Origin of the sequence: Nocardiopsis coralli (genome assembly GCF_014892575.1) — a bacterium.
GTDB classification, from domain to species: Bacteria; Actinomycetota; Actinomycetes; order Streptosporangiales; family Streptosporangiaceae; genus Nocardiopsis; species Nocardiopsis coralli.
The window spans coordinates 1-55798 of sequence record NZ_JADBGI010000001.1; the positions used below are offsets into that span (position 1 = coordinate 1).

The 55798-nt window shown below is 72.4% G+C and carries 51 protein-coding genes (1 of these 51 cut by a window edge); 27 read left to right on the forward strand and 24 right to left on the reverse strand.

The window, feature by feature from the left end; translation table 11 throughout:
* Positions 1–1230 precede the first annotated feature (1230 nt).
* Entirely contained in the window at positions 1231–1845 is a 615-nt protein-coding gene (locus tag IDM40_RS00005) for a TetR/AcrR family transcriptional regulator (RefSeq protein WP_193119760.1), read from the reverse strand.
* Between the two features lie 180 nt (positions 1846–2025).
* On the opposite strand from IDM40_RS00005, the gene IDM40_RS00010 reads away from it, so the two are divergent.
* The 6 genes from IDM40_RS00010 to IDM40_RS00035 all read left to right on the forward strand — a co-directional run bounded on the left by IDM40_RS00010 (position 2026) and on the right by IDM40_RS00035 (position 9038).
* Positions 2026–3564 carry an FAD-dependent oxidoreductase gene (locus IDM40_RS00010; RefSeq protein WP_193119761.1) on the forward strand — a complete coding sequence of 513 codons (1539 nt, stop codon included), beginning with the start codon at positions 2026–2028 and terminating at the stop codon, positions 3562–3564.
* 83 nt (positions 3565–3647) lie between these two features.
* A complete protein-coding gene (locus tag IDM40_RS00015; protein WP_193119762.1) occupies positions 3648–5252 on the forward strand; it encodes an ABC transporter substrate-binding protein in 1605 nt (534 codons plus the stop codon).
* The gene (locus tag IDM40_RS00020; protein ID WP_193119763.1) at positions 5252–6202 is read left to right on the forward strand and encodes an ABC transporter permease; all 951 of its coding nucleotides are present in this window, start codon (positions 5252–5254) and stop codon (positions 6200–6202) included. The genes IDM40_RS00015 and IDM40_RS00020 overlap by 1 nt, the downstream gene beginning before the upstream one ends.
* Positions 6195–7061 (forward strand): ABC transporter permease, encoded by an 867-nt coding sequence (locus IDM40_RS00025; RefSeq protein WP_193119764.1) that lies wholly within the window; start codon positions 6195–6197, stop codon positions 7059–7061. The genes IDM40_RS00020 and IDM40_RS00025 overlap by 8 nt, the downstream gene beginning before the upstream one ends.
* On the forward strand, positions 7058–8074 hold the full coding sequence (locus IDM40_RS00030; protein WP_193119765.1) for an ABC transporter ATP-binding protein: 1017 nt from the start codon (positions 7058–7060) through the stop codon (positions 8072–8074). Before IDM40_RS00025 ends, IDM40_RS00030 begins: the two co-directional genes overlap by 4 nt.
* A gap of 13 nt (positions 8075–8087) precedes the next feature.
* Complete coding sequence (locus IDM40_RS00035; protein ID WP_235997164.1) at positions 8088–9038, forward strand: oligopeptide/dipeptide ABC transporter ATP-binding protein; 951 nt, start codon at positions 8088–8090, stop codon at positions 9036–9038.
* A gap of 5 nt (positions 9039–9043) precedes the next feature.
* Here IDM40_RS00035 and hsaA read toward each other — a convergent pair whose 3' ends face one another.
* Positions 9044–10210 carry a 3-hydroxy-9,10-secoandrosta-1,3,5(10)-triene-9,17-dione monooxygenase oxygenase subunit gene (gene hsaA, locus IDM40_RS00040; RefSeq protein WP_193119767.1) on the reverse strand — a complete coding sequence of 389 codons (1167 nt, stop codon included), beginning with the start codon at positions 10208–10210 and terminating at the stop codon, positions 9044–9046.
* A 176-nt stretch (positions 10211–10386) separates the two neighbouring features.
* On the opposite strand from hsaA, the gene IDM40_RS00045 reads away from it, so the two are divergent.
* The 3 genes from IDM40_RS00045 to IDM40_RS00055 are packed head-to-tail and all read left to right on the forward strand — an operon-like array spanning position 10387 to position 12580.
* Entirely contained in the window at positions 10387–11541 is a 1155-nt protein-coding gene (locus IDM40_RS00045; RefSeq protein ID WP_193119768.1) for a Rieske 2Fe-2S domain-containing protein, read from the forward strand.
* Complete coding sequence (locus IDM40_RS00050; RefSeq protein WP_193119769.1) at positions 11541–11792, forward strand: ferredoxin; 252 nt, start codon at positions 11541–11543, stop codon at positions 11790–11792. The genes IDM40_RS00045 and IDM40_RS00050 overlap by 1 nt, the downstream gene beginning before the upstream one ends.
* Positions 11789–12580: an SDR family NAD(P)-dependent oxidoreductase gene (locus tag IDM40_RS00055; RefSeq protein WP_193119770.1), complete on the forward strand. Its 792-nt coding sequence runs from the start codon at positions 11789–11791 to the stop codon at positions 12578–12580. The genes IDM40_RS00050 and IDM40_RS00055 overlap by 4 nt, the downstream gene beginning before the upstream one ends.
* Before the next feature lie 54 nt (positions 12581–12634).
* Here IDM40_RS00055 and IDM40_RS00060 read toward each other — a convergent pair whose 3' ends face one another.
* The 9 genes from IDM40_RS00060 to IDM40_RS00100 all read right to left on the reverse strand — a co-directional run bounded on the left by IDM40_RS00060 (position 12635) and on the right by IDM40_RS00100 (position 22723).
* Entirely contained in the window at positions 12635–14122 is a 1488-nt protein-coding gene (locus IDM40_RS00060) for an FAD-dependent oxidoreductase (protein ID WP_193119771.1), read from the reverse strand.
* Positions 14119–15036 carry a VOC family protein gene (locus IDM40_RS00065; protein ID WP_193119772.1) on the reverse strand — a complete coding sequence of 306 codons (918 nt, stop codon included), beginning with the start codon at positions 15034–15036 and terminating at the stop codon, positions 14119–14121. The genes IDM40_RS00060 and IDM40_RS00065 overlap by 4 nt, the downstream gene beginning before the upstream one ends.
* Before the next feature lie 39 nt (positions 15037–15075).
* Positions 15076–16272 (reverse strand): acyl-CoA dehydrogenase family protein, encoded by a 1197-nt coding sequence (locus tag IDM40_RS00070; protein WP_193119773.1) that lies wholly within the window; start codon positions 16270–16272, stop codon positions 15076–15078.
* The gene (gene dmpG, locus IDM40_RS00075) at positions 16269–17288 is read right to left on the reverse strand and encodes a 4-hydroxy-2-oxovalerate aldolase (RefSeq protein ID WP_193119774.1); all 1020 of its coding nucleotides are present in this window, start codon (positions 17286–17288) and stop codon (positions 16269–16271) included. The genes IDM40_RS00070 and dmpG overlap by 4 nt, the downstream gene beginning before the upstream one ends.
* A gap of 11 nt (positions 17289–17299) precedes the next feature.
* A complete protein-coding gene (locus IDM40_RS00080) occupies positions 17300–18211 on the reverse strand; it encodes an acetaldehyde dehydrogenase (acetylating) (protein ID WP_193119775.1) in 912 nt (303 codons plus the stop codon).
* A 10-nt stretch (positions 18212–18221) separates the two neighbouring features.
* The gene (locus tag IDM40_RS00085) at positions 18222–19007 is read right to left on the reverse strand and encodes a 2-keto-4-pentenoate hydratase (RefSeq protein ID WP_193119776.1); all 786 of its coding nucleotides are present in this window, start codon (positions 19005–19007) and stop codon (positions 18222–18224) included.
* Positions 19008–19131: 124 nt separating this feature from the next.
* The gene (locus tag IDM40_RS00090) at positions 19132–20166 is read right to left on the reverse strand and encodes a ferredoxin--NADP reductase (protein ID WP_193119777.1); all 1035 of its coding nucleotides are present in this window, start codon (positions 20164–20166) and stop codon (positions 19132–19134) included.
* Between the two features lie 29 nt (positions 20167–20195).
* A complete protein-coding gene (locus IDM40_RS00095) occupies positions 20196–21857 on the reverse strand; it encodes an FAD-binding protein (RefSeq protein ID WP_193119778.1) in 1662 nt (553 codons plus the stop codon).
* Positions 21854–22723 carry an alpha/beta fold hydrolase gene (locus tag IDM40_RS00100; RefSeq protein WP_193119779.1) on the reverse strand — a complete coding sequence of 290 codons (870 nt, stop codon included), beginning with the start codon at positions 22721–22723 and terminating at the stop codon, positions 21854–21856. The genes IDM40_RS00095 and IDM40_RS00100 overlap by 4 nt, the downstream gene beginning before the upstream one ends.
* Positions 22724–22969: 246 nt before the next feature.
* On the opposite strand from IDM40_RS00100, the gene IDM40_RS00105 reads away from it, so the two are divergent.
* Positions 22970–23542: a flavin reductase family protein gene (locus IDM40_RS00105; protein WP_193119780.1), complete on the forward strand. Its 573-nt coding sequence runs from the start codon at positions 22970–22972 to the stop codon at positions 23540–23542.
* Between the two features lie 2 nt (positions 23543–23544).
* On the opposite strand, the gene IDM40_RS00110 is transcribed toward IDM40_RS00105, so the two are convergent.
* The gene (locus IDM40_RS00110) at positions 23545–24435 is read right to left on the reverse strand and encodes an IclR family transcriptional regulator (RefSeq protein ID WP_193119781.1); all 891 of its coding nucleotides are present in this window, start codon (positions 24433–24435) and stop codon (positions 23545–23547) included.
* A gap of 207 nt (positions 24436–24642) precedes the next feature.
* Between IDM40_RS00110 and IDM40_RS00115 the strand changes: the two genes are divergently transcribed.
* Together IDM40_RS00115 and IDM40_RS00120 are read left to right on the forward strand one after the other, a co-directional pair.
* Positions 24643–25521 carry an LLM class F420-dependent oxidoreductase gene (locus IDM40_RS00115; RefSeq protein WP_193119782.1) on the forward strand — a complete coding sequence of 293 codons (879 nt, stop codon included), beginning with the start codon at positions 24643–24645 and terminating at the stop codon, positions 25519–25521.
* Positions 25518–26003, forward strand: coding sequence for a nuclear transport factor 2 family protein (locus tag IDM40_RS00120; protein WP_193119783.1), 486 nt, complete (start codon positions 25518–25520; stop codon positions 26001–26003). The genes IDM40_RS00115 and IDM40_RS00120 overlap by 4 nt, the downstream gene beginning before the upstream one ends.
* 11 nt (positions 26004–26014) lie before the next feature.
* Here the strand turns inward: IDM40_RS00120 and IDM40_RS00125 are convergent, their stop codons facing one another.
* Positions 26015–26656, reverse strand: a complete 642-nt coding sequence (locus tag IDM40_RS00125) for a dienelactone hydrolase family protein (RefSeq protein ID WP_193119784.1) — start codon at positions 26654–26656, stop codon at positions 26015–26017.
* Positions 26657–26794: 138 nt separating this feature from the next.
* Here IDM40_RS00125 and IDM40_RS00130 point away from each other — a divergent pair, with 138 nt between their 5' ends.
* Positions 26795–27457: a DUF4397 domain-containing protein gene (locus tag IDM40_RS00130; RefSeq protein WP_235997166.1), complete on the forward strand. Its 663-nt coding sequence runs from the start codon at positions 26795–26797 to the stop codon at positions 27455–27457.
* 9 nt (positions 27458–27466) lie between these two features.
* Here IDM40_RS00130 and IDM40_RS00135 read toward each other — a convergent pair whose 3' ends face one another.
* From IDM40_RS00135 to IDM40_RS00165, 7 genes are all read right to left on the reverse strand, one after another.
* Positions 27467–27862, reverse strand: a complete 396-nt coding sequence (locus tag IDM40_RS00135) for a DUF6221 family protein (RefSeq protein WP_193119786.1) — start codon at positions 27860–27862, stop codon at positions 27467–27469.
* A 67-nt stretch (positions 27863–27929) separates the two neighbouring features.
* A complete protein-coding gene (locus IDM40_RS00140; RefSeq protein WP_193119787.1) occupies positions 27930–28577 on the reverse strand; it encodes a class II aldolase/adducin family protein in 648 nt (215 codons plus the stop codon).
* On the reverse strand, positions 28574–29821 hold the full coding sequence (otnK, locus tag IDM40_RS00145; protein ID WP_193119788.1) for a 3-oxo-tetronate kinase: 1248 nt from the start codon (positions 29819–29821) through the stop codon (positions 28574–28576). Before otnK ends, IDM40_RS00140 begins: the two co-directional genes overlap by 4 nt.
* Positions 29822–29899: 78 nt before the next feature.
* Positions 29900–30673, reverse strand: coding sequence for a triose-phosphate isomerase (locus IDM40_RS00150; RefSeq protein ID WP_328806897.1), 774 nt, complete (start codon positions 30671–30673; stop codon positions 29900–29902).
* Positions 30670–31131 (reverse strand): ribose-5-phosphate isomerase, encoded by a 462-nt coding sequence (locus IDM40_RS00155; protein ID WP_193119790.1) that lies wholly within the window; start codon positions 31129–31131, stop codon positions 30670–30672. Before IDM40_RS00155 ends, IDM40_RS00150 begins: the two co-directional genes overlap by 4 nt.
* A complete protein-coding gene (locus tag IDM40_RS00160; protein ID WP_193119791.1) occupies positions 31131–32861 on the reverse strand; it encodes a dihydroxyacetone kinase family protein in 1731 nt (576 codons plus the stop codon). Before IDM40_RS00160 ends, IDM40_RS00155 begins: the two co-directional genes overlap by 1 nt.
* Positions 32861–33826 carry a sugar phosphate isomerase/epimerase family protein gene (locus tag IDM40_RS00165; protein ID WP_193119792.1) on the reverse strand — a complete coding sequence of 322 codons (966 nt, stop codon included), beginning with the start codon at positions 33824–33826 and terminating at the stop codon, positions 32861–32863. Before IDM40_RS00165 ends, IDM40_RS00160 begins: the two co-directional genes overlap by 1 nt.
* Positions 33827–33959: 133 nt before the next feature.
* On the opposite strand from IDM40_RS00165, the gene IDM40_RS00170 reads away from it, so the two are divergent.
* The 7 genes from IDM40_RS00170 to IDM40_RS00200 all read left to right on the forward strand — a co-directional run bounded on the left by IDM40_RS00170 (position 33960) and on the right by IDM40_RS00200 (position 41274).
* Complete coding sequence (locus tag IDM40_RS00170; protein WP_193119793.1) at positions 33960–34694, forward strand: GntR family transcriptional regulator; 735 nt, start codon at positions 33960–33962, stop codon at positions 34692–34694.
* A gap of 122 nt (positions 34695–34816) precedes the next feature.
* Entirely contained in the window at positions 34817–35782 is a 966-nt protein-coding gene (locus tag IDM40_RS00175) for a Bug family tripartite tricarboxylate transporter substrate binding protein (RefSeq protein ID WP_235997168.1), read from the forward strand.
* Complete coding sequence (locus tag IDM40_RS00180; protein WP_193119794.1) at positions 35779–36357, forward strand: tripartite tricarboxylate transporter TctB family protein; 579 nt, start codon at positions 35779–35781, stop codon at positions 36355–36357. The genes IDM40_RS00175 and IDM40_RS00180 overlap by 4 nt, the downstream gene beginning before the upstream one ends.
* Positions 36354–37856, forward strand: a complete 1503-nt coding sequence (locus IDM40_RS00185; protein WP_193119795.1) for a tripartite tricarboxylate transporter permease — start codon at positions 36354–36356, stop codon at positions 37854–37856. Before IDM40_RS00180 ends, IDM40_RS00185 begins: the two co-directional genes overlap by 4 nt.
* Entirely contained in the window at positions 37853–38854 is a 1002-nt protein-coding gene (locus IDM40_RS00190) for a 4-hydroxythreonine-4-phosphate dehydrogenase PdxA (RefSeq protein ID WP_193119796.1), read from the forward strand. The genes IDM40_RS00185 and IDM40_RS00190 overlap by 4 nt, the downstream gene beginning before the upstream one ends.
* Positions 38855–38928: 74 nt before the next feature.
* Positions 38929–39708, forward strand: coding sequence for an SDR family NAD(P)-dependent oxidoreductase (locus IDM40_RS00195; RefSeq protein WP_193119797.1), 780 nt, complete (start codon positions 38929–38931; stop codon positions 39706–39708).
* A gap of 57 nt (positions 39709–39765) precedes the next feature.
* On the forward strand, positions 39766–41274 hold the full coding sequence (locus IDM40_RS00200) for a GntP family permease (protein WP_193119798.1): 1509 nt from the start codon (positions 39766–39768) through the stop codon (positions 41272–41274).
* A 66-nt stretch (positions 41275–41340) separates the two neighbouring features.
* Here the strand turns inward: IDM40_RS00200 and IDM40_RS00205 are convergent, their stop codons facing one another.
* A complete protein-coding gene (locus tag IDM40_RS00205; protein WP_193119799.1) occupies positions 41341–42675 on the reverse strand; it encodes an MFS transporter in 1335 nt (444 codons plus the stop codon).
* Entirely contained in the window at positions 42672–44372 is a 1701-nt protein-coding gene (locus IDM40_RS00210; RefSeq protein WP_193119800.1) for a class I adenylate-forming enzyme family protein, read from the reverse strand. Before IDM40_RS00210 ends, IDM40_RS00205 begins: the two co-directional genes overlap by 4 nt.
* 178 nt (positions 44373–44550) lie before the next feature.
* Between IDM40_RS00210 and IDM40_RS00215 the strand changes: the two genes are divergently transcribed.
* Together IDM40_RS00215 and IDM40_RS00220 are read left to right on the forward strand one after the other, a co-directional pair.
* The gene (locus IDM40_RS00215) at positions 44551–45153 is read left to right on the forward strand and encodes a TetR/AcrR family transcriptional regulator (RefSeq protein ID WP_193119801.1); all 603 of its coding nucleotides are present in this window, start codon (positions 44551–44553) and stop codon (positions 45151–45153) included.
* Between the two features lie 168 nt (positions 45154–45321).
* Positions 45322–46368, forward strand: coding sequence for a DUF2157 domain-containing protein (locus IDM40_RS00220; protein ID WP_193119802.1), 1047 nt, complete (start codon positions 45322–45324; stop codon positions 46366–46368).
* 88 nt (positions 46369–46456) lie between these two features.
* Here IDM40_RS00220 and IDM40_RS00225 read toward each other — a convergent pair whose 3' ends face one another.
* Positions 46457–47782 (reverse strand): MFS transporter, encoded by a 1326-nt coding sequence (locus tag IDM40_RS00225; RefSeq protein ID WP_193119803.1) that lies wholly within the window; start codon positions 47780–47782, stop codon positions 46457–46459.
* A 153-nt stretch (positions 47783–47935) separates the two neighbouring features.
* Between IDM40_RS00225 and IDM40_RS00230 the strand changes: the two genes are divergently transcribed.
* From IDM40_RS00230 to IDM40_RS00245, 4 genes are all read left to right on the forward strand, one after another.
* Positions 47936–48751, forward strand: coding sequence for a PaaX family transcriptional regulator (locus tag IDM40_RS00230; RefSeq protein ID WP_193119804.1), 816 nt, complete (start codon positions 47936–47938; stop codon positions 48749–48751).
* Between the two features lie 74 nt (positions 48752–48825).
* On the forward strand, positions 48826–50379 hold the full coding sequence (locus IDM40_RS00235) for an FAD-dependent monooxygenase (protein ID WP_193119805.1): 1554 nt from the start codon (positions 48826–48828) through the stop codon (positions 50377–50379).
* Complete coding sequence (locus IDM40_RS00240; RefSeq protein WP_193119806.1) at positions 50372–52432, forward strand: acetate--CoA ligase family protein; 2061 nt, start codon at positions 50372–50374, stop codon at positions 52430–52432. Before IDM40_RS00235 ends, IDM40_RS00240 begins: the two co-directional genes overlap by 8 nt.
* Positions 52429–54078, forward strand: coding sequence for a (2,3-dihydroxybenzoyl)adenylate synthase (locus IDM40_RS00245; RefSeq protein WP_193119807.1), 1650 nt, complete (start codon positions 52429–52431; stop codon positions 54076–54078). Before IDM40_RS00240 ends, IDM40_RS00245 begins: the two co-directional genes overlap by 4 nt.
* 146 nt (positions 54079–54224) lie before the next feature.
* Here IDM40_RS00245 and IDM40_RS00250 read toward each other — a convergent pair whose 3' ends face one another.
* Complete coding sequence (locus tag IDM40_RS00250; protein ID WP_193119808.1) at positions 54225–54842, reverse strand: TetR/AcrR family transcriptional regulator; 618 nt, start codon at positions 54840–54842, stop codon at positions 54225–54227.
* A gap of 270 nt (positions 54843–55112) precedes the next feature.
* Here IDM40_RS00250 and IDM40_RS00255 point away from each other — a divergent pair, with 270 nt between their 5' ends.
* A protein-coding gene (locus tag IDM40_RS00255) for an acyl-CoA dehydrogenase family protein (RefSeq protein ID WP_193119809.1) crosses the window boundary here: on the forward strand, positions 55113–55798 show its 5' portion. 457 nt of this gene lie beyond the right edge of the window; only the first 686 of its 1143 coding nucleotides appear in the window; the start codon lies at positions 55113–55115; its stop codon lies beyond the right edge, outside the window.

Here is a 55798-nt window from a genome sequence, read left to right on the forward strand (position 1 = left end):
AATCTCCACGGAATCCCCGCCGCGTACCCCTCGCACGCGACCCCCTCGCACGCGACCGCACCTCAGAACGCATGCCCGCGCATGCCCACCCACAGCGGCCCGCACTCCGGCCCCACCGGACCCGATCGCACGAGAGCCTGCTCCTGGCCCGAGCCACCGTTCCCAGCGGTCGATAGTGCTCTTTCGAGCACCTGAAAACGTTGTCCGTGTCCTTTTGAGCACCACCAACGACACAGATGGCGCAGAGACACAGGATCGAGCGCCCTCCCTCTCGGCCCCACCAGAAATCAGGGCACGACCGGGCGACCCAGCGACCGCGCGATTGGTGAGCAGTCAGCCCAGACCCCGGCAGGAGGCCACCCGCACACGTACCACCAGGCCTGAATCCTCGACGGGGAGTGCGCAGGGCCCGGAGGAGGCACACACGCCGACGACCCGGCAGCCGCCCCAGGGCTTGGCGAATCTCCAGGACCGCGGTCGCCACCCCCGTCTTCGACGGTCACATCGCAGCGCAACCCGAACGGAGAATCTCTCGAGCAGGACGTGTTGGCGCAAGTGCTCGCCGGTGACCCACCTGACATCACGCTCACGAGGCCTGGAGAATCTCCAAGACCGATCGGTCCCGCACACCTGCCACCCCTGAGACTCAATGCTCGGCCGGGAGTGCGCGGGGCCCGGAGGCCGCCCGCACACCCGCCACTCCCTGACACTCAATGCTCAGCCGGGAGCGCGCGGGGCGTGCTTGTGCCGTTGCCGTTGCTTGTGCCGTCGCAGGAGCGAGCCACCGCCCGCACGCCGCAAGCGTTGGTCGCAATGGGGTCACTACAGGGGGATTGTTGTGCCCACCGTTCCTTTGGGCTGGCGGGGGCCTCGGGGGTGAGGGTGGTTCGTCGATGCGGGTCGGGTCAGCCCGGCGAACAGGGCCGGAACGCACACCCCGAGGCGCCCCGAACAACCACAAGAACGCTGCCGCGTTCCACCGAGGTCAGCGACTGGGGGTGGCGCCGACGCGGGTTGCGAGAAGGCCCGGCCGGGCTATGATCCCGGCCCCGACGAACCACCACCCCCGAGGCAACACCACAGAACACACATCCCGCCCACCCGAACCACGAGCACGGCCTCAGCTCTGCGTATCTCCCTGCACCACTCAGTCCCCCGCTCCCTGCACCACTCAGCCCCCCGCAGCTCAGCCCAGCGCCGTCCGGCCCTCCTCCATCCACCCTCCGCCGCTCAGTCCTCCGCGTTCGAGCGCGACACCAGCAACAACCGGCACGCCAGCCGGATGTCGTTCTCCGCGTCCGGCATCGACACACGGCCGTTGAGCGCGGACTGCAGCACCCCGTACCAGCACTGGATCAGCAACCGCACGAGGGTGACGTCCTGCGCGGTCGGAGTCTCCAGCCCCAAGGTGCGCAGCAGCAGCGCCCGGCACCGCTCGTCGATGCGGCCGGCGTCGGTGACCATGGCTGCGTTCGCGGAATTGGCCGACTGGAGCATCGCCGAGGCCAGGGCGGGCTTGACCAGCAGCCTCCGGCTGGCGCTCACCAGCAGCTCGGCGACGGCCTCGACGGGGTCGCCGTCCGCGGGGGCCTGTGGGGAGGTCTCGTCGAGGCGGTCCATCTGCTCGGCCATGACGGCGGTGAACAGGTGTGTCTTGGACGGGAAGTAGCGGTACAGCGTCCCGATGGCCACGCCCGCGGCCTTGGCGACCTCGTGCATCTGCACCCGCTCGAGGCCCTTCTCGGCGCCGAAGTGGGCCGCCGCGCGCAGGATGCGCAGATGCCGGGCGCGCTGCTCGGGTGAGCTGGGTTCGGCGGGCGGCCTGGACTCGGCGATGCGCGGCACCGTGCCTCCCTGGGTCCTCGTCCGTGTGCCGAAGGGTGTGCGTCCGATCCCTTCGACCTTACCCGTACGCGCATCGGGCCTCGGAACGGGAAGCCCTACCGGTGAGCGGGATCCGGCGCTCCGGGCCCCTCCGGCCGTGCTGCTGTCGGTGCACACCGATCGGCCGGGAGGGAACACGACATGCACGGAACGCACACGCGGGAGACGACCTGCGACGTGGTGGTGGCGGGGTCGGGCGCCGGGGCTCTGGCGGGGGCGCTGTCAACCGCCGCGGCCGGGCTCGACACCCTGGTCCTGGAACGCACCGAGGTGGTCGGCGGCACGTCGGCGTACTCGGGTGCGTCGGTCTGGCTGCCGGGGAGCCGGGTGCAGCAGCGCGCGGGCATCGACGACTCCACGGCTTCGGCGCGCACCTACCTCGAGGCGCTCCTGGGCGACCGCGAGCGGGCGCGCCGCGAGGCGTTCCTGGGGTCGGCCCCGGAGGTGGTCGAGGCTCTGGAGAGCCACCCCGCGCTCGCCTTCGAGTGGCAGGCGTTCCCGGAGTACTTCGACCTGCCCGGGCGCCTGGGGTCGGGGCGTTCCCTGATGCCGCTGGACCTGCCGCCCGGGGACCTCGGCGACCTGCTCCCGCTGGTGCGCCCGGAGGTGGGCCGCGACCGCGGCGGCCTGGGCCACGCCGAGGGCCCGCTCACCGGTGGCCGGGCTCTGATCGGACGCCTGCTCAAGGCCTTCACCGAGACCGGTTCGGGCACGGTGCGCACCGGGACCCGGGTGACCGGGCTCGTGGTGGAGGACGGCCGGGTCACGGGCGTGCGGGCGAGCACGTCCGAGGGCGCGGTCCGCGTCCACGCGCGGCGCGGGGTCCTGTTGGCCGGGGGCGGGTTCGAGGGTGACGCGGATCTGCGCGCGGAGCACGGGGTCGCGGGGTCGGCGGCGTGGACGATGGCCCCGGCGGGCGCGAACACCGGGGACCTGATCCGGGCGGCCACGGAGGTGGGGGCCGGCACCGAGATCATGGACCAGGCGTGGTGGTGCCCGGGGCTACGGATGGCGGACGGGTCGGCCGCCTTCACGCTGGGGTTCCGGGGCGGGTTGGCGGTGGACGCGGACGGGCTCCGGTTCGCCAACGAGTCCCAGCCCTACGACCGGATGGGGCGGGCGATGGCCGAGCAGCCCGGGCGGATCCCGGCGTTCTGGGTGTTCGACGGTCGTTTCGCCGGCGGTCCCCCCGCGATCTCCCTGCCCGGGGCCACCGCGGAGGAGCACCTGGAACGCGGCTCGTTGGTGCGGGCGGGTTCCCTGGCCGGGCTCGCGGAGGAACTGGGCCTTGCGCCCCACGCCCTCGAGCGCACGGTCGAGCGGTTCAACGCCTTCGCCGCCCGCGGCCGCGACGACGACTTCGGCCGGGGCGAGGACGTCTACGACCGGTTCTTCGCCGACCCCTCGCACGGCACCCCGAACCCGTGCCTGGTCCCGGTGGACCGGCCGCCCTACTTCGCGGCCCGTCTGGTCCTGAGCGACCTGGGGACCAAGGGGGGTCTGCGCACCGACACCGAGGGGCGCGTGCTGGACCGCGGTGGCGCTCCCCTGCCGGGCCTGTACGCGGCGGGCAACACGAGCGCCTCGTTCACCGGCGGCCACTACCCGGCGCCGGGGGTGCCGATCGGGTCGGCGATGGTCTTCGCGCACCGGGCCGCGCTGGACATGGCCCGCCACTGAACCCTCTCGGTCAGTGGGACGCCGGGCCCACACCGACGAGGTGCTCTCTACGTTGCTGCCAGATCCGCAGGCCGGAGGTCACCATGGCACGAACCGCAACCGCCCGCCGCACGTCCGCAGCCGCACTCGCAGTGGTGCTGACCGCCGGCGCGTGCGGGGCCGACACCGACGAGGGCCCCGACGCCGCCGTGGACGAGGAGGTCCACCGGACCGGTTTCGTCGGCGAGCAGGAGGCGGGCGAACCCGTCTCCGGGGGCACCCTCACCTTCGCCGACTACTCCGAGGCCAGGAGTCTGGACCCGGTCGACAACGTCGCGCACGGCGCCTCGGGCGGCAACCCGCTGGCGGCCGTCTACGACGTGCTGGTGCGCTACGACCCGGAGGCCGAGGGGTTCGAGCCCTGGCTGGCCGAGGACATCGAGAGCGACGACGACTTCCTCACCTGGACCCTCACACTGCGCGAGGACACCGAGTTCGGCGACGGCACCCCGCTGGACGCCGACGCCGTGGTGGCCAGCATCGAGCGCTACATCGAGGAGGGCGGCAGCGACGCGGCCACGCTCGAACCCCACATCGATCGGATCGAGGCCGAGGACGACACCACGGTGGTCTTCCACCTGACGACGCCGTGGTCGACGTTCCCGTCCCTGTTGTCACAGGGCGCGGGCATGGTCGTGGCGCCTGCCGCACTCGAGGGCGAAGAGTTCGAGCCGGTGGGTGCGGGCCCCTTCGAGCTCGAGCGATACGCACCCCAGGAAGAACTGGTGCTGACAGCACGCGAGGACTACTGGCAGGGCGCCCCGCACCTGGACGCGGTGCGTTTCATCTGGCCACAGGGGGACGAGGCCAAGGTCGACGCCCTGGAGGAGGGTTCGGTGGACGCGGCGTTCCTGCGCACGCCCGCCGAGATCGAGTCGGCGCACGAGCTCGAATACCGCGGCTACTCCGAGCTCAACAGCCTGGGCAACGCGCTCCTGGTCAACCATGCGGAGGGCCGGCCGGGCGAGGACCCGCGGGTGCGCGAGGCGATCGCGCTCGCCCTGGACCCGGAGGTCACCTACGAGCGGGCGCACGAGGGCGCCGGGGTCCCGTTCGGCGGGCTGTTCTCGGAACAGTCGCGCTGGTCGACCGGGGTGGAGCTGCCCGGCCACGACCAGGAGCGCGCGAGCGAGCTGCTCGCCGAGGCCGTGGCCGACGGTTACGACGCGGAGCTGACCTACCTCGGCGGCGCGGACGGCAACGTGGGCCGCAACGAGGCGATGGCGGCCAAGGCGCTCCTGGAGTCGGTGGGTTTCACCGTGGAGCTGGACCTGGTGCCCTCGATCGCCGACCGTATCCAGCGCATGTTCGCCGACAAGGACTTCGACATCGCGCGCGGGGCGCTGAGCATCTCCGAGGCCGACCCGTTCCAGGGCCTGTACCGGAACCTGAGTGCGGGCTCGCCCATCAACTCCGGCAGTTACGACAACCCGGAGATGGAGGGGCTGCTCGCCGAGCTCCAGGGCGCCCCGACCGACGGGGAACGCCAGGAGGTGCTGACGCGGATCGAGGAGGAGTGGCTGTCGACCGTCCCGCACGTGGGCGAGGGCGCGGGGCTGTTCTTCGTGCCGTGGCAGGAGGACGTGCACGGCATCGAGGCCTCCTCCGAGACGCTGCTGCTCCTGGGTGGCGCCTGGATGGACCGGTGATGCGCCGCGCCGCCCGCGCCCTGGGCGAGCTGGCGGCGGTGTTGTTCCTGGTCAGCCTCGGGGTGTTCCTACTGGTCACGGCGATGCCGGGGGATCCGGCGGTGATGGTGCTGGGCGAGGGGCACCCGCCGGAGGCCTACGACGAGGTGCGCAGCGAGCTGGGCCTGGACCGCCCGGTCTTCGAGCAGTACCTGGACTGGCTCGCCTCCGCCGTGACCGGGGACCTCGGCACGTCGTTGGTGCCGCCGCAGCACGAGGTGGCCGAGCGGCTGCTCCTGGCGCTGCCGGTGAGCCTGCAGCTGGCGGCCATGGCGCTCGTCATCGCGCTGGCGGTGGCGATCCCGCTGGCGATGTGGTCGGCCCACCACGAGGGCGGGCGCATCGACCGAGCGGTGAGCGCGGGCACCTTCGGGGTGCTGTCGGTGCCGCCGTTCCTGGCGGGGCTGCTGCTCATCATGGTCTTCGCGGGCGGGCTGGGCTGGTTCCCGCGTGCGGAGTGGGCACGTCTGGGCGACGGCCTGGCCGCGAACCTGCACCACGCGCTGCTGCCGGCGCTGACGATCGCGTTGATGGAGTTGGCCCAGTTCACGCGGGTGCTGCGCAACGACCTGACGGTGACGCTGCGCGAGGACCACATCCTGGCCTCGCGCGCCCGTGGCCGCTCTCCCGTGCGGGTGTTGGTCTCCGACGCGCTGCGCCCCTCCTCGTTCTCCTTGGTGACGCTGTTGGGGCTGAGCGTGGGCCGCCTGATCGGCAGCACGGTGGTCGTGGAGTACCTGTTCTCCCTGCCGGGGGTGGGATCGCTGGTCGTGGGCGCTGCCAACCAGGGCGACGTGCCCACGGTGCAGGGGGCCGTCCTGGCGATCGCGGTCTTCTACGTGCTGGCCAACGCCGCCATCGACCTGTCCTACCGCGCCCTCGACCCCCGGATCAGGCGGTCCCATGTCTGAGACCCTCACCGACCGCAGGACGGCGACCCGCCGCCCCGACCTCGTGGCCTGGTTCAGTGGAACCTGGCTGGTGGTGCTGGCCGTGCTCGCGGCGGCCGCTCCCCTGCTGCCGCTGCCCGAGCACGTGGACCTGACCCGGTCGTTGACGGCGCCGACGCTGTCCGGCCCGGACCCGGCCTCGGGCCACCTGTTGGGCACCAACGCGTTCGGCCTGGACCTGTTCGCCCGTGCCCTGCACGGTGCGCGTTCCTCCCTGGCCATCGCCCTGGCGGCGGTCGCCCTGGGCGCGGTCGTGGGCGGGGCGCTCGGGATCCTGGCCGGCTACCTGGGGCGCACCGTCGACACGGTCGTCGGGGTCGCCACGAACGTGCTGTTGGCCGTGCCGCCGCTGATCCTGCTCATCGCGCTGGCGACCGTGCTGGAGCCCAACGCCCGCAACGTGACCCTGGCGCTGGCGCTGTTGACCGTGCCGACGATGGTGCGCTTGGCGCGGGCGAACACGATGGCCTTCGCCCAGCGCGAGTTCGTGCTGGCGGCGCGGGCGATGGGTGCGTCCGGGTGGAGGGTGATGACGCGGGAGCTGCTGCCGAACGTGCTGCTGCCGGTGCTGTCGATGGCGATGGTGCTGATCTCGGTGCTGGTGGTGGCCGAGGCCTCGCTCAGTTTCCTCGGTCTGGGCATCCAGCCGCCGGCCCCGACCTGGGGCAACATGATCGCCGAGGGCGAGGGGCGGGTGTTGGAGGAGCATCCGCACGTGGTCCTGGTGCCCGGCGTCTTCCTCTTCCTGACCGTCTTCTCGTTCAACATCCTCGGCGAGAAGGCACGCAAACGCTGGGACACACGGAGCGGGGCGCGATGAGTGAACCACTGCTGGACGTCGAAGACCTGCGCACCACCTTCCACACCCCGCGCGGGGACGTGCACGCGGTCGACGGGGTGTCGTTGCGCCTGGAGGCGGGGCGGACCCTGGGCGTGGTCGGTGAGTCGGGGTCGGGCAAGTCGGTGCTGGGCCGCACGGTCATGGGGCTGGTCTCGTCCGGTCCTGGGGTGACGGTCTCGGGGCGGGTGTCCCTGGCCGGGCAGGACGTGCACGCCTTGGCCCCGGCGGAGCGGCGGCGCCTGTGGGGTCCGCGGGTGGCGATGGTGTTCCAGGACCCGATGACGTCCCTGAACCCGGTCAAGCGGGTGGGCCGCCACATCGACGAGGTGCTGCGGCTGCACCTGCGGCTGGGCCGCCGGGAGGCGCGGGAGCGCACCGTCGGCCTGTTGCGGCAGGTCGGCATCCCCGAACCGGAACGGCGGGCCGGCCAGTACCCCCACGAGCTGTCCGGGGGTATGCGCCAGCGGGTGGTCATCGCCGCGGCGCTGGCGTGCGGCCCGGACCTTTTGATCGCCGACGAGCCCACGACCGCGTTGGACGTGACGGTGCAGCGCCAGATCCTGGACCTGGTGGCCTCACTCAGCCGGCGGTCGGGCATGGCGGTGGTGCTCATCAGCCATGACCTGGCCGCGGTGGGCGGGCGCGCCGACCGGGTCGCGGTGATGTACGGGGGCCGGTTGGTGGAGTCGGCCCCGACGAGCCGGGTCTTCGGTGCGCCGCGCCACCCCTACACGGGGGCGCTGCTGGCGTCGGCGCCGCGGTTGTCGGCGGCCCCGCACAGCCGTCTTCCCACGATCGAGGGGCGCCCGCCCGACCCCGCCGACCCACCGCCGGGGTGCCGGTTCGCGCCCCGGTGCCCGCGTGCCGAGGCCGTCTGCAGGGGCGGGGCTCCGCCGCTGCTGGACCTGGCGCCCGTGGGCGGGCACCCGCACGAGGTCGCCTGCCGATTGCCCCTGGAAGCGGAGAGCACGGAGGTCGGCCATGGCCGGTAGCGGGAACGCACATATGAGGGCGGGGGCCGACCGGGTCCTGTCCGTGCACGATCTGGTGGTGGAGTTCCCGGTCGGGCGCGGTCAGCGGGTGCACGCCGTCTCGGGCCTGCACCTGGACCTGGTGCGGGGCGAGACGCTGGGGATCCTGGGCGAGTCGGGGTGCGGCAAGTCCAGCGCGGGCCGCGCGGTCATGCAGTTGCCGCCGCCGACGTCGGGCTCGGTCGTGCTCGAGGGCACGGAACTCACGGGTTCGGGCGGGCGCGCGCTGCGGCGTGCGCGGGCGCGGATGCAACTGATCATGCAGGACCCGGTCTCGTCGTTGAACCCGCGTCGGCGGGTGGCGGACCTGGTGGCGGAAGGGCTCGACATCCGGGGTGAGCGCGAGGACCGGCGCGCCCGGGTCGACGCGGCGCTGCGGTCGGTGGGGTTGGACCCGGACACGGTGCGCGACCGGCGCCCGCACGAGCTCTCCGGCGGCCAGTGCCAGCGGGTGTGCATCGCGCGTGCGCTGGTGCTCGACCCGGCGCTGCTGATCTGCGACGAGCCGGTCTCGAGCCTGGACGTGTCGGTGCAGGCGCAGATCCTCAACCTGTTGGAGGAGGCCAAGGAGCGCCACGGTCTCAGCATGGTGTTCGTGGCGCACGACGTGGCGGTGGTCAAGAACGTCAGCGACCGGGTGATGGTCCTGTACCTGGGCAAGACGTGCGAGGTGCTGCCCTCGGAGGGGTTGCACGTGCGGGCGGCCCACCCCTACACACGCCTGCTGTTGGACTCGGTGCCCGGGCAGGAGAACGGGGACGCACCGGGAGAGCGCGCCGCGGAGCTGCCCTCGCCGGTGGACCCGCCGTCGGGGTGCCGGTTCCGGACCCGGTGTCCGTGGGCGCAGGAACGGTGCGCGCGGGAGGAACCGCAACTGCGGGAGGTGGGGCCGGGCCATCACGTGGCCTGCCACCTGGTGGAGTAGCGCGTTCAGACGAGGTTGTCCTCGACGGTGAGACCGAAGGCGCCCTTGCCGTACATGGCCAGGGTGCGGTCGGCGTCGTTGGCCACGTGCAGACTGCCGGCGTGTGCGTCACGCCAGGCGCGTTCGAGCAGGTTGCCGCGTTGGAGGGAGTTGCCGCCGGCGGTCTCGAAGAGGCGGTCGACGGCCTCCAGGGCACGTTCGGTGGCGCGCACCTGGTCGCGGCGGGTGCGCAGCCGCAGTTCCATGGGGATCGTGTCGCCGCGGTGGGCGTGCTCGCCGATCTCGCGCAGGTTGCGTTCGGTCTGCAGGACGGCGGCGTCTATCTCCGAGCCGGCGCGGGCGATGGCGACCTGGGCGAAGGGGTCCTCGGCGAAGCGCCCCCCGCCCAGGCTCAGGCGCACGCGGTCGCGGGTGATGCGCACGAAGGCCTCCAGGCAGCCCTCGGCGGCACCGATGACGGGTGCGGTGACGGCGGCGGTGAAGACCGCGGCGAACGGGATCCGGTACAGCGGGCCGGTGTTGACGGCCTGCCCGGGTCCGCGCAGTTGTGCCTGTTCGTAGTTGCGGATGGTGCGGTGGGCGGGCACGAAGGCCCGCTCGACCACGATGTCGTCGCTGGCGGTGCCGCGCAGGCCCATCGAGTCCCACACCGCGTCGATGCGCAGGTCGGAGCGGGGCACGAGCGCGGTCACGAAGTCCTTGGGGCGGCCGCCCTCGCCGACCACGAGCCCGCCGAGCAGGGCCCAGGAGGCGTGGTGGCAGCCGGAGGAGAACCCCCAGTGGCCGGTGAGCTCGAAGCCGCCCTCGACGGGGGTCAGCCGGCCCACGGGCGCGTAGGAGGAGCACAGCAGGGCGTCGGGGTCGGTGCCCCAGACCTCCTCCTGGGCGGCCTCGTCGAACAGGGCGACCTGCCAGGGGTGCACGCCCAGCACGGCCGCGACCCACCCGGTGGAGCCGCACGCCCCGGAAATACGCCGCACGGCCCGGAAGAACTCCAGGGGGTCGCCCTCGGTGCCGCCGAAGCGGGCGGGTTGGAGCATGCGCAGCACACCCGCGCCGGTGAGCTCGGCCATCGTCTCCTGCGGGACCCAGCCGCACTCGTCGGTGGCGCGGGCGCGTTCGGCCAGGCCCGGCAGCAGGTCGTGCACGGCGTCCAGGACGGATTCACCCATGGTCGTCTCCTCCGGGTCACTCGTCGCGTCGGGGGGGGGCGCACCACGATGGTGCTCCGGTGCGGGCCCGCGGCGTGCGGGGCGTCCCGGCCACTGGGACCGGGGCCGCGCGGGCGCAGGCGGGAGGCCTACGTTGCGGGCACGAGGCAACCCCCGCCGCGAGGGATGGGAGCACCATGAGTCCGACCCGGTCCGACCACGACACGGTCCGCACGATCGAAGCGCAGGAACTCCCCACACGTTTCGCCCGAGGATGGCACTGTCTGGGCCTGTCGGAGCGGTTCGGTGACGGCCGCCCGCACAAGGTCCGCGCCTTCGGCCGCGACCTGGTGGTCTTCCGAGGCGGCGACGGGAACCTCAACGTTCTGGACGCGCACTGCCGGCACATGGGCGGCAACCTGGCCGAGGGCACGGTCAAGGGCAACGAGATCGCCTGTCCCTTCCACGACTGGCGGTGGGGCGGCGACGGCCGCTGCAAGCAGATCCCGTACTCGCGCCGGGTCCCTCTGCGGGCGCGCACGGCGGCCTGGACCGCGCTGGACCAGGACGGCCTGCTGTTCGTGTGGAACGACCCCGAGGGCAAGCCACCGCCGGAGGAGGTGGCGATCCCCCGTATCGAGGGGGCCGGGCGCGAGGACTGGACCGGCTGGTACTGGAACGAGCTGGTCGTGGACGCCAACTGCCGCGAGGTCGTCGACAACGTCGTGGACATGGCGCACTTCTTCTACGTGCACTACTCGTTCCCGACCTACTTCAAGAACGTCTTCGAGGGCCACGTGGCCACCCAGTACATGAACGGGGTGGGGCGCGAGGACGTGCAGCCGCCCTCGACCTCCGGGTCGCCGAAGATGCTCGGCAACACCTCGGTGGCCTCCTACTACGGCCCCTCGTTCATGGTCGACGACCTGACCTACCACTACGAGGGCATGGACGTGGAGTCGGTGCTGATCAACTGCCACTACCCGGTCGACGCCGACCGGTTCGTGCTGCAGTACGGCGTGATCGTGCGGCGCGGCGAGGGTCTGGAGGGCGAGGCCGCCGACGAGACGGCCGCGCAGATGGCCGGCTACATCGCCAAGGGGTTCGAGCAGGACATCGAGATCTGGCAGAGCAAGGCCCGTATCGACAACCCGCTGCTGTGCGAGGAGGACGGGCCGGTCTACCAGCTGCGCCGGTGGTACGAGCAGTTCTACGTGGACGCGGACGAGGTGACCCCGGAGATGGTCGACCGGTTCGAGTTCGAGCTGGACACCACCCGCCCTGTGGAGGCCTGGCGTGCGGAGGTCGAGTCCAACCTGGCGCAGCGGGCGGCCGAGAGCGGGACGGTCTGATGGTGCGCACCGACGAGCGCCTGATCGACGGCGCCCCGATGCAGCCGGTGCGGTGCCTGCGCTGCTCTGCGACCGTGCAGGCGCGCAAGGCCAGCTGGCAGCAGACGAGCCTGCAGTGGAACGCCGAGGCGGCCGGGGCCTGCGAAGAACGCCCCGCCGAGCGCGGCGAGCGTTTCGAGGCGTGCGGTGCTCTGCGCGACTCGGTCCGGGCCGCGGCCGTGGAGGGGTCCCTGGAGGTGCCCGAAGCATGATCGATCCGCACACCTACGGCCCCTGGGCCGTGATCGCGGGCGGGTCGGAGGGGGTCGGGGCCTCCTTCGCCCGCCTGCTGGCCGGGGCCGGGATCAACCTGGTGCTGGTGGCCCGCAAGCCGGGACCGCTGGAGGAGACCGCCGCGCAGGTGCGTGCGCAGGGGGTGCTGGTGCGCACCGTGCAGAAGGACCTGACCGAACCCGACGCCGCGGAGGCGGTCGCCGGGGCCGCCTCCGATGTCGACGTGGGCCTGCTGGTCTTCAACGCCGGCGCGAACAGTTACGGGCACGAGTTCGTCACCTCCGACCCCGACCGGGTCCAGGGCGTGCTCGACCTCAACATCGGGTGCCAGCTCGCCCTGGTGCGCCACTTCGGCGCGGCCATGAAGAGACGCGGACACGGCGGTGTCCTGCTCGTGGGGTCGATGGCCGGGTTCCTGGGCCAGGCGCACATGAGCGTCTACTCCGCGGCCAAGGCTTTCGGACGGGTCTTCGCCGAGGGCCTGTGGCTGGAACTGGGCGAGCACGACGTGGACGTGTTGGAACTGGTGCTCGGGGTGACCCGGACCCCGGCGATGGAGCGCGCCGGGCTGCGCATGGACCTGCCCGGGCTGGAGGTCTCCGAGCCCGACGACGTGGCCCGCGAAGGGCTGGCGCACCTGGCGGACGGGCCGGTGCACGTGGTCGGCGGCAACGCGGCCGCGGCGGAGAAGCGCAGCGGCTTCCCGCGCGCTCCCCTGGTCGCGGGTGCGCACGAGTCGACCAAGCGGCTGCTCGGCCGGGGCTGAGGCACACGGAGAGGGCCGATCCCGCCGGGCCGGCCCTCTCCTGCTGTGCGGGTGTCAGCCCTTCTCGGCGGCGGCCGCGCGCCCGGCACGCCGTCCGAAGAAGGTGCCCTCCCCCAGCGAGGTACCGCTGACGTAACCCTCGCCGTGCATCCCGGAACTGGCCCGCCCGGCCGCGTACAGTCCCGGGATCGGGTGCCCGGAGGTGTGGAGCACGTGGCCGTCCGTCCCGGTGTGCAGCCCGCCGAGGGTGAACCCGGAGACGCCGGTGGTGCCGGCCCCGGCCTCGTCGCGGTTTCCGGGGCGGAAGCCGGCCCTGGGGTCCACGGCCGCGTAGGGGGGACGCAGCGGCCGCAGCCAGGCCGGGTTCTTGTGGAAGAACGGGTCCTCGCCCCGTTCTGCGTGCCGGTTGTAGGCGGTCACGGTCTCCTCCAGGGCCCCGGCCGGAACCCCGACGGCCCGTTCCAGGTCGGCGAGGGTCTCCTCCACGAACCGCGGACGGATGCCCCACAGGTCCTCGTCGGGGATGTCCTCGAACCCCTGCTCGTCGATGATCGCCCAGTAGGGTCCGGGACGGCTGCGCACGGCCGCGGCGCTGATGAGCCCGGGATAGACGTCCTCGTTGTGGAAGCGCTGACCGTGCCCGTCGACGAGCATGCCGCGGGCGATGAGGGCGGGCAGCACCTGCAGGGCGATCTGGACCGAGGCCATCCGCCGGGTGCCCGCGCCCAGTGCGGCCGCCATCCGGATCCCGGACCCGTCGTCGGTGCCGGCGCTGACCTTGCCGTGCCCCACGAGGACCGGGGCGTGGCGTTCGAGCATCTCCTCGGAGTCGACGAACCCGCCGGTGGTCAGCACGACCGCACGCCGGGCCCGGTACACGAGACGCTCGCCGTAGCGGCGCGCCACCGCACCGACCACCCTGCCGCCGTTGTCGACGACCAGGTTGGTGGCCCCGGTGTCGGCGTGCGTCTTCGCGCCTGCGCCGGTGGCCGCCTCCACGAGGCGGTCCATGATCTCCCGGCCCCCGAAGTAGGGAACCGGGGGCCGGTGCCCGCGGGGTGCGGGGCGGGCGAGGGTGTCGTAGGGCCAGGCGTTCTCGCCCAGCCACATGAGCCCGTCCCCGGTCGGCGGCATCCACGTGGGTGCGTCGTAGAGGCTGTCCCGGAACGTGATGCCCCGGTCGGTGAGCCACCGGTGGTGTCCGGGGCTCCCCTCGCAGTACAGGCGCAGTTTCTCCCGGTCCGGGTGGGGGCCGAGGGCGGCCTCGAGGAAGGTGTACATCTCCTCGGGGGTGTCCTCGAACCCGCAGGCGCGCTGCACGGGGGTGCCGCCGCCCAGGTAGATCTCCCCGCCGGAGACGGCCGAGGCCCCGCCCGGGCCCCCGGCACGGTCCAGGACCGTGACCGAGGCACCCGAGGAGGCGGCTTCGAAAGCGGCCGAGGCCCCGGCGCAGCCGAACCCGACGACGAGCACGTCACACGTGTGGTCGGCGCCGTCGAGCCGTTCCGCCGGGACCGCGTCGACCGGGGGCTCGCCGCTCACGCCGGCGGGGTGAAGGCGGCGAGCGGTTCGGACCCGGACCAGTCGTGGCCCCAGTAACTGTCGGAGGTGATCTCCTCGGCCGTGTAGTGGTTCTCGTCCACGAGCATGCCCTCGGTGCCGTACTCCAGGTCCCAGCCGCCGGGCCCGCGCACGTAGAAGGAGACCATCTTGTCGTTGGTGTGCCGGCCCAGGGTCGAGGAGATCGAGAACCCGCGCTCGGTGACCCGGTCGAGGGCGGTACCGACCGCGTCGAGGGTGTCGGCCTCGACCATGAGGTGCACCAGGCCCGGCGGTTCGCCGTGCGGGGCAGGGCAGACCGCAAGGCTGTGGTGGCGCTGGTTGACGCCCATGAACCGCAGCCGCACCGCCGGTCCCTCGCCGCCGTCGACACGCACCGCGCCGCGGGGCAGGAAGCCGAGCACCTCGGTGTAGAATTCGACGGTCTCCTCGAAGTTCGGGGTCGGCAGCACCACGTGGCCCATGCCCTGTGCGCCGGTGACGAACCGGTGGGCGAGGGTGGTCACGACCGGGCTGTGGTCGAGCACCGGCCCGAAGAAGACCTCCACGGTGGTCCCCGCGGGGTCGTCGAAGGTGAGCACCTGTTCGGCGCCGCGTTCGTCCGCCTCCTTCTGCGACAGCATCCGGACCGGGGTGTTGGCGGCCTCGACGGCGCGGCCGACGGCGGCGAGCGCGAACTGGTCGCGCACCTCCCAGCCCACGGACAGCACCCGGTCGGTCTCGCCGGGCAGGACCGCCAGGCGGGCCTTGCGCTCGTCCATGCGCAGGTAGAGGCCCTCGGGATCGGGGCCGGTGCCCTCGGCGAACCCGAGGGAGTCGATCAGCAGTTCACGCCAGCGCCCGAGGTCCTGGGCGGTCTGGACCCTGAGGTATCCGAGTCCGCGGATCTGTGTCATCGTGCGTCCACTCCTTCGTGTGGGGGTGTGCGGGGTGGGTCAGATCATCGAGCGCATCGGCCCCTGGGGCGGCTCGATGTCCAGGTCGGTGAGCGCCGAGGCGTGCAGCACCGACCCGGGGACGTGGATGGCGTGGGCGAGCCCGGTGTGGATGTCGCGCCAGAACCGCTGGATGGGGTTGTCCATGCGCATCGCGTTGCCGCCCGAGCGCGACACGATCTGGTCGACGGCGCCCACAGCCCGCCAGGCGGCCCTGACCTGGGTGCGCCGGTTCGCGGCCCGTTCGGCGAAGGTGACCTCGCGGCCTGCGGCGACGGCGTCGTAGAGGCGGGAGGCGTTGTCGAGCAGGGCGATGCGGGAGGCCTCGATCTCGGCGGTGGCCTCGCCCAGCACGGAGAGCACGTACGGGTCGTCCTTGACGCGCGTGCCGGTGATCTGCACGCGTCCGCGCTGGTAGGCGAGGTGGTGGGCGAGCGCGCCCTCCGCCATGCCGATGACGGCCGAGGTGATGCCGAGCGGGAACATGCAGGAGAACGGCACGTGGTAGAGCGGGTTGCTCAGCCCCGCTTCCACGGGGGCGCGCCCCTCGGCGACCTTCTCGTAGAGCAGGGTGCGGTGCTCGGGCACGAACGCCCCCCGCACGATCAGGTCCTTGCTGCCGGTCCCGCGCAGTCCGGCCACGTCCCAGGAGTCGTCGACGATCTCGTAGTCCGACCGGGGCAGGATCACGTGCAGCATCGTCGGTGGGGACCCGGGACTTCCGTCGGCGTCGCCCAGGAGGCTGCCGAGGAAGACCCAGTCGCAGTGGTCGGTGCCGGAGGAGAACTGCCAGTGCCCGTCGAGCACGTACCCGCCCCCGACCGGCCGGGCCACGCCCATGGGCGCGTACGGGGAGGCGATCCAGGTGTCCTGGTCCTGGCCCCACACCTCCTCCTGCCCCTTGGGGTCGGCGAACGCCATCTCCCAGGGGTGCACGCCGACGACGCCGGCGACCCAGCCGGTGGAGCCGTCGAGGGAGGCGATCTCCATGACGGTCTCGGCGAACTCGCGCGGGTGCGCCTCGAGCCCGCCGTGGGTGGCGGGTTGCAGCATCCGCACGACCCCGGACTCGCGCAATACCGCAGCGGCGGCGTCGTCCAGGCGGCCGAGTTGTTCGTTGGCGGGGCCGGCGGAGCTGATCTCCTCGGCCCGGCGCCGTACCGTGTCGATGACCTTGTCGGGCACAGCGGTCCTCATTTCTCCTGGAGGGCGATCGCGATGTCGATGAGTTGGTCCTCCTGGCCGCCGACGAGGCGGCGGCGCCCGGCCTCCATGAGGATGCGGGCCGCGGGTACCCCGTACCGCTCGGCCTGGCGGTCGGCGTGCTTGAGGAAACTCGAGTAGACGCCGGCGTGGCCCATCGTCAACGAGGCCCGGTCGAGCAGGCACTCGCCGTCCATGACCGGGCGCACCACGTCCTCGGCGGCGTCGATGATCCGAAGCGTGTCGATCCCGGTGCGCAGGCCGAGCTTCTCGGCGACGGCGGCGAAGGCCTCGACGGGCGTATTGCCGGCCCCGGCGCCGAACCGGCGGGTGGAGCCGTCGATCTGGGTGGCACCGGCGCGCACCGCGAGCACGGAGTTGGCCACGCCCAGGCCGAGGTTCTCGTGTCCGTGGAAACCCACCTGGGCGTCGGCGCCGAGTTCGGCGACCATCGCCGCGACCCGGTCGGAGGTCTCCTCCATGACCAGGGCCCCGGCCGAGTCGACGACGTAGACGCACTGGCAGCCTGCGTCGGCCATGATGCGCGCCTGCTTCGCCAGGTTCTCCGGCGGTGTGCTGTGGGCCATCATGAGGAACCCGACGGTCTCCAGCCCGAGGTCGCGGGCGAGGCCGAAGTGCTGCACGGCGATGTCGGCCTCGGTGCAGTGGGTGGCGATGCGGCAGATCCCGGCGCCGTTGTCGGCGGCGGCGCGGATGTCGTCCTTGACGCCGAGCCCGGGCAGCATGAGGAAGGCGATCGTGGCGCGCCGGGCTGTCTCGACGGCGGCCCTGATGAGCTCCTGTTCCGGGGTGCGGCTGAACCCGTAGTTGAACGAGGACCCGCCGAGCCCGTCGCCGTGGGTGACCTCGATGACGGGCACGCCCGCGCCGTCGAGGGCGCCGACGATCGAGCGCACGTGTTCGACGGTGAACTGGTGCTGTTTGGCGTGGGAGCCGTCCCTCAGCGAGGAGTCGGTGACGCGCACGTCCAGGTCGGTGCTGTAGGCCATGGGGTTCTCCTTCACAGGGCGGGGGCGCGGCCGGCGGCGATGCGCCGCGCGAAACCCTCGCCGACCTCGGTCGCGGCGGCGGTCATGATGTCGAGGTTCCCGGCGTAGGCGGGCAGGAAGTCGCCGGCGCCCTCGACCTCCAGGAACACCGCGACCCGGGCGAGCCCGCCGCTGACGGGGGTCGGATCGTCGAACTGGGGTGCGGCGCGCAGCCGGTAGCCGGGCACGTAGCCGGCGACGGTCGCGGCGACCTCCTCGATGGAGGCGGCGACGGCGTCGCGGTCGGCGTCGGGTGGGATGGAGCAGAAGACCGTGTCGCGCATGAGCACGGGCGGCTCGGCGGGGTTGAGGATGATGATCGCCTTGCCCTCGTGTGCGCCGCCGATGCTCTCCAGGCCGCGACTGGTGGCGTGGGTGAACTCGTCGATGTTGGCGCGGGTGCCGGGACCGGCCGAGGGTGAGGCGACACTGGCGACGATCTCGGCGTAGGCGACCTCGGTGACACGGGAGACCGCGTGCACCATCGGGATGGTGGCCTGTCCTCCGCAGGTGATGAGGCTGACGTTGGGGGCGTCGCGGTGTTCGCCGTGGTTGACGGCGGGCACGACGGGTGGCCCGACGGCGGCGGGGGTGAGGTCGACGGCGGGGATGCCGAGGCGCTCGTAGGCAGGGGCGTTGGCGCGGTGCACGGCGGCGGAGGTCGCCTCGAACACCAGCTCGGGGCGTTCGGGCCCGGCCAGCAGGGGGTCCACGCCCTCGGCGGAGGCGGTGAGGCCTTCGGCGGCGGCGCGGGCCAGCCCGGGGCTGTCGGGGTCGACCCCGACCATCCAGCGGGGTTCGATCACCTCCGAGCGCAGGAGTTTGTACATCAGGTCGGTTCCGATGTTCCCGGAGCCGACGACGGCGGCGGGCACCTTGCTCATGGTCTGGACCTCATTCGAATCGCACGGTCACGGAACCGAGCCCGGCGAACTCGGCGCTGAAGGTTCCCCCGGGCCGCACGTCCACGGCCCGGGTGCAGGAGCCGGGCAGGATCACGTGGCCGGCCTCGAGCTTCACGCCGAAGCCGGCCACGGTCCGGGCGAGCCAGGCCACCGCCCGGGTGGGGTCGCCGAGCACGGCGCCGGTGCTGCCCTCGGCGACGCGGGTGCCGTCGTGGAAGAGGGCGGCGTCGATGGCGGCGGGGTCGAGGCCGCCCGGGCGGGCCCGGTCGGTGCCCAGGACCATCCCGGCCGAGGAGGCGTTGTCGGCGATGGTGTCGGCGATCCCGATGTCCCAGTCGCGGATGCGGCTGTCGATGAGTTCGAGCGCCGGAACCACGTACGCGGTGGCCTCCAGGACGTCCTGTTCGGTGCAGCCCGCGCCGGGCAGTGCGGAGCCGAGAACGTAGGCGATCTCGACCTCGATGCGGGGGCTGCAGTAGGCGTCGGCCTGCACGGGGCGGCCGGCGTCCAGGGCCATGGTGTCGAGCAGGTGCCCGTAGTCGGGTTCGTCGACGCCCATCATCTGCTGCATGACGGGGGAGGACAGGCCGACCTTGTGGCCCACCACGCGGGCACCGGCGGCGGTGCGGCGGGCGATGTTGTGCAGCTGGATCGTGTAGGCGTCGGCGGCGTCGATGCCGGGGTGGGTCGAGCGCAGCGGGGCGACGGGGGCCCGGTCCCGTTCGGCCGCCCACAGCAGGTCGGCGGCGGCCTCGCGTTCGTCCGGTTCCAGCATCGGTGCCCTCCTGGTCGGTGGTGGCGCGCTCTGCCCCTGCGCGGCTGGGGCCACGTTCGCAGCGGGGCGGGGCGCGGGGCGGTGCCTTCCTGCTCAGTGGGAGCCGGTGGCGGCGGGTTCTGGCTCAGGCGTCGTAGGTGACCTCGACGCGGTCACTCACCGGGACGGACTGGCATGCGAGCACGATGCCGTCGTCGAGGTCGGCGCGGTCGAGGACCTCGTTGTGCTCCATCTCGACCTCGCCCTTGGTCAGGACGCAGGCGCAGGCGCTGCAGGCCCCTTCCCGGCAGGAGTAGGGGGCGTCGATCCCGGCCTCCAGGAGCACGTCGAGCAGGCGGCGCCCGCGCGGCCAGGCGAGGGTGTGGGTGGCGCCGTCGAGGGTGGCCTCGACGGTGGCGGCCGGCCCGTCGCCGGCGGGTTCCTCCGTCGGCCCGGGGTGGGTGAAGGGGTCGGTGGTCAGGGAGAAGAAGCGTTCGGAGTGCACCTGCCGCCCGGGGACCCCGAGCCCGTCCAGGGCCTCACGCAGCAGGTCCATGAAGGGCGCGGGGCCGCACAGGTAGGCGGGCCGGTCGGCGTGGGGGCGCAGCAGGGCGCGCAGGGCACCGGCCGTGGGGCGGCCCTGCACCGATTCCAGCCAGTGCAGGACGGTCAGGCGTTCGCCGGAGCGGGCGGCCAGGTCGGCGAGTTCGTCGCGGAAGATCACCGAGGCCTCGTCGCGGTTGGCGTAGAGCAGGGTGAGCCGGCCGTTGCCGCCGTGCAGGCAGGACTTGAGGATCGACATGACCGGGGTGATGCCGCTGCCCCCGGCCAGGAGCAGCAGGTCCTGGCCGAGGTCGTCGGGGGTGAAGGTGCCCGAGGGGCGCAGCACGTCGAGGTGGTCGCCGGCGATGACGTGGTCGCAGATCCAGTTGGACCCGAACCCGTCCCGGGTGCGCTTGACCGTCACCTTGGGGGGTTCCCCGGTCAGCGGTGAGCTGGCCAGGGAGTAACAGCGGGCCGCGGCCCCTCCCCCGCCCGCGGGCACGCGCACGGTGAGGAACTGGCCGGGCCGGTAGGCGAGCGTTCCCCCGTCGGCGGGTTCGAGCACGAGCGAGTGGGCCTCGGCCGTCTCCCGGACGACCTCGCGGACCCGGACCCGGAGCGCTCCCGGCTGCGTCATGGTGGTCTCCGTCCTGGTCGGTGGCGGGTTCACGGACGGGGGCCGCCGAGGGCGTGTTCGGCGGCCACGTGGCCGAAGACGATGGAGGGCCCGATGGTGGCGCCGGGGCCCGCGTACTCATTGCCCATGACCGCGGCGGTGGTGTTGCCGGTGGCGTAGAGGCCCTCGACGGCGGTGCCGTCGCCGCGCAGGACCCGGGCGTGTTCGTCGCAGACCAGGCCGCCCTTGGTGCCCAGGTCGCCGACCTCGATGCGGATCGCGTAGTAGGGGGCGCGGTCGATGGTGTCGAGGTTGGGGTTCTTCAGCGTGGGGTCGCCGTAGTAGCGGTCGTAGGCGCTGTCGCCGCGGCCGAAGTCCTCGTCGGTGCCGCTGCGGGCGAACCCGTTGAAGCGGGTGACCGTCTCGGTCAGGGCCGCGGCGGGCACCCCGATGCTCTCGGCGAGTGCGTCGAGGGTGTCGGCGCGGTGCACCAGGCCGTGGTCGTGGAAGGCGTCGGGGAAGGGCGCCCCGGGCAGGACCTGTGCGAACGGGTAGCGGCTGCGGGCCTTGGTGTCCATGACGAACCAGGCCGGAACGTGGCCGCCCTCGATCTGGCGGTGCACGAAGTTGACGTAGGGCGAGGACTCGTTGGTGAAGCGCTCGCCCTTGGCGGAGACGATGACCGAGGGCGGGATGCAGCGTTCGGAGACGAGGGGGATGATTCCGCCCGCGGGGTGGCGCACGGCCGGCATCCACCAGGCGTCGTCCATGAGGTCGAGGGCGGCGCCCAGCCGGGCCCCGGCGCGGATGCCGTCGCCGGTGTTGTCGGCGGCTCCCATGCTGTGGTCGTCCCTGGCGCCCTCGGGAAGGTGTTCGGTACGCATCGACGGATCGTGGTCGAACCCGCCCGTGGCCAGAAGGACCCCGTGACGGGCGCCGACACGCACGGTGCGGCCGCCGCGTTCGACGACGGTCCCGGTGACGCGTCCGGCCTCGTCGGTGACCAGTTCGGTCATGGGCGCGCCGAGCCACAGGGGGATCCCGGCGTCCTTCAGGGCCATGCGCATGCGCGCGACCAGGGCACGCCCGCCGGTGGCCATGTGGCGGCGCCGGACCAGGTTGGAGGCCACGCGCCAGGCGGCCACGAGCGCGGCCCGGCGTCCGCGCCAGGTGCGCTTGACCATGGCCAGCTCGCGGTAGTCCTTCGCGGTGATCCACAGCCCGAGCGGGCCCTTCATGGTGTTGGGGTGCAGGTCGGCCTCGTGTTCTCCGAGGGCGCGGGTGTCGAAGGGCCGGGCCTCGACGGAGCGGCCGAGCGGGCGTCCGCCCTCGAGCTCGGGGTGGTAGTCGGAGTAGCCCTTCACCCAGAAGAAGCGCATCCACCGGCTGCGGCCCAGGAGCTCCATCGCGGCGGGCCCGTGGTCGACGTAGGCGTCCAGGCGGGCGGCGGACACGCGCCCTTCGGTGAGCAGGTCGAGGTAGCGGCGTACGGAAGCGCGGCTGTCGTCGTGGCCGCGGGCGCGCAGGGTGGGGTTGTTGGGGATCCAGATGCCGCCGCCGGAGAGCCCGGTGCTGCCGCCGAAGCGGTCGGACTTCTCCACGACGAGCACGCTGCCGCCGCGGGCGGCGGCGGTGAGGGCGGCGGTCATGCCCCCGCCGCCGCTGCCGACCACCACCAGGTCGTACTGCTCGTCCCAGGCGGGCGCGCTCATGCCGGCACCTCCTCGGTGAGGAAGGCCAGGACGGCGCGTTCCCACGCCTGCTTCTGCTCGATCATGACCCAGTGGCCGCAGTCGGGGAACACGTGCAGCTCGACGGCGGGCATGGTGCGCATCGGCAGGATCGCCATGTCCAGCGGGCTGACCCGGTCGTCGCGGCCCCACGTGATGAGGGTGCGGGCACGGACCCGGTGCAGCATCGCCCAGTACGGGGGTTCGGTGGACTCGGCGGCCGCCTGCGCGCGGGCGGCGAAGGCGGCGCGCCCGTACATGCGGCGGGCCGAGTCGAGGGTGTCGGGGTCGGTGGCCTGTTTCCATCGCTCCTCGACGAGCTCCTCGGTGACCAGAGCCGGGTCGAACACCATCGAGTGCAGCCACCGCACGAGGGCCTCGCGGGTGGGGTTCTCGGTGAACTCCATGAGCAGGTTGATGCCCTCGCCGGGGCCGGGGCTGAAGAGGTTGCGGCCGAGCCCGCCGACGGTGACCATGCGGCGCACCCGGTCGGGGTGTGCGGCGGCGACCTGGGCCGCGACGATGCCGCCCATGGAGTTGCCGATGACGTCGGCGCGTTCGATGCCGAGCCCGTCCAGGAGGCGGATCGCGGCGGCGGGCGCGGCCGCCATGGGGTGGTCGCCGGTCGGGTCACTGACGCCGAACCCGGGGAACTCCAGCACCAGGCAGCGGAAGTGCTGGGCCAGCACGGGCAGGTTGCCGCCGAAGTTGCGCCACCCGGTGACGCCGGGCCCCGACCCGTGCAGCAGCAGGAGGGGCGGGCCCTCCCCCGCTTCGTGGTAGCGGAGAACGCCGTGCTCGGTGGGCAGTTCCCGCAGCGTCGACTCGTAGCTCAGTTCGGTGTTCATGGGCCGCCCCGGTGGTCGGATGCTCGGTTGCGGCGAACCTAGTCCGGGGGCGCTCGCGGGGGTGGAAGGGTCCCGGTCAGCGGGAGGGCGGGCGGGTGCGGTGCCGGCCCGCTCCGGGGTCCGGACGGCACCGCACCGCCTTCCACTCAACGAGATCGGCGGGGCCCCTCCCCCGCCGCCGGGTCCTACGTTCGTACTCCGTCCGATCCGGGACCGCGGCAGCGGCGGAGTACACGAGGTGAGCGCATGTCAGTCGAACCAGCGGCGACCCCGTCCGGGACCTGCCCGCCGGGGCCGGAGGAGTACCGGCGCGCGATCGGGGCCTTCGCGAGCGGGGTCACGGTGGTCACGGGCGCCGACGCGCAGGGGCCGGTCGGGTTCGCGTGCCAGTCGTTCGCTTCGGTGTCGTTGGAGCCGCCGCTGGTGCTCTTCTGCGTGGGTGGGCGGAGCCGGTCGTGGCCGAGGATCCGGGGTTCGGGGCGGTTCTGCGTGAACGTGCTCGGCGAGGACCAGGAGGAGCTGTGCGCCCGGTTCGGGTCGAGCCGGGGGCTGCGGTACGAGGGGCTGGACTGGACGATGTCGGGGTGGGGTGCGCCGGCGCTCCCGGACGTGCTGTTGCGGGTGCACGCGGAGGTGGAGGCGGTGCACGGCGCGGGCGATCACGACGTGGTGATCGGCCGGGTGCTGGAGGTGGAGCCCGTCTCGTGCGGCCGGCCGATGGTCTTCTTCCGGGGCCGGTTCGGTGTGGACGGGCGGGAGGGGCAGGAAGGCCGGGAGGGGGTCTGGCCGGACGGTGCCGGGCTGTGGGGATGGACGTGAGCTCAGATCCACTCCCCCGTCCGGCCCGCGTCCAGGAAACGCCCCAGGGCCTCGGGCGACCAGTTCCCGTCGCCGGCCGGGGCGGGCTCCGGGGTGTGGTCGTTGTTCGCCGCGCCGGGGAGCAGTGCCAGGGAGGTGCGGCGTGCGGCCTCCACGACCAGCGGGGCGGTGCGCTCGAGCGGGGTGCGCAGGTCGCCGACCAGCGAGATGCTGGCGACGGCGCCCTCGGGCCCGCGCACGGCGGCGGACACACACGCGATGTCGGGGAAACACTCGCCGCGTTCGAAGGCCAGGCCGTGGCGGCGGCGGATGCGGTTCAGTTCCTGGTGGAGGATCGCGGTCTCGCCGATGGTGCGGTTGGTGAGGCGGTGGATGCGGGCCCCGATGCGGGCGTCGACCTCCTCGGGTTCGAGCAGGGCGAGCATGGCCTTGCCCAGGGCCGTGGAGTGGGCGGGGGCGCGCCCTCCGACGCGGGAGGGCACGGCGGTGGCGAAGCGGCCGCCGACCTTGTCCAGGTAGTAGACGTCGGCGCCGTCGAGCACCGCCAGGTGGACCACGGCCCCGGTCCGCAGGTGCAGGTCGTGCAACAGGGGTGCGGCGGCCTCGCGGATCTCTCCGTGGCTGCCGTCGGGGCCGCCGAGGCCGAGAGCGCGTGGCCCCAGGCTGTAACCGAGGGAGCTGTGTTCGAGCCAGTGCAGCCGCACCAGCTGGTCGAGGATGCGGTGCGCGGTCGAGCGCGGAAGGCGGGTGCGGCGTGCGACGTCCTCGAGGGTGAGCCGGGTGAAGCTGCCGATGAACTCGTCCATGATCAGGGTCATCCGTTCGACCATCGACGCCGGGAGTTCCCCGCGGTGCCGGGTCGGGGGTGTGGTCACGGTCTGCGGAACGGCCATGGAACCCTCCAGTCACCAAAACTGAAATGAATTCTTAAAATGAAGCTAACAGTGATCTGGTTCACAGGGAAGACGGGCAGAGTGGATCGATACATCGACCCAGGCCAACCGGTGTTCCACTGACCGGGACCGGTCTCGGGACAGACCGCATCCCGGGTTACAAACAGTCCTGAAGGCGTGTTCACCCGAAGGCGAGGAGGACCGGGGATGCGCATCGGGATCGTCAGCCCCGTGGTGGCCCAGCCCCCGGGGGCGCACTCGGGGTGGGAGCAACGGGCCGGCACCGCCGAGCTCGGCCGCATCGCCCAGGCCGCCGACCGGCTCGGGTTCGCACACCTGACCTGCAGCGAACACGTGGCGGTGCCCGCCGCGGAGGCGGAACGGCGCGGCGCGGTCTACTGGGACCCGCTGGCCACCTTCGGGTACCTGGCCGCACGCACCGACCGCATCCGGCTGGCCACTCAGGTCCTCGTGCTCGGGTACCACCACCCGCTGGAGATCGCCAAGCGTTACGGCACCCTGGACGTGGTCAGCGGCGGGCGGCTCACCCTGGGGCTGGGTGTGGGCAGCCTGGAGGAGGAGTTCGGCCTGCTCGGCGCGGAGTTCGCCGGCCGAGGGGCACGCGCCGACGAGGCCCTGGCGGCCCTGCGGGCGTCGATGTCGCGGCGCGAGCCCCGGTTCCACGGGCGCTTCCACGACTACGAGGGCTTCGTGGTCGAGCCGCACGCCCAACAGGAACGGGTGCCGTTCTGGATCGGCGGGCGCACGAAGCGTTCCCTGCGCCGGGCCGTCGAGCACGGCGACGGATGGGTGCCCTTCGGCCTCTCGCACACCGACCTGGAACGCATGGTCTCCGGGGCCGAGCTGCCCGCCGGGTTCGAGGTCGTTCTCGGCGCCGGCGCTCCCCTGGACCCGGGCGGCGCGCCCGAGGCCGCCCGCCGTGCCCTGGAGCGCACCCGCGAGGCCGGCGCGACCACCGCCAACGTCGCCCTGGCCGCCGACAGCGCCGACCACCACATCAGCCAGCTGGAGGCCCTGCGCGACCTCGGCGACGGTCTCGGCCTGGAACTGGGGGCGCGGCGATGACCGGCACCGACCGCCTGGCCCGGATCGAGGCACGGCTGCAGTCGCTGGAGGACGAGCGCGACATCACCAGGCTGATCCTGTCCTACGGTCCCCTGGTGGACAGCGGCGACGCCGACGGGGTCGCCGGCCTGTGGACCGACGACGGGTTCTACGACGTGGACACCCTCCGTATGGACGGGCGGGCGCAGATCGCCGCCATGGTGCGCTCGGCGCCGCACCGCGCCTGGATCGAGGGCGGCTGCGCGCACCTGTCCGGTCCCCCGCACGTGGTCGTCGACGGGGACCGGGCGGTCGCGGTCTGCCATTCACTGCTGGTCGTGCACGGCGACGGGGGTTTCCGTGTGCAACGTGCGACCGCCAACCGGTGGGACCTGTGCCGCACCTCCGACGGGTGGAAGGTGGCCGAACGCACCGGCCGGGTGCTGGACGGCCGGGAGGTGTCCCCCGCCCTGCTGCACGCGGGCGTGCGTGCGGAAAGGTGAGGGGACGCGGTTCATCGGGGCCGCAGGGTCGCGGTGAAGCGGTCCAGGGCCGCCGCCGCGACCTGTTCCAGTGCGCCGGGCTCCTCGAACAGGTGCGTGGCCCCGGGCACCACGTGGACCCGGTGTTCGCCGCCGAGCCGGGCGGCCGCGTCCTCGTTGAGGCCGAGCACCGCGGTGTCGGCGCCGCCCACCACGAGCAGCACGGGCGCGCGCACGCGTTCGAGCGCACCCGCACCGGCCAGGTCGGGGCGTCCGCCGCGTGAGACCACGGCGGCCACCCGGTCGGGCAGGTCGGCGGCGGTGCGCAGGGCGGCCGCCGCACCGGTGCTGGCCCCGAACAGGCCGACGCCGAGCCCCGCGACGGTGTCTTGCTCCGCGGTCCACTGCACGGCGCCGGACAGGCGCTCGGTGAGCAGGCCGATGTCGAAGCGCTGTGCCCGGTCCTGGTCCTCCTCGGCCGTGAGCAGGTCGAACAGCAGGGTCGCGAACCCGGCGTCCTCGAGCTCGGCGGCCACGGCCCGGTTGCGGGAACTGTGCCGGGAGCTGCCGCTGCCGTGTGCGAACACCACCACACCGTCCGCACCGCGGGGTACGGCGAGCCGCCCCGGCAGCCGCGCGCCCGGCAGCGGCAGTGTCACTTCGTATTCGTCCATGTGCCCGGCGTACCCGTGAGCCGAGCGGGGTACGGGAGAGGCCAGAAGAAAACCTTCACATATGGGTACAAACGAACACGAAGTAACAGGAGTCCGACACCTACGCCCGATTCGGAGTTCACCATGCACCGTTGCGCGATGATCACCGCCGCGGCCTCGGGTTCCGCCGCTCTCGTGCTGAGCGCGGGCGCGTTCGCCCCCAACGGATGGCAGGACGTCGAGGTGGCCGTCATGCACGGCATCCCGGACGAGACCGTCGACGTGCACGCCGACGGCGACACCGTGCTCGAGGACCTCGAACCGGGCACCGTCTCCGAGCCGATCAGCATGCCCGCCGGCACCAGCGACCTCCGCGTGACCGAGGCCGGCGCCGGGCCCGACGCGGAGGCGGTCGTCGAGGCCGACGAGGTCGAGTTCCACGCCGGCTCGAACTCCACGGTCGCCGCCCACCTCGACGACGAGGGTGAACCCGTTCTGACCCCGTTCGTGAACGAGACCTACGAGCTGGGCGAGGACGAGGCGCAGATGACCGTCCGCCACGTCGCGGCCGCACCCGCGCTCGACGTACGCACCGACGGCGAACCCGCGGCGCAGGCGCTGACCGAGCCCGAGGAACAGGTGCTGGAGACCGCCCCGGGCACCGTCTCCTTCGACGCGGTCGTCGCCGACACCGAGGAGACGGTGCTCGAACCCGCCGACCTCGAGCTGGCCGGGGGCAACAACACGCTCGTGTACGTGTGGGGCGACACCGAGGGCGGCGGCCTCGACGTCGCGGTCCAGAACCTGGACCTCACACCCTGAGCAGGTGCCCTACCGGGGCAGCCACTCCCGGCGGTGGTCCGGGTGGTCGGCGAAGGGCAGGGCCAGCAACGGCAGCACCAGGTCCCGGTACTCCGCCAGCAGCGCTTCCTCGTCAGGGCTCCGGACCAGGCCGGCGCTCAGGAGTTCGTAGCGCTCCAGGAGGCGCCGTTCGCACTCCAGGGCCTCCAGGACACGGTCGGGGTCGTGGCCGGCGATGTGCGCCGACCGCGCACGGTCGGACTCGGCCGCGCCACCCTCGGTGCGGGCGACGCGGTCGCCGGCGGCGGTGTCGACCCGGTCCTCCCCGGCCGACCACCGCCGGTCCGCGGTGCTCGCGCCCGCGTCGAGCGCTGCCCGCCAGCGCTCGTCGATGCGTGCCCGTACGAACGAGACCAGTGCGTCCATGGTTGCTCCCCTCCGGTGTCCTCCCCGATTCCAGCAGAGCGCCCGGACGGCGCTCACCCGGGGGGCCTCAGTCCCAAGGGGTCCCGTAGCGTTCGGTCAACTCGCGGACCTCTTCGGGGGCCAGGACCGAGAACTCGTGCCCCAGGAGCGACACGACCAGCCGCGACGCCTCCTCGACCTCGATCGCACCCGCGAGGGCGGCGTCCGGGTCCCCGCCCGCCACGAGCGAACCGTGGTTGGCCAGCAGCGCGGCACGGAAGGGCCCAGGAAGCTCCGAGACGTTCCGGGCCAGCCGTGTGCTGCCCGGTGCGGCGTAGGGGGCCAACGGGACCCGGCCCACACGCATCACCAGATACGGCGTGATCGGCGGCAGGGCCGACACGTCCGACCATGCGGGCAGGCACGAGGCCGCGGTGGCGTGGGGCGAGTGCAGGTGCACGACCGAACCGGCGTCCCCCACACGCTCGTACAGCGCCAGGTGCAGCGGGTACTCCTTCGAGGGCGCAGGGCCGTCGACGTGGGTTCCGTCCGGGGCGAGCACGGACAGCACGTCGGGTTCCAGCTCGCCCAGGGAGACCCCGGTCGGGCTCATGAGCACGTGTTCCGCGGTGCGTACGGAGACGTTGCCGGAGGCCCCGGGGCTGAGCCCCAGGTCCACCGCCCGGCGTCCCGTCCCGCACAGGCGCGCCGCGGCCTCTCGTGTCTCCCGTTTCACAGGGCTGCCTCCCAGGCTCGGACGAAGAGGTCCTCCCCGCCGAAGTTTCCGGACTTGAGCATCAGGTGGATGTCGCCGCCGGCCCGGCGGCCGCGGGTCCACGCGACGCCCGGGTCGACCTCCCGGCCGAGTGTGAGCGCGCCGACGCCGAGGCGGTGCACGACCGCACCGCTGGTCTCGCCGCCGGCCACCAGGAGCGAGCGCACGCCGGAGTCCGCCAGGCGTTCGGCGATCGCAGCCAGGGCCTCTTCGATGACGGAGGCGTCCGCGGTGTCGGCCACGTCCCCCGGGGAGGCGGTCGCGTACACCACGAAGGGCGTTGCCCCGGAGGAGAGCGCCGCGGAGATCACGGCTGCCACCGTTCCGTCGAAGTCACCCCGCAGGTCCGCTGCGCGCAGGTGGTGTCCGTCGCCGGTTTCCAACGCGTGCCGCACCTGCCCCTGCGTCGCTCGGGACGCACTGCCGGACAGCACCACGCGCGGCCCCTCCGGCAGTTCCCAGGAGGCGTGGTCGGTCTCCCTCGGCCCCACGAGCCCTTGCGCCAGGGCGCTTCCCCCGGTCAGCAACCGGAAGGGCTCCACCGCCGAGGCCAAGGTCCGCAGGTCCTGGTCGGTCAGGGCGTCGGCCACGACGAACCGGGCACCGCCCGCCCGGGCCCGGCCGACGGCCTCGCGCACGGCCTCGGCGCCCCGGTCGACCACCGGCCACGGGACGAGGGCGATGGCGTCCTCACCCCCGGAGACCTGCGGGGCGAGCAACCGGGGCAGGCTCGAGTCGGCCATGGGGGTGAGCGGGTGGTGGCGCATGGGCGACTCGTCGAGCGGGTCGTCCCCCACGAAGAGGTGGCCCCGGTAGACGGTGCGCCCGTTGGTGGGGAACGCCGGCGCGATGACGGTGATGTCCTCGCCGAGTGCGTCCATCACCGCTTCGGTGACCGGGCCGATGTTGCCGCTGGGGGTGGAGTCGAAGGTCGAACAGTACTTCACGTAGAACCGTTCGCACCCCTCGCGCCGCAGGCGTTCCAGCGCCCGCAGCGAGGCGTCGACCGCCCGGTCGACCGGCATGGTGCGCGATTTGAGGGCCACGACGACGGCGTCGGCCTCCTCCCGCAGTTCACCCGAGGTCACCTCTTCCATGTCGTCCGTCCCGAGGACGACGGTGGTGCGGTAGCCGGCGGAGGTGAGGGTGATCGCCAGGTCGGTGGCGCCCGTGAGGTCGTCGGCGATGGCGCCGAGAACGGCCATGTGTGCTCCAGAGTGTTCAGTCGTGTGGTGGATCGCCGGCCGCGGTCGAGATCGTGGTCGATGACGACGGACCCGGCCTCACACCGTCGATCCCGCGTATTCGCGGGCCCGGTCCAGGATCTCCAGGAACCCGGTGACGTCCCAGGCCGAACGCCCCACGAACAGGCCGCCCACCCCCGGCACGCGGAGCAGGTCCGCCGCGTTGCCCGGCCCGACCGATCCCCCGTACAGCACGCCGCTGACCCGGCCGCCCCACTCGGCGTCCAGGGCGGCGAGCACCGGGGCGATCTCCTCCGGCTCCGGCGGGCGCCCGGACTCGCCGATGGCCCACACGGGCTCGTACGCGACGAGGACCCGGCCCAGGCCGTCCTCCCCCTCGGGCACACCCTCCAGGGCCGCCGCCACCTGGGCGAGCACATGGTCCACGGAACCGCCGCGTGCGAACACCTCGGCGCGCTCACCGCAGCACACCAGGGGCCTGAGCCGGTGGTGCAGGCAGGCCGCGACCTTGCGCCGCACGGCCGTGTCCGTCTCGGCGAAGTGTTCGCGGCGCTCGGAGTGCCCGAGCTCGACGATCGCCGCACCGGCGTCGGCGGCCTGAGGCACGGAGATCTCGCCGGTCCACGCACCCTGGTCGGCCCAGTGCGCGTTCTGCGCCCCGGCCAGCACCGGCCCGCCCGCCAGAGCGCCGGAGACCTCGGCCAGGGAGGTCGCCGAGGGGATGACGAAGGCACGCACCCCCGCGATCCCCTCCCCCAGGGCGGAGTGCAACCGCTGCGCGTAGGCGACGGACTCGGCCCGGGTCTTGTGCATCTTGAAGCTGGTGCCGATCCACAGGCCGGGCCGGTTCACCGCTCGTCTCCGGTCGGTTCGTAGGAGCACAGCGCCGCCACCTTGGCCGCGGACGGCGATTCGGTGTCGAAGGTGTGGGTCAGCCATTCGCGCACCAGCCTGCGGGCCAGTTCGAGGCCGATGACACGCTGTCCGAGGCAGAGCACCTGGGCGTCGTTGGAGAGCACGGACCTCTCCACGGAGAAGGTGTCGTGCGCGGTGACCGCACGCACCCCCGGGACCTTGTTCGCGGCGATGGCCACGCCTAGCCCGGTCCCGCACACGAGGACCGCTCGGTCGACCCGCCCCTGGGCGACCAGGCGCGCGGCACCGACGGCCACGTGCGGGTAGTCGGTGTCCTGCCCGGAGGCCACGCCCGTGTCGAGGACCTCCGTCACCGCCGCCGCGGACGTGAGTTCTGCTTTGAGGGCCTCCTTGTAGTCGAAACCGGCGCTGTCGGAACCGACGGCGATACGCATCAACGGTCCTCCTGTTCGAGGTGGGGGGTCAGGGCCGTGAGGACGAGCGAGAGGGAAACGGCGCCGGCGTCCGGGGTGCCGACACTGTTGTCGCCGTGGGCACGGGCGCGTCCGATGCGGGCGGGGATCGACGCGGTCGCCTCGGCGGCGTCCCGGGCGGTCACGACCGCCTCGGCCCAGGCCTCGGCCGGCGGGAACTCGTCGAGTGCGGCATCGAGACGGTCGGCGAACGGGGCGGCCGCGTCGACGAGCGTCTTGTCACCGGGCCGGGCCCCGCCCAGGCGGACCACGGACCCCACGGCCGCCCGCACACCCGCGGCGATGCGTCGTGCCGAGGCGCCGCCGCTGTCCCCGAGCTCCGACCCGAACGCCGTCAACGCCGCGCCCCACAGGGCCCCGGACGTGCCGCCCGCGTGCTCCGACCAGGCCGCCCCCGCGTGTGCGAGCACGGTGCGCGCACCGGCCCCCGCGGTCACAGCCCCGTCCGCGGCGGCCACGGCGGCCGAGGCCCCGCGCCGCATCCCGATGCCGTGGTCCCCGTCCCCGGCCACGGCGTCGATCTCCCCGAGCCGCCGTTCGTGGGCGGCCACCGTCTCGTGCACCGTGCGCAGGGCCGCCGCGATCCGCGTGCCCAGGGCCCGGGAGCCCTCGTCGCCGGGCACGACGTCCGGGGCGCGGCGGGCGGTGGCGAGGTCGTCGGTCCTGCGCGGGCGCGCGGGCAGGTGTCCGCGACGGAACGCGGGTGTCACGGCGGGCGCGGTCCACAGCCGCTCCAGCTCCTCGTCGAGGAAGGTCAGGGTCAGGGACAGCCCCGCCATACCGAGGCTGGTGACCTGTTCGTCGACCACGGGGGCGACCGCGGTGAGCCCCTCCGCCGCCAACCGCTCGGCGACCCGCCGGTGCACGACGTACAGCTCCTCGTACTTGGTCGCCCCCAGCCCGTTGAGCACCACGGCCACCTGGTCGGAACCGCCGACCGCCTCGGCCGCCTGCGCCCGTTCGGCGAGGACCCCGTCCACCAGGAGGTCGGCGACCTCGTCGGCGCTCACAAGGCCGCGCTGCTCGATCCCGGGCTCGCCGTGGATCCCCAGGCCCACACCCATGGTCCCGTGGGGCACGGTGAACAGGGGGCGTGTGTCGCCCGGGAGCGTGCAGCCGTCGAAGGCCAGCCCCAGGGACCGGGTGGCGCCGTTGGCCTTCACCCCGGCGCCGTGCACCCGGTCCAGGCCGTGGCCGGCTTCGGCGGCTGCGCCCAGGATCTTCAGCACCGGAAGGTCGCCGGCGATCCCCCGGCGGAGCCCGGTCTCTCCGCTCGGGCCGGAGGCGGTGTCGTCGGTGACGGCCACGATCCGCACGTCGATGCCTTCGGCGCGCAGTTGCTCCGCCGCCTGTCCGAAGTGGAGTACGTCGCCCGCATAGTTGCCGAACCCGAACACGACCCCGCCGCCGTGGTCGGCCGCGCGCGCCACCGAACAGATCTGGGAGGCCGAGGGGGAGGAGAAGATGTTCCCGCACGCCGCACCGTGGGCGAAGCCGGGGCCCACCCATCCGGCGAAGGCGGGGTAGTGGCCGGTTCCGCCGCCGAGCACGGTGGCGACCTGGCCCGGGGGTGTGGCGGAGGCACGCACCACGCCGCCGTGCACGGCCTGCACGTCGTCCGGGTGCGCGGAGACGAAACCGGCGAGGGCCTCCTCCGCGAAACGGGCGGGGTCGTTGACGAGCCGGGTCATCACCGCTCCCCTCGGTCGGCGTGCACGGACGGGAGTTTGTGGGCGAGGATCCGCCGCAGGTAGTCGCGGTTGCGCGCGGAGACGCCGAGGCCGTCGCCGCCGTAGTGTTCGGTGCAGATCGGCCCGTCGAAACCGGCCCGGAGCGCCATCGCCAGGGCCTTGCGGTAGTCGATGGCGCCGCCCTCCAGGGGTGCGGGCACGGTGAAGTAGGCGCCGGTGCGGGGGTCGAAGTCCCGGTGGTAGTTCTTGACGTGCCAGTAGTTGACGTGCGGGAGCACCGGGCGCAGGAGCTCCTCCCAGTGCGGGACCGGCCGGTGCAGGCGCACGAGGTTGCCCAGGTCGGGGTTGATCCCGACGTCGGGCAGGCCGATCTCCTCGACGAGCCGCACGGCGCTCTCGGGGGTGCCCAGGTAGGTGTCCTCGTACATCTCCAGGGAGAGGCGCATCCCGTGCCGGGCCGCGTGTTCGCCGGCGCCGCGCAGGCGTTCGACGGCCAGCGCCCACGTGTGTTCGTCGTCCTCGGGGTCGGATCCGCCGGGTTCGTGCCAGAACCACACCGCGCGCTTCTGTGCCTCGGTGAGCGGCCGGTGCAGACCCGCGCAGACGACGGTCGCGCCGAGCCGGGCGGCGGCCTCGACGGAACGGTGCAGGTAGGCGAGGTTCTGCTCGGCTACGGCCGGGTCGGGGTCGATCACGCTCCGCCGGGTCACGGAGACCGCCGAGACACCCAGGCCGTGCGACTTCAGGACGCGGGCCAGCTCGTCGAGGCGTTCGGGCGGGAGGTCGCCCGGACGCAGCCAGCTGTCGGTGAGGTCCACGTGGTCGAACCCCTCCGCGGCGACCTCGCCCAGCACGGCCGACCATGTCGAGGAAGGCGCGTCCTGGACGGGTTCGCCGTCCTCCGTGACCGAGGGGAACTGGAGGAGCGCGGCGCCGATCGGCCAGTCCTGCGCGCTCTGGATCATGTCGCCTCCGGGGGGTGGGGAGCATCCGAGGTTCATGGAATCATAGACCCTATAGGATATTTACTCAGGCGAACAGACGGCCGCCGGGAAGCGCCGCTTCCGGGCAGCGCTTCCCGGCTAGGATCGAGGGGCGATGAACAACAGAGAGATCACCCCCGATGCCGCGGGCCCTCCCCCCAAGGGCGCCACAGTGGCCCGACGGGCACTCCGGGACGGGGTGTACGAAGCGATCCTGGAGAAGCTCCTCGACGGGTCGGCACCCCCCGGGAGCTCACTGGGCATCGACTCCCTCGCGCGCGAACTGTCGGTCTCGCCCACCCCCGTGCGCGAGGCCCTGGTCCAGTTGGAGCACACGGGCCTGGTCTCCCGCGTCGCGCTGAAGGGTTACCGCGTCGCCCCTCCGCTCTCGCCGGAGCAGCTCTCGGAACTCTTCGACATGCGCGGCATCCTCGAGGTGGCCGCGGTCGAGCGCGCCGCCGAGCACGCCCAGGACCTTCTGCCGGAACTGCGCGTGGCGCACGCCCAACACGTCCTCGCAGCGCACAAGGTGGAGAAGCTGCGCGGCTCGGGCGAGACGCCCCCCGACTTCGCCGACCTGCGCGAGTACTTCGCCGCCGACTGGGAGTTCCACCTGACGATCATCAGGGGCGCGGGCAACCGGTTCCTGACGCAGTCGGCCGAGGCGCTGAGCGCCCACGTGCACCGGCTCCGCCAGACCGCCCACCACGGGACCATGGACATGCAGGAGGCCATCGCGGAGCACTCCGCGATCCTCGCCGCCTTCGAGTCCGGCGACCCCGACCGGCTCCGGTCCACGATGCGCGACCACCTGGCGGCGGTGGCGCGCCGCGTCTCGGCCGACGGCTGACCGGTTTTTGTTTCCCCCTCTTGTCAGGGGTGCCCATGCGCTTTAACTTGTCCGATATCCAATAGGATCTCTGATGGCGCTGGGATTGCGTATCGGAGACCTCTGCCCCCCGGAGGTCCGACATGAAGCCACCCTTGCGCACGGCACTCGCCGCATCGGGTGCCTGCACCCTCCTCACCGGATGCGCGGTACTGAACGCGAGCCCCGCACCCCCCGACGACTGGACCCCCCGGGGTTCGGTCTCGGCGCTGGTCGCCTTCGCCCCGGGCGGGGGCAGTGACCGCTCCGCCCGTGTCGTCGCCGAGAGCCTCAACGACCTCGACGCCGGCTTCGACGTCAACGTGGAGAACCGGGAGGGTGGCTCCGGGGCGGTCGGCTGGGCGACCTTCATGTCCGAGCAGGGCAACGGCAACGCGTTGCTGATCGCCGAGACCGCGCTCAACACCCTCCCCCTCCTCTACGACGTGCCCTTCACCTACCGCGACTTCACGCCGCTGACGATGTTCGCCCAGGACTCGCGCATGGTCGTCGCCGCTCAGGACGCCCCCTACGACACCTGCGAGGAGCTGGTCGAGGCCGGCGCCCAGGACCCCGTCACCATCGGTTCCAGCGGCAGGACCGGGGCCGACTCACTGGTCAACGCCGAGTTCGAGAAGAACGGCGGGCAGTTCTCCGTCGTGCCCTACGGCTCCACCGGGGAGGTCCTCACCGCGCTGATGGGCGACCAGATCGAGGTGGCGCCGGCCAGCGCCGCCTCGGCCAAGCCCTACGTGGAGAGCGGCGACTTCAAGGCCCTGTGCACCCTCACCGCTGACCGCTACGACGACCCCGTCCTGGGCGACGTGCCCACCGCCCGGGAACAAGGGCTGGACGCGGAGGTCACCGTCTGGCGCGGCGTGCTCGCCCCCGACGGGATCGCCGAGGTCCAGCGCGACTACTGGATCTCCGCCGTGCGCGAGGCCATGGACTCCGAGACCTACCGGGACTACATCGAGGACGACCTCCTCATCCCGGCCGACCTCGAGGGCGAGGAGTTCGAGGAGTACCTGCACGAGTACGACGAGGAGATGAAGGAGGTGTTCCGGTGAGCGGTTCGGCTCCGAACACCCCCGGTACCGCGCCCGCGCCCGACCGTTCGCGGTGGCCGATGCGCGTGACCCACACCGTGCTGGCGGGCGTCGGCACGCTCTTCTTCCTCGGTTCCTTCGCCTACCCGTGGATCACCGAGGAGGACGGGACCATCGGTCCGGCGGCGCTCCCCCGCGTGGCCGGGTCCCTGCTGCTGGTGGTGGCCCTGGCCCTGCTCTGGCGGGAGGAACGCTCCGGGACCGTGCTCGAGGGCGACGGCGGGGGCGAGGAGCCCGACGGCCCCACAGGTGAGGAAGGGCACGAGGCCCCGGACGAGTACCGGGTCCGGCGCAAGCTCCTCGTCGTCGCGGTCTCCCTGCCCTGCACCGGACTGCTCATCCCGTTCCTGGGGATGCTGCCCGCGCTCGCCCTGCTCACCCTGTTCCTGACCCTGGCCGTGGAACGGCTGCGCCCGTGGGTCGCGCTGACGGCCTCGGCCGGGGTCCTGGTCGTGTGTTACCTGCTGTTCGTCGTCCTGCTGCGGGTGCCCCTGCCCCTCGGCGTGTTCGACCCGGCCCTGTGGGGCGCCGCATGATCGACAACCTCGTCGTCGGCTTCGGTGCGGCGCTCACCCCCGAGAACCTGTTGTGGTGCTTCATCGGTGTCCTGCTCGGCACCGTCATCGGCATCCTCCCCGGGCTCGGTTCGGCCACCGGTGTGGCCATCCTGATCCCGGTCACCCTCACCTTCGACCCCCTGACCGCCCTGATCATGCTCGCGGGCATCTACCACGGCTCACAGTTCGGGGCCACCACGACCGCCATCCTGGTGGCCACACCGGGCGAGGCCTCGTCCGTGGTCTCGACCTTCGACGGTTACCGCATGGCCCGCGCCGGGCGCGCGGGGCCGGCGCTGGCCATCTCGGCGCTGGGTTCCTTCACCGCGGCCTTCGTCGCCCTGGTGGCGCTGACCACCGTGGCCCCGTTCTTCGCCGAGATCGCCCTCGGGTTCGGGCCTCCCGAGCTCCTGGCAGTCATGTTCCTGGGGCTGTGCACGATCGTCGTCTTCTCCGGCGGGAACCTGCTGTTGGGCGCCGCCCTCGGGCTGGTCGGGATCCTGGTCTCGACCGTCGGGGTGGACGTCGGGTCGGGGACGCCCCGGTACACCTTCGACCAGGTGGACCTGTTCGGCGGCCTGCCCTACGTCGAGGTCATGATCGGCCTCTTCGCGATCGGGGAACTCCTCAACCAGCTGCACCGCGGCATGGCCACACCCATCCGGACCCGGTTCCGCGACCTGTTCCTCACCAAGGAGGACCTGCGGCGCGCGGCCCCGGCCACGGCCCGGGGGACCCTGGTCGGGTTCGTGCTCGGGTGCCTGCCCGGGGCGGGCACGACCTTGGCGTCCTTCATGGCCTACGGGGCGGAGAAGCGGTTCTCGCGCAACCGCGACCGGATCGGCACGGGGGCGATCGAGGGTGTCGTGGCGCCGGACGCGGCCACGAGCTCGGGTTCCAACGCCAACTTCGTGCCGACCCTGGTCCTCGGTGTCCCGGGCGGTGCCACCACGGCCGTCCTGCTCGGGGCCTTCCTCGTCTACGGCATCCAACCGGGGCCGCTGCTGTTCGAGAACCAGCCCACCCTCGTCTGGGGGCTCCTGGCGTCGTTCTTCGTCGGCAACGCCATCCTCCTGCTGCTGAACCTGCCGCTGGCCCCGGTCTTCGCCCAGCTCCTGCGGGTGAGGTACTCGATCCTCTACCCGCTGATCATCGTCACGAGCCTGGTCGGGGCCTACTCCGTCAAGAACAGCATGCTCAGCGTGTGGATCGTGATCGTGTTCGGCTTCGTCGGGTACGCGATGAAGCGCCTGAACCTCCCGGTCGCGCCGCTGGTGCTGGGTCTGGTCATCGGTCCGCTCTTCGAGACGGCCCTGGTGCAGACCTCCGCGCTCGGGGAAGGGGCGGTCCTGCCCCTGCTCGCCTCCAGCGGGACGGCGCTGGCCATCCTCGGCCTCGCGCTCCTGCTCGTGCTCGGCCCCCTGGTGGTGCGGCTCGTCCGTACTCGCACACTCCCCACACCGGAAAGGCAACCATGACCACAGCCCACCCCCGCCCCCGCGTGGCCGTGACCCTCGGCGACCCCGCGGGGGTCGGCCCCGAACTGGTGGCCAAGCTCCTGGCCCGGCGTGAGAACACCGCGGCCGCCGACATCGTGCTCGTCTCCGACGAGGCCGAACTGCGTGCCGCGGGCGCCGACGCCGGACTGCCCGTGGAGTACAGCACCGAACCCGGATCGGGGCTGCCCCTGCTCCACGACAACGGGGCGGCCCGTCCGGCCGAGCCCTTCGAACGCCGCAGGGCCACGGCGGCCGGCGGACGCTGGGCCCTGGCCAACCTCGGCCTCGCGCTCGACATGGTCAAGGACGGACGTGTCGACGCGATCCTGTTCGCCCCGCTCAACAAGTCCTCGCTGCACTCGGCGGGGATGGCCTCCAACGACGAGCTGCGGTGGTTCGAGGAGGTCCTGGGCGTGGAGTCCTTCACCTCCGAGCTGAACGTGCTGCCCGGCCTGTGGACGGCCCGGGTCACCTCCCACGTCTCGGTCGCCGACGTCGACGCGGGCATCACCCGGGAGAACGTGAACCGGGCGGGGGTGCTGCTCGACCGGGTCCTGCGCGACTCCGGCCTCGACGCCCCGCGCATCGGCGTGTGCGCGCTCAACCCGCACGCGGGCGAGAACGGCCGGTTCGGCCGCCACGAGATCGACGTCATCGCACCCGCCGTGGCCGACCTCGCCGACCAGGGGCTGGACGTCTCGGGGCCCTTCCCCTCCGACACGATCTTCCTGCGCGCCAGGGCCGGCGAGTTCGACGGGGTCCTGACGATGTACCACGACCAGGGCCAGATCGCGATGAAACTGATGGGCTTCGACGGCGGCGTGACCATCGCCGGGGGCCTGCCCGTACCGATCTGCACCCCGGCCCACGGAACCGCCTTCGACATCGTCGGGCAGGGCACCGCCGACACCGGTTCAGTGCAGAACGCCTTCGACCTGGCGGTCGCACTGGGCCGTCGGAGCAGGTCCACGGTCTGACCCCCGGGGCCGGGGCTCCGGCCCCCGGGCCCGCATCTTCTCCCACCGCACACGACCCGACGCGAAGGAGTGCCATGACCGGCGGACAACCGATCCTGCCCGGGGAGCGCACGGCCGTCATCACCGGTGCGGGCGGCCCGCGCGGTATCGGCCGCGCCCTGGCCGTGCGCCTGGCCGACCAGGGGTGGAGCCTGGCCGTCCTGGACGTGCAGGGCGACGGTGTCGACCGCCTGCGCCGCGAACTCGCCGACGCCGGCCACAGCAGTGTCCTGGCCCTGCAAGCGGACGTGACCTCCCCGGAATCGGTGGAGGCCGCCTTCTCCGAGATCGACGCGCAGCTGCCGCCCGTGGCCGGGCTGGCCAACCTGGCGGGGATCGCCAGCCCCGTTCGGCTGTTGGACGTGACCCACGAGGAGTTCCGGCGGGTGGTGGACGTCAACGTCACCGGCTCCTTCCTCATGCTCCGGGCGGCGGGCAGGCGCATGGTGGACCACGGCGTCGGCCGCATCGTCAACACCTCCTCGCTGACCGCCTTCGACGGCGGGGGCACCTTCTCCAAGGGCCCCTACGCGGCGGCCAAGGCGGGCGTGCTCGGGCTGACGCGGGGGGCCGCGCGGGAACTGGGGCCGCACGGTGTCACGGTCAACGCCGTCGCCCCGGGCCCCGTGGACACCGACATCATGGGCGGCCGGCTCACCGATGAGCGCAAGGAGGCCATGGCCGCCGACATCCCGGTGGGGAGCGTGGCCTCCCCGGAGGAGGTGGCCGCCTCGATCGCCTTCCTGATGTCGCAGGAGGCGTGCTCCATCAACGGCGCCACCCTGCAGATCGACGGTGGAAAGCACATGCACTGAACCCGCCCCGGTCGGGCGGGCCCCTCCCCCGCCCGACCGGGCGAGAGAGGAACCGGCATGGATCCACAGCTCCTGGCGGCGCTGCTCCTGGGGATCGCGACGATCGTCGTGCTCGTGCTCAAGACACGGCTGGACGCCTTCATCGCGCTCCTCCTCGCCGCGGTGCTCATCGGCGTCGTCGCCGGACAGCCGCTCCTGGGCGTGACCGACTCCATCGTCGAGGGGTTCGGGACCACCCTCGGCGACATCGGCATCGTCATCGGCCTGGGTGTGGCCATCGGCAAGCTGCTTCAGGTCTCCGGCGCGGCGGACGCGCTCGCCCGGGCCTTCCTACGCCTGTTCGGCAAGGGGCGCGAGCCCTGGGCCCTGGGCAGCGTGGGGGCGGCCGTGTCGATCCCCGTGTTCTGCGACTCCGCCTACATCATCCTCAACCCCCTGGCGCGCTCCATCGCCCGGAGGCGGCAGCGCGGCTACATCACGCTGGTCATCGCGATGGCCGGCGGGATGGTGCTGACGCACCACTTCGTTCCGCCGACACCGGGCCCGCTCGCCGTGGCCGGCATCCTCGGCACCGACCTGGGCGCCCTGATCCTGGCCGGGATGGTCTTCACCCTGTTCCTGCTGCCGGTGGTCGTGCTCTACGCCCGGTGGATCGGGCCGAGGATCGAACCCTCCATGGATCCACGGATCCGGGAGGAGGTCTACGGCAGCGCCGGGGCCGATACCGCCGGGCCCGCCGGTCGCGGTGCGGGGTCATCCGCGGACGAGGGCCCCGGCGAAGGGACCGGCGGGAACGAGGGGAACGAGGCGGACACGGGCGCGGAAGCGGGCGCACACGAGCTCGGGACACCCCCGGACGGCTCCGCGCCCCACCGGGTCGGCGTGCTCCGGGCCTCCCTGCCGCTGTCCGTGCCGCTGCTCCTGATCGTCCTGAACACCGTGGCCACCGCGGTCGACCGGAACAACCAGGGTGTGCTCAGCGGCGACTACGAACCGTCGGCCTGGGCGGTCCCGTTGGCCTTCCTCGGCAACCCGGTCATCGCCCTGGCCGCGGGGATCCTGCTGGCCGTGTACGTGCTGCTGCCGCGCTGGACACCGCGCCGGAAGGTGCACGGGTGGCTGTCCGAAGCGGCCGCCTCAGCGGGGCTGATCCTGCTCATCACCGGGGCCGGCGGTGCGCTGGGCCAGGTGTTGCGCGATTCCGGGGTGGGCGACGCCCTGGCCGGGGCCGTCGGCGCGCTCGACCTCCCGGCGTTCCTGCTGCCCTTCCTCATCGCGTCCTTCGTGCGGGTCGCGCAGGGCTCGGGCACCGTCTCGATGATCACGGCCGCCTCCATCACCGCACCGATGGCCGCCTCCATCGGGGTGGACCCCCTGGTGGCGACCTTGGCCTGTGTGGCGGGCGCGATGGTGCTGAGCTACTTCAACGACTCCTTCTTCTGGGTGGTCACCCGGTTCGCGGGACTGGAGGGGACCGCGGCGCTGAAGGGCCACTCGGGGGTGACCACGCTCGCCTGGGCGGCCTCGATCCCCCTGCTGTTCCTCGCCGACCTCGTCCTGGGCTGAGGCGGGCGTGGGTTCACCTCGGCGCTGGACCGCCAGCTGGGTCTCTTCGGGGCCCGCCCGGCCCCTTCAGGTGAGCTGCATTCCCCGCGTCTCCCGGATGAAGAGGCAGGAGATACCGGTGAGGACGCACAGGACCATGATGTAGGCCCCGAAGACCCAGCCGATCCCCAACCCGTTGAACAACTGGTTGAGGTAGGGGGCGCTCCCCCCGAACACCGCCACGGACAAGGAGTAGGCGAACCCGATCCCCTGGGTGCGCACACGCGTGGGGAAGGACTCGGACAGGATCGCCGACAGGGCCGCGGCGGGCGCCGAGACCACCAGCAGGGCGACGGTCGTCGCCAGCAACAGCGTCCATCCGCTCGAGCTGATCATCTGGGTGAGCGGGTACTGGAGGGTGAACATGAGTACGGCGAAGATCAGCAGCATGGGGCGCCGGCCGATCCGGTCCGACAACAGGCCCCAGAACGGCAGCGAGACCAGGGCGATGACCTGCGCGATCACCGACATCCAGTATGCGGTGTCCGGATCCATGCCCTGCTGGGTGATGGCGTAGGTCGCGACGTAGGACGTCCACGTGTAGTGCGCTGCGGTGATGCCGGAGATCATCGCGATCATGACCAGCACGGCCTTGGTGATCTCACGACGGCCGGCGGCCGGTTCGGCCGGCTCCGACTTCTCCGGCTGTTGCTCCTCGCGGCCCTCCCGCGCCTGGTCGGCCTCGAAGACGTCGCTCTCGTCCATGCCGCGCCGCAGGTAGAGCGCGACCACGGCGAGCAGGGCGCCCAGCAGGAAGGGGATGCGCCAGCCCCACTCGGCGACCGCCGACTCCGACAACACGGTGGTGATCGCCCCGCCGAGGCTGTAGGCGAGGACGGAGCCGCCGTAGATGGCGATGAAGGCGACGCTGCCCCACATGCCGCGCCGGTGGGGCGGGGCGATCTCGCCGACGTAGGAGTAGGCGGTGGCCGACTCCCCGCCGTGCGCGAAGCCCTGGAGGACGCGGGCGCTGAGCAGGATGAGCGAGGCCCAGGCGCCGATGGTCTCGTAGGTCGGCATGACCCCGATGACCATGCTTCCCGCAGCCATCATGAGCAGGGTGGTGATCAGGACGAATTTGCGTCCGCGCCGGTCCGCGATGCGTCCGAACACGATGCCGCCGAGGGGGCGCATGAGGAACCCGACCGCGAAGACGGCGAGGGTGGACAGCAGCGCCGAGACCGGATCGCCCTGGTGGAACATCACGGCGGCGATGAAGGGCGTGAAGACCGCGTAGGCGCTCCACTCGTACCACTCGAGTACGTTGCCCACGGTGCTGGCCAGCAGGGACTTCTTCCTGGACCGGTGTGTGGGCCCCGAGGAGGGCGGGGGCGGCCCGGTGCGGCCGGTGGGGGCACTCACGTGTCGTTTCCTCCTTCGCGGCGCGGCCCGCCGGCGGGGGTGCCGGTGTCGGGGTCGCGCAGGGCGCGCCGCCTGATCTTGCCGGTGAGCGTCTTGGGCAGTTCCTCGACCACGTGGACCTCGCGCGGGCGTTTGTAGGCGGCGATGCGTTCCCGGGTGAACGCGACCAGTTCTGTCTCCGTGGCGGTCGTGCCGGCCGCGAGCGAGACGTAGGCGACGACCGCCTCGCCCCTGTAGTCGTCGGGGAGGCCGACGACGGCGGCCTCGTGCACGGAGGGGTGCTGGTGGAGCACGTCCTCCACCTCGCGTGGCCAGACCTTGTAGCCGGACACGTTGATCTGGTCCTTGAGGCGGTCGACGAGGTAGACCCACCCGTCGTGGTCGATGACGGCGACGTCGCCGGTGCGCAGGCGGCCCGAGGGGAAAGTGGTGGCGGTGGCCTCGGCGTTGCGCCAGTACCCGGGCACGACCTGGGGGCCGGACAGCTCCAGTTCGCCCTGCGCGCCGGGCGGGACGGGGGTGCCCGAGGGGTCGACGGCACGGGCGCTCATGTGCGGGAGCGCCTTGCCGATGGACAGGCACCCGCTGGCCTCGTCCACCGGGGCGACCTCGCCCGGAGGAACCGCGATGACCCCGGAGGTACTCTCCGTCATCCCGTAGGCGTTGTGGATGTAGGAGCCGAAGCGCTCACGGAACCGTTCGACGGTGGCGGGCGGGATGGGGGCGCCGCCGGAGTAGAGGGCCCGGACCGATCGGAAGCTCTCCGGTGTGGCGCGGGGGCTCTCGGACAGGGCGTTGAAGACGGTGATCGATCCGATCGTGAAGGTCACACCGTGTTCCGTGAAGGCGTCGAGCACGACCTCGGGGTGGAACCGGTTGGTGAAGACGAGCCGGCACCCGTGCAGGAGCGCGAGTGCCGCGTTGATGACGGCGCCCGTGATGTGGAACAGCGGGGCGACAGCCAGGACGGCGTCGTCCCTGCGCAGCCCCACGTACGCCCCGAAGGTCGAAGTGACCGCGAGGACATTGGCGTGCGTGTTCATCGCCCCTTTGGGCGGCCCCGTGGTGCCCGACGTGTAGGTGAGCAGGGCGATGTCCTCACCCGTGAGTTCGAGGCGGGGCGGACGCCGGCCCCGGTGGTGCTCGATCAGCCGGACGAGGTCCCCGTCGGAGGAGGGGAAGGACCGTTCTGCGGGGGTGAACACCCGGGGGTCGTCGCGGGACTGCAGGTCGCGGTCGCTCGTACTCAGCAACCACTGCACCGGGCTGCCGCTCAGGGTACGGCGGGACTCCCCCACCTGGGTGTCCGCACACACGATCCCCACCGGTGCGGCGTCCTCGACCAGTCGGCGCAGCTCCTGGCCCCGGTACATGGGGTTGAGCGGGAGCACGGTCGCGCCCAGTTTCCAGAGCGCCAGCATGGTCAGCACGTACTGCGGGATGTTCTGCAGGTGAACGCCGACACGGGACCCGCGCCCGACCCCCAGCTCGGCGAGGCCGACCGCAAGGGCGTCGGAGTCGTCGTCGATCTCCCGTGCGGTCATGACCCCGTCGAAGTAGACGGTCGCCGGGGAGTCCGGAGCGTCGGCGACGCGTTCCCGCCATGCCTCCGTGAGGGTGCGGTGGCCTTCTGTCCGTCTGTGCGCGGCCCCGTCGGGATGGTCCTTGCTCCACGGGGGTTCGGGATGCAGCGGCATGGCACGGTCCTTCCTCTGCGGGCGGCGACCGGACCGGTACAGACCGAGCGGTCGGTCGGCACAGTGAAGTGTTGTGGGTCACAGAGGACGTGTCAATACCACCGGGGCCACCCGTGCACAGACCGCGCCGCGGCGGAACCCGGTACGGTGCTCAGCAGCCAACAGAAATGGGGATGCAGTGTCGGGTTCATGGCGCTCGTTCGGGGACGAACCGCTTCCGGTCCCGCTGGCCGCGGCGCTCTCCGCATTCTCGGAGCAGGGCTACCACGGGACGAGCATCCGACGCATCGCGGAGAAGGCCCACCTGTCCGTGCCCGGGCTCTACCACCACTACCCCTCCAAGCAGGCGCTGTTGGAGGGGTTGGTCATGACCGTCATGCAGGAGCTGCTCGACCACAGCGGACAGGCGCTGGAGGAGGCCGGTCCGAGCGCGCAACGCCGGTTCGACCACGTGGTCGAGTGCCTCCTGCGGTTCCACATGCACCGGCGCCGACAGGCCTTCATCGCATCCACCGAGATCCGGAGCATGAAGCCGGAGGTCAGGGACGCCTACATCGCCCTGCGCGATCAACAGCAGCGCATGCTCGACCGGATCGTGGAACAAGGTGTCGCCGAAGGGGTCTTCGCCACTGCCTACCCCCAGGACGCGAGCCGTGCGGTCACCACCATGTGCGTCGCAGTGGCGACATGGTTCCGGCCCGACGGGGACCTCGGCCCGGACCAGGTCGTGCAGCGCTACCTCTCGCTCGCGCGGGCCACCGTGGGAGCAGAATCGGGGTGAACAGCGCCGGCCCGCACGGGGCGCCCTGAGTACCCGTGCTCAGGCCGGCGCGCCTGTTCTGCGTTGCAATGGGAGGGCCGGGACCGGTCACCGGGGCAGCCGCATCACACGGCCGGATCCGGGCAGACAGCACAGGCCGGTTCGTGAACGTTGGGAAGGCGGTACCCCGTGGAGGCGCAGGATGGCGCCCGCGCCGAGGCGTTGGGCAGGCTGGTCGGACAAGGCGTGATCACCCGCGGGCAGGCCGACGCGGTCGCCTCCGCCCTGGAGGCGGCCGAGGGGCGTTCCGGGGCGAAGGGCCGCTGGGCGGAGGTCCTGGGTTATGTCGGCGGCGGGCTCGTCCTGGCGGCCGTGTTCACGTTCATGGCCACCGCATGGGACGTCCTGGACACCGGGTCCCGGATCACGCTGCTCGCGGTGGTCGCCGCCGTGCTCGCCACCGCGGGGTTCGGGATGGCCGGCGGCACGGCGCTGTTCCGCCGCACGGCCGATCCGGCCCCGGCCCGCCGCCGGATCGGCGGTTCCCTGTTCGCGTTGGCGGCGCTCTCCACCGCCTTCGCCGCCGCCGAGGCCACGGGGGAACTGCTGCCCTCCGGGGTCGTACCGAGCGCGCCCACCTGGGCGGCGGCGGCCGGGTTCATGGTGGCCGTGGCCGGCTACTCGCTGCTGCGCTCGGCCCCCGGGCAGGTGGCCATGTGGGCGATGAGCGCGTTCCTGGTCGGTTTCGGGGTGCACGAGGTGGTCCACGAGTTCGTCGGCCCGGGCCGAGAAGGATTTTTCTCCTCCGGGTGGCCGATCGCGTCCTCGGTGGCCGGAGCGGGTCTGCTCCTGCTCGGCGCCGTGGGGATCGCCCTCGCGGTGGCGGGCGTGCTGCGCGAGCAGGGCACCGCGGTCGGGCTCGGCTCGGTCACCGCCTACACGGGCGCCCTGTTGCTGGAAACGCCCCTGGACCACGTCGCCGAGCTCGTCGTCGCGGCGGGCCTGTTCACCCTGTTCGCGCTCTGGCGCTCGGGGGCGCGCGGCTCCGGGTCGGCGCTGGTGTTCGGCGTGATCGCCGCGACGATCGCGGTTCCGCGGCTCGTCTGGGAGCTCACCGACGGTCGGGTGTCGGCCGCCGGCACCCTCCTCGTCGCCGGCGCCGTGCTCCTGGTCGCCAGCGCGATCGGCATCCGGGTGCGCCACCGGGCCGCCGCGCAACCGGCCCGCCCCACCTGAGGCTCGGCCAGGGCCCACTGCGACGCGGTGGGCCCTTCGGCGTTCTGTCAGGAAGGCGGTCCCGGGCCCGGCGCCCGGGCCCCGGACCTCACCGGGCGTTGACCGGGCGGGCCTGCCGTGCGGCGGGGACGCCCCCCTTGCGCGGCACGGCCAGGATCGCCACGGCCCCCACGGCCGCGGCGACGGACCAGACCGAGAAGTTGACGAACGTGCCGAATTGCGCCTCGAGCAGGACCCCACCGCCGGAGATGGCGATCACGGCGCCGATCCTGCCGAGCCCGAGCGTCACACCGAGGGCCGTGGCGCGCACCCGGTCGTCGAAGAAGGTCGCCACGTAGCCGTTGATGAGGATCTGGGTTCCCACGGACCCGAAGCCGAGCCCGGCGACGAAGGCGTACATCGCCGGCTGCGGGAACTGCCCGGTCCCCATCAACAGCAGTGCGGCAGCGGCGGTGGCGAAGGCGACCAGTGTGAGCGGCCGCGGTCCGAAGCGGTCGGCCAGGCGGGCGGAGACCAGGACACCGACCACCGCACCGGCGTTACTGGCGAGCAGGAACGTCAGGGAGGAGACGGTGGAGTACCCCGCCACCACCATGAGCTGCGGCAACCAGGTGTTCAACCCGTAGACCAGGGTCTGGCCCGCGATACCGGCGACGCAGAACAGCACCGTGCCCACGGCGTAACGGGACGACAGGAGCGCCCGGAACCGTCCCGGCTGCGCCCCGTCCTCTTCTCCGCCCGCGGCGACCGGTGCCGGCGTGTCCAGACCGTAGGCCCCGGCGATCTCCGCGGCCTCCTCGTGGCGCCCCCGGGCCCGCAGGAAGGCCGGCGACTCCGGCAGCACGAGGTAGAGCAGCGGGACCACGGTGATCAGCGGGAGCGCCCCGAGCATGAGCATGCCCCGGAACCCGATGTGTTCCAGCAGGAGCAGGGAGAGCAGGGCCGACAGCACGCCCCCGACCGCGTAACCGGAGAACATGAGCGCGTTGTTGAAGTTGCGCTTGCCGGGGGCGGAGAACTCCACGGTCAGGGCGATCGCCGTGGGGATGACACCGCCCAGGCCGAGCCCGGCGAGGAAGCGTGCGAGGCCGAACACGGCGGGGTTCGGGGCGAGAGCGGCCACGGCCATCATCAGGGAGAAGAAGACCACGCACCCGAGGAGGATCTTCCGCCGGCCCAGGACGTCGGTGAGGTAACCGATGGCGACGGCGCCGAGGAACATGCCCAGGAGGGCGTAGCTGCCGATGGCCCCGGTCATCACCGGCGTCAGGCCCCACGGCTCGTGTTCGAGCAGGGCCGGGGTGATGGCCCCGTAGATGACCAGGTCGTAACCGTCGAAGACGATCGTGAAGAAACAGAGGGCGATGACCAGAGCGCTGGATCTTCGAGCGCGGGCCGGTGCCGACGAAGACATGGGGCTCCTCCAGAGGGGTGGCCGGAGGTCCGGGGCACGCACCGCAGGGTGACGAGCGCCACAGGACCCGAACATCCAGAGAGTAACAAAATTAAACGAGCCGATGGAAGACTGTTTTACATTCACGTCGTCGGCGACACGGAAGGCGGACACATGGCACACAGGGCCAGGTCCCTGGTGATGGACCTCTTCGGCGAGTACCTGCGTTACACGGGCGCCGAGGCCCGGTTGGGAACGCTCATCGCACTGATGGAGGCCTTCGGCATCGAACCCGCGACCACCCGGGTCACGCTCTCCCGACTCAAGAAGGACGGGTGGTTCTCCACGCGCAGGGAGGGCCGGGAGACGGTCTACGTCCTGTCCGAGCACATGCTGGGCGTGCTGCGCGAGGGGCGCGAACGCATCTTCACCCGGGTGGACGGGGAATGGGACGGCTGGTGGACCCAGGTCCTCTACCAGGTCCCCGAGTCGGACCGCACGGCACGCGAGTCCCTGCGCAAGCAGCTCACCTGGCTCGGCTTCGGCCAGTTCGCACCCTCCGTCTGGCTGTCCCCCCACCGGACCCGGGACCGCGTCGAACAACTGCGCCAGGACTTCCCGGGTGCGACCGTCGACATCCTGCGTTCCCGGACCGCGGGCCTCACGGAGGACCTCGACCTCGCCCGCCGCTGCTGGGACCTGGGCGAACTGGCCGAGGGCTACCGCGCGTTCATCGCCGAGCACCGGAGCCTGGACACCGCCGCCGGCCTCCCCTCGGGCCGGGAGGCCCTGGTCACCCGGACCGCCGTGGTCGCCGAGGCCCGCAGGCTCACGTTCCGGGACCCGAACCTCCCGGTGGAGCTGCAGCCGCTCGACTGGCCCGGGCGCGAGGCCTTCGAGCTGTTCCGGCGGGTGCACGCAGGACTGGGCCCCGCCGCGAGGGCGTACGTGGAGTCCGTGATCGGGAGCGAACTCCCACTCGACCAATAAGAGATACAGACTATTGACGCCCGTCGGCATTCTGTTACGTTCATAGGCATCCGAATCCTTCAAGGGAGCGTGGAATGCCTCTTCGCGTAGCGTGCATCGGTGGCGGCCCCGGCGGGCTGTTCTTCGCCACCCTCCTCAGACGGCACGACCCCACCGCAGAAGTGGTGGTCTTCGAACGCAACCACAGGCACGACGCGTTCGGCTTCGGCGTGGTCTTCTCCGAGTCCGCGCTCAAGGCCGTCGACGCCGCCGACCCGGTACTCCGCGACGGCCTGCGCGAGCACGGGCACCACTGGGACCGCATCGAGGTCCGTCTCAAGGGGGAACGGCGGTCCCTCGAGGGCAACGGCATGGCCGCCATCCACCGGCGGACCCTGTTGCCGCTCCTGCACCGGCGCGCCGAGGAGGCAGGCGTGGACCTGCGCTTCGGCACCGAGATCACCGACCCCTCCACGCTGTCGGACTTCGACGTGGTCGTCGGCGCCGACGGCGCCAACTCACGTGTGCGGCGATGGGTCTCCGACGACCTCGGCCACAGCACCGAGACCGCACGTGCGAAGTTCATCTGGTTCGGCACCCGGCACACGTTCGACGGCCTCACCTTCGTGCACCGCCGGAGCGAACACGGCACGTTCGCGGCCCACGCCTATCCGATCGCCCCGGACCTCAGCACCTTCATCGTAGAGACCGACGAACACACCTGGCGCGCCGCGGGTCTCGACCGCTTCGACACCGGCCTGCCACCCGGTGTGTCCGACGAGCGGAGCCGTTCTTTCATCGAGGACCTCTTCTCCGAGGACCTCGACAGTGCGGAGGTCGTCGCGAACAACTCCCGCTGGGCCTCCTTCCGCACCCACCGCAGCCGCAGCTGGCACAGCGGCAACGTGGTCCTGCTCGGGGACGCCGTCCACACGGCCCACTTCTCCGTGGGGTCGGGCACCAAGATGGCCATGGAGGACGGGCTCGTGCTCGCCGAGGAGCTCGCCTCGGGGCACGGGAGCCTCGAGGAGGCCTTCACCGCGTACGAGGCCCGCCGGCAACCGGCGGTGCAGCGCATCCAGGACGCCGCAGCCGGCGGTCTGAGCTGGTGGGAGAACTTCGGTCTCTACCACCGGGAGTTCGCGCCCACACGGTTCGCGTTCCACTTCTTCTCCCGCTCGATCAACATCGACCGGATCGAACCGCGCGACCCGGCGCTGGTGGCACGGGTCCGCAAGGGGTGGGAACAGGAGCACGGGGCGGCCGCGCTCTCCACACCGCTTCGGACGACCCGGCGCGAGGTCCCCTGCCGGCGGTTCGACTGGGACGGTTCCGTGCTCCGGGTCCCCGGGCAGGAGGGGTCCGTCTTCCCGGACGAGGAACTGACAGTCCTCCGGCTCCCGGGCGAGGGGCACGGAGCCCCGGTCGACGCCTTCGAGCTCGCCGCCGCGACAGCCGGGGAGACGGTGCTGGTCACCGGCGGCGACCCGCTCGACAGGACGCGGGTCGGCGAGGAGCTCCGGTTGCGCCGGGGCCGCGCCGCGATCATCGCCGTCGCGCCGGACGAACCGCTCGACGCCGAGACCCTGATCCTCTCCGGCCGCGCCGACGCGGTCGCACACGTGACACACGGAGACCACGATGGCTGAGCCCCGCCGATCCCGCGGCCGGGAACTGGAGCCCCTCTTCGCCCCGCGCGGCATCGCCGTGATCGGTGCCTCGGACAAACCCGGGAAACTGGGCACGGCGATGACCGCGTCGCTCGACCGCTTCCCCAGGGGCGTGGCCATGGTCAACCCGGGCGGTGGCGGCATGTACACCGGTGTTGCCGAGGCCGTCGCGGCGCACGGCACGCACATCGACCTGGCCGTCCTGTGTGTGCCCGCCGCGGCCACGGCCGGCGCCCTCCAGGGATGCGCCGACGCGGGCGTGGCGGCGGCGGTCGTGTGCGCCGGGGGTTTCGCCGAAGCCGGGGCACAGGGCGAAGAACACCAGCAGGCCGTCGAGGCCGTGGTCGCCCGCACGGGCATCCGCCTGCTGGGCCCGAACACCTCCGGGTTCTTCCGCCCCGGAACGGGCCTGTACGCGAGCTTCGTTCCGGGGGCCGCGGACCTCTCCCCCGGCGGCGTCGGGGTCGTCGCCGCCAGCGGAGGCGTGAACCATGCGCTCTCCTTCCGGTTGGAGAGCGCGGGCGCCGGCGTGAGTCTGGGTGTGGGCCTGGGCGGCGGGATCGACGTCACCGCACCCGAGGTCCTGGACTTCCTCCGGACCGACGAGCGGACCCGGGCGGTAGCCCTCCACCTGGAGTCGGTCCCGGACGGTCCCGGCCTGTTGGAGGCGGTGCGCAGGCTGGCCGCGGAAAAACCGGTGGCCGCGCTGGTCGTGGGACGCGGCAGGACCGACGAGTTCGCCCGGTCCCACACCGGGGCCCTGGCGACCTCCTGGGCGACCACCAGGGCCCTGCTCGAACAGGCCGGCGCGGTCGTCGTCGACGACGAGAACGAACTCGTCAACGCCGCCTCGGCCCTGACCGCCGCACGCATGCGGCCCGACCCGGACCCCGGTGTCGGGCTGGTCACCGGCCAGGCCGGCCCCGGCCTGATCATCGCCGACGCGCTGACCTCCCAGGACCTCTCGCTCCCACCCCTGGAGCGACCGGCCCGGGAGCGGATCGAGGGACTGCTGCCACCGCTGACCTACTTGGAGAACCCGGTGGACACCGGGCGGCCGGGTCCGGAACTCCCCCAGGTCCTCGCCGCCGTCGGGGCCGACCCGGGCGTCGACGCGTTGGGGGTGTACGGCATCACCGAGCCCGTCGTCTCCCTCCCCGACGCCGTGCGCGAAGCCGGTGTCGGCACACGGATCCCCGTCCTCATCGGGGTGGACGGGCCGGCCCGCGAGGTCGAACGGGTACGCGCGGCCGCGGATGAACAGGTTCCGGTCCTCGTCGGACCGAGCGCGCTGGCGCAGGGGCTGACCGCCCTCGCCGCGGACGCGCGCGCCCGCCACCGTGCGGCACAGGAGGTGGACCGCCCCGCCCGCGCGCCACACCTGCGGCTCGGCGACGGCCCCTGGCACGAGGCGGCGGCCAAGGACGTCCTGGACTCGGTCGGTGTCGCCACACCGCGGCGCCGGGTCTGCCGCACCGACGAGGAGGTCCTCGGCGCACGGGGCGACCTGCAGGGGCCCGTGGCGCTCAAACTCCTCGACGCCTCGGTCCTGCACAAGAGCGACGTGGGCGGGGTGGAGCTGGGCATCACCGGCCCCCAGGAACTGGGCGACGCACTGGTCCGTCTGCGAGCCGCCGGGGCCCGGGACGTCCTGGTGGAGGAGATGGCCCCGAGCGGGACCGACCTGATTCTGGGGGTGCGCCGGGATCCGGTGTTCGGCCCCGTTGCGGTGCTGGGCCTGGGCGGGGTGGACGCCGAGGCCCTGGCCGACCATGCTCTGTGCGGGTTGCCGGCGCACCGTGCCGACCTGGAGGGACTGCCCGACCGCATCGCCGCGAGCGCCCTGCTGGACGGGTTCCGGGGCAGGCCGGTGCTCGACCGCGCGGCCCTGGCCGAGGTGGTCTCCGCCCTGGCCGGTGTACTGGCCGGTGCCCCACACGTCGGCGAGATCGAGATCAACCCGCTCCGTGTCACGGACAAGGGCCTGGTGGCCCTCGACGCCGTCATGACCCCCATGGAGGAAACACGATGACGCACCACACCTCGGCCGGGGTCGTCCCCTGGCCCCAGGAGTTCGCCGAGCGCTACCGCAGCGAGGGGCGCTGGAAGGACCGCACCCTGGTCGACGCGCTGACCGAGGCGGCCGCACGCTCCGACAGGACCGCGCTGGTCGACGGCCAGGTGCGGATCGGCTACCCCGAGCTCATGGACCGGGTCGAGGCCGGGGCAGCGAGACTGCTGCGGCTCGGACTGGACCCCGACGACCGGATCGTCGTGCAGTTGCCGAACGGGTGGCAGTTCGTGGTGTTGCTGCTCGCCTGTTTCCGCGCGGGGATCGTCCCCGTCATGGCGATGCCGGCCCACCGCGCCCATGAGCTGACCGCGATCGCCGAGGTGGCCGAGGCCCGCGCCCTGGCGGTTCCGGACGAGCTCAAGGGGTTCGACCACCGCGCCCTCGCCCGACGGGTCGCGGAGGAGGTTCCCACCGTCGAGCACGTGCTCGTCAGCGGCGGGGACGGGGACGCCGGCCTGGAGGGGCTGCTGGCCCCGGGCCCCGTTCCGGGCGCGGCCCCGGTCGTCTCCCCCGACCCCGGGGCGGTGGCGCTGTTCCTGCTCTCGGGCGGGACCACGGGGTTGCCGAAGCTCATCGCACGTACGCACCGGGACTATGAGTACAACGTCCGCGAATGCGCGCGGGTCTCCGGGCTCGACGGGGGGTCGGTCTACCTCGCGGCGCTACCCGCGAGCCACAACTTCCCCCTGGCCTGCCCGGGGCTCCTCGGGGCCCTCTTCGCCGGGGGCACGGTGGTCATGTTGTCCAGCCCCGAACCCGCTCGGGCCTTCGCCGCCGTCGCCGGGGAGGGCGTGACCATGACCGCCGTGGTCCCGGCCGTGGCACAGCGGTGGTTGGAGCACGCCGAGGGGTCCGGTGGCGCCTCCGCGCTCTCTTCCCTGTCCGTACTGCAGGTGGGCGGCTCCCGGCTGCCCGACGAGATCGCGGCGCGGGTCCGCCCGGCACTGGGCTGTACCCTCCAGCAGGTCTTCGGGATGGCCGAGGGGCTCATCAACATGACCCGGCTGGACGACCCGGAGGAGGTCGTGACCTCCACACAGGGCCGCCCCGTCTCCGACGCGGACGAGGTGCGCATCGTCGACGCGTTCGGGCAGGACCTCCCCGACGGCCGTGCGGGGTCGATCCTGACCCGCGGCCCCTACACCCCGCGCGGCCACTACCGTGCGCCGGAGGCCGACGGGCGCTCCTTCGTCGAGGGCTGGTACTCCAGCGGCGACATCGTCCTGCGGCGCACCGACGGAAACCTGGTCGTGCAGGGGCGGGACAAGGACCTCATCAACCGGGCCGGGGAGAAGATCTCCGCGGAGGAGGTCGAGAGCCTGGTGTACCGGGTCGCGGACGTGGAGATGGCCGCGGCGGTGGCCATGCCCGATCCGGTCATGGGCGAGCGGCTGTGCCTGTACGTCACCGTCCGGGAGGGCGGGCACACCACGCTCGACGAGGTCCGTGACACCCTCTCCGCCGCGGGACTCGCGGCGTTCAAACTGCCCGAGCGGTTGGAGGTCGTCGACCTCATCCCGATGACCAAGGTCGGCAAGATCGACAAGAAACACCTGCGCGAGGACATCAGCGCCCGCCTGGCCTCGGGGACCTCCACCGTCTGACGCCCGCCCCCTGCACGGCAAGGGCCCACCGGACCCTCGGGTTCTGGCGGTGGTCGCAACACCCTGACTTCCAGGAGGTTGCGACCACCGTGTCGTTTTCGAAGAAGGAGCTGGCCCGCCTGCGGGAGCGGTGCCTGTCGTTGTCCCTAATCGTTCCCGTGCACGGCGGGGAACACGGTCTGCAACAGGTGCAGGACCGATGTGGTGAGCATGACGTGCAGGTCGGCGCGGTTGAGCGCCCCGCGCACCAGCCACTCGCGCGAGGCGGCCTTGAGCATGCTCCCGTAGGCGCGGACCATGGCCCGGAGCTTCTCCCGGCCCTCCACGACGTCGGACATCATGGCTGCTTGGAGGATGTGGTCCGTGGCCACCTCGTCGGCCTCGAGCAGGATCTTCTCGGTGTCGCGGTCCTGGCCGATGGCCTCGGAGCCGATCGCCGACAACCACATCTCCCGGTTGCGTTCGACCACGTCCAACCACCGGTCCACACAGATCGAGACACGCTCTTCGGTCGTGGTCCGCGGCAGGTTCTCGGCCACCGAGGGGGGCACGATCAGCATCTGGCGCACGACTTCCAGATAGAGCTCCCGCTTGCTCCCGAAGTAGTGGTTGATCAGGCCCCGTACGACCCCCGCCTGCTGCGCGATCTCGGACACGGACACGGCTGAGTACGTGCGCTCGCCGAACAACGTGCGGGCCACCGCGAGGATCTCGGATCGCCGCTCGTCGGGCTCCAGACGGCGCCGCTGCACGGGCGGTTGCATGGGCTTCTACCTCTTCCACTGATTAGCATCGCGCCAATACCAGCCGCCAATCTACCACTCGGACGCCGGACGATCCTCCGCCTGCCGCACATCGTTTCCTCCTTGGAGCGACGACATGCCCTGGCGCAACAGAAGGATGCGGGGCATCGAGCAAGGCTCGGCACGCGCGGGCACACACGCCCACGACTCGCACGCACTTCTATTGACACTACGCCAACAACGGCATGACAATGGCCTGTGTTCCAGTGCACACGGAAGGAAGGCGCAGACATGCCGCGAACCCTGACCGACGAACAGAGAGACCTGGTCGATGCGATCGGCAGGTTCTGCCGCAGCGAGTGCGGGACCAAGGCCCGACGGGACGAGCTGACCGGGCACGGAACAGAGCCGCACAACCAGGAGCTCTACGCCAAGATGGCCGAGCTGGGCTGGCTGGGCATCGCGGTCCCGGAGGAGTACGGCGGATCGGGCCTCGGCATGAGGGATCTGTGCCTCTTCCTGGAGGAGACCGCGTACGGCCGTGCCCCGATCAGCGGTTTCGGCACCACGATCATCTCCGCCGCGGCGTACGAGAAGTACGGCTCCGAGGAACAGAAACGCAAGGTCCTCGCAGGCGTCGTCCAGGGCCGGGTCGAGGCCGTCTCGATGTCCGAACCGGGGGCCGGTTCCGACGTGGGCGCCCTGGTCTGCCGCGCCGAGCCCGTCGAGGGCGGATACGTGGTCAACGGCCAGAAGACCTGGTGCTCCAACGCCCACATCGCCGACCACATCCTGCTCGTCGCACGCACCTCGCGGGACGGCTCCAAGCACGACGGCCTGACCCAGTTCATGGTGCCGACCGACACCGAGGGCCTGAAGATCAGCGGCATCGACACGATGGGCGGCCGTGAGGTCAACGACCTGTACTTCAGCGACTGCTTCCTGCCCGACTCGGCCGTGGTCGGGACACCCGGGCA

Coding starts and splice junctions, on each gene's coding strand:
- IDM40_RS00010 (WP_193119761.1), top strand. CDS start 2,026: ATGCACGGAACGCACACGCGGGAGACGACCTGCGACGTGGTGGTGGCG.
- IDM40_RS00015 (WP_193119762.1), top strand. CDS start 3,648: ATGGCACGAACCGCAACCGCCCGCCGCACGTCCGCAGCCGCACTCGCA.
- IDM40_RS00020 (WP_193119763.1), top strand. CDS start 5,252: ATGCGCCGCGCCGCCCGCGCCCTGGGCGAGCTGGCGGCGGTGTTGTTC.
- IDM40_RS00025 (WP_193119764.1), top strand. CDS start 6,195: ATGTCTGAGACCCTCACCGACCGCAGGACGGCGACCCGCCGCCCCGAC.
- IDM40_RS00030 (WP_193119765.1), top strand. CDS start 7,058: ATGAGTGAACCACTGCTGGACGTCGAAGACCTGCGCACCACCTTCCAC.
- IDM40_RS00035 (WP_235997164.1), top strand. CDS start 8,088: ATGAGGGCGGGGGCCGACCGGGTCCTGTCCGTGCACGATCTGGTGGTG.
- hsaA (WP_193119767.1), bottom strand. CDS start 10,210: ATGGGTGAATCCGTCCTGGACGCCGTGCACGACCTGCTGCCGGGCCTG.
- IDM40_RS00045 (WP_193119768.1), top strand. CDS start 10,387: ATGAGTCCGACCCGGTCCGACCACGACACGGTCCGCACGATCGAAGCG.
- IDM40_RS00050 (WP_193119769.1), top strand. CDS start 11,541: ATGGTGCGCACCGACGAGCGCCTGATCGACGGCGCCCCGATGCAGCCG.
- IDM40_RS00055 (WP_193119770.1), top strand. CDS start 11,789: ATGATCGATCCGCACACCTACGGCCCCTGGGCCGTGATCGCGGGCGGG.
- IDM40_RS00065 (WP_193119772.1), bottom strand. CDS start 15,036: ATGACACAGATCCGCGGACTCGGATACCTCAGGGTCCAGACCGCCCAG.
- IDM40_RS00070 (WP_193119773.1), bottom strand. CDS start 16,272: ATGAGGACCGCTGTGCCCGACAAGGTCATCGACACGGTACGGCGCCGG.
- dmpG (WP_193119774.1), bottom strand. CDS start 17,288: ATGGCCTACAGCACCGACCTGGACGTGCGCGTCACCGACTCCTCGCTG.
- IDM40_RS00080 (WP_193119775.1), bottom strand. CDS start 18,211: ATGAGCAAGGTGCCCGCCGCCGTCGTCGGCTCCGGGAACATCGGAACC.
- IDM40_RS00085 (WP_193119776.1), bottom strand. CDS start 19,007: ATGCTGGAACCGGACGAACGCGAGGCCGCCGCCGACCTGCTGTGGGCG.
- IDM40_RS00090 (WP_193119777.1), bottom strand. CDS start 20,166: ATGACGCAGCCGGGAGCGCTCCGGGTCCGGGTCCGCGAGGTCGTCCGG.
- IDM40_RS00095 (WP_193119778.1), bottom strand. CDS start 21,857: ATGAGCGCGCCCGCCTGGGACGAGCAGTACGACCTGGTGGTGGTCGGC.
- IDM40_RS00100 (WP_193119779.1), bottom strand. CDS start 22,723: ATGAACACCGAACTGAGCTACGAGTCGACGCTGCGGGAACTGCCCACC.
- IDM40_RS00105 (WP_193119780.1), top strand. CDS start 22,970: ATGTCAGTCGAACCAGCGGCGACCCCGTCCGGGACCTGCCCGCCGGGG.
- IDM40_RS00110 (WP_193119781.1), bottom strand. CDS start 24,435: ATGGCCGTTCCGCAGACCGTGACCACACCCCCGACCCGGCACCGCGGG.
- IDM40_RS00115 (WP_193119782.1), top strand. CDS start 24,643: ATGCGCATCGGGATCGTCAGCCCCGTGGTGGCCCAGCCCCCGGGGGCG.
- IDM40_RS00120 (WP_193119783.1), top strand. CDS start 25,518: ATGACCGGCACCGACCGCCTGGCCCGGATCGAGGCACGGCTGCAGTCG.
- IDM40_RS00125 (WP_193119784.1), bottom strand. CDS start 26,656: ATGGACGAATACGAAGTGACACTGCCGCTGCCGGGCGCGCGGCTGCCG.
- IDM40_RS00130 (WP_235997166.1), top strand. CDS start 26,795: ATGATCACCGCCGCGGCCTCGGGTTCCGCCGCTCTCGTGCTGAGCGCG.
- IDM40_RS00135 (WP_193119786.1), bottom strand. CDS start 27,862: ATGGACGCACTGGTCTCGTTCGTACGGGCACGCATCGACGAGCGCTGG.
- otnK (WP_193119788.1), bottom strand. CDS start 29,821: ATGGCCGTTCTCGGCGCCATCGCCGACGACCTCACGGGCGCCACCGAC.
- IDM40_RS00155 (WP_193119790.1), bottom strand. CDS start 31,131: ATGCGTATCGCCGTCGGTTCCGACAGCGCCGGTTTCGACTACAAGGAG.
- IDM40_RS00160 (WP_193119791.1), bottom strand. CDS start 32,861: ATGACCCGGCTCGTCAACGACCCCGCCCGTTTCGCGGAGGAGGCCCTC.
- IDM40_RS00165 (WP_193119792.1), bottom strand. CDS start 33,826: ATGATCCAGAGCGCGCAGGACTGGCCGATCGGCGCCGCGCTCCTCCAG.
- IDM40_RS00170 (WP_193119793.1), top strand. CDS start 33,960: ATGAACAACAGAGAGATCACCCCCGATGCCGCGGGCCCTCCCCCCAAG.
- IDM40_RS00175 (WP_235997168.1), top strand. CDS start 34,817: ATGAAGCCACCCTTGCGCACGGCACTCGCCGCATCGGGTGCCTGCACC.
- IDM40_RS00185 (WP_193119795.1), top strand. CDS start 36,354: ATGATCGACAACCTCGTCGTCGGCTTCGGTGCGGCGCTCACCCCCGAG.
- IDM40_RS00190 (WP_193119796.1), top strand. CDS start 37,853: ATGACCACAGCCCACCCCCGCCCCCGCGTGGCCGTGACCCTCGGCGAC.
- IDM40_RS00195 (WP_193119797.1), top strand. CDS start 38,929: ATGACCGGCGGACAACCGATCCTGCCCGGGGAGCGCACGGCCGTCATC.
- IDM40_RS00200 (WP_193119798.1), top strand. CDS start 39,766: ATGGATCCACAGCTCCTGGCGGCGCTGCTCCTGGGGATCGCGACGATC.
- IDM40_RS00210 (WP_193119800.1), bottom strand. CDS start 44,372: ATGCCGCTGCATCCCGAACCCCCGTGGAGCAAGGACCATCCCGACGGG.
- IDM40_RS00225 (WP_193119803.1), bottom strand. CDS start 47,782: ATGTCTTCGTCGGCACCGGCCCGCGCTCGAAGATCCAGCGCTCTGGTC.
- IDM40_RS00230 (WP_193119804.1), top strand. CDS start 47,936: ATGGCACACAGGGCCAGGTCCCTGGTGATGGACCTCTTCGGCGAGTAC.
- IDM40_RS00235 (WP_193119805.1), top strand. CDS start 48,826: ATGCCTCTTCGCGTAGCGTGCATCGGTGGCGGCCCCGGCGGGCTGTTC.
- IDM40_RS00240 (WP_193119806.1), top strand. CDS start 50,372: ATGGCTGAGCCCCGCCGATCCCGCGGCCGGGAACTGGAGCCCCTCTTC.
- IDM40_RS00245 (WP_193119807.1), top strand. CDS start 52,429: ATGACGCACCACACCTCGGCCGGGGTCGTCCCCTGGCCCCAGGAGTTC.
- IDM40_RS00250 (WP_193119808.1), bottom strand. CDS start 54,842: ATGCAACCGCCCGTGCAGCGGCGCCGTCTGGAGCCCGACGAGCGGCGA.